Source organism: Kocuria sp. PD6, from assembly GCF_031844145.1.
Lineage (GTDB): Bacteria > Actinomycetota > Actinomycetes > Actinomycetales > Micrococcaceae > Kocuria > Kocuria marina.
This window is the reverse complement of the sequence record NZ_JAUZUS010000015.1, coordinates 1-43,116: the sequence shown is the minus strand read 5'-3', so window position 1 is coordinate 43,116 and position 43,116 is coordinate 1. Positions and strand designations below refer to the sequence as shown.

Sequence of the window (43,116 nt, the reverse complement as noted above, 5' to 3'; positions counted from 1 at the left end):
TTTCCTCGGCTGCGCCGAGTCTGTCGTGCCGTTCTACGCCTCATCTGGCTGGCAGCGCATCAGAGCGCCAGAACGGTGGATCAGCCGAGAGGGGCGCGCGATCGCCTCGCCAGCAGGACACCCCCTCTTCATCCTGCCGGTGCATGGCAATGCTGCTGAGTGGCCGACCGGCGAGGTGGACTTGAAGGGGCGATCGTGGTGACCGTGTGGACGCTACGCATGTAGCTCAAACGGTCGTTTGAGCCACCTATCTGCGGCCATGTCCGTCCTCACGTTTAGCGTTGGGGGCATGAGTTGGGAACCAGTCCTCGAAGCAGTCGGTCAAGCGGTTAACGGTAAGAGCGAAGCCGCTAAGGCGGCTCTTGAAAAGTGCTGGGATGAGACGGTCGAAGAAGACCATGCCCAACGGTGCGTGTTGGCGCACTACCTGGCCGACCAGCAGGAGAATCTTCAGAGCGAGACTCGCTGGGACGAGCAATCCCTTACAGAGTTCACATACCTCCAAGATGGTGACCTCGCAGCCATCGGAGTTCCCTCGACAGCGGGGTTCGCTCCGAGCTTGCACCTCAACCTCGGTGATGATTACCTGCGCGCTGGGCGCGTCCAAGACGCCGAAGATCAGGTTGTACGGGCGCAGCAATCTGTCGCACGACTGCCCGAGCAGGGGTATGGCGCGATGATTCGAGACGGCGTTCGTCGCCTCCAAGGACGTGTCGAGGCGGCGAACGCGGCGCTGTAGCTCAACCGGTCGATTCTGCTACGTGAGCAGCACGGCCGCGGATTGGTCTGTGACTCGCCGCGATAAGCGTCCGGTTCTTCTCGTCTGTCGCTGCCCGGCTAGCTCGACTTCCCCGTCATCATGACCCCGCCTCCACTCAGGGAGGTCTTTGCGTCTCGCCTTTTGAGGGATCGACTCTTCCCGCTATCAACGAATCTGCTTTGCTTCGGCACTCCACCCACTCAAAATGAGGCCATGGACATCCTCATTCTCGGCGGCACCGGGTTCTTGGGCCGGGGCCTCGCCCTCGCCGCACTTAACGCCGACCACACCGTCACGTGCCTGGCCCGTGGCTCGGCTCCGGCGCCCGCAGGAGTGGAGTTCATCCAAGCTGACCGCGACCACCCGAAAGCCCTGGCGTCCGTCACCGGCAGGGCGTGGGACGCCGTCGTCGATCTGACCAGCCATCCCCGGCACGCCCGGGATGCCACGAGCCGCCTCACCGCCTCGCACCACATCTTCGTCTCAACGACCAGCGTCTACGTTTCGTTTGAGGTACCCGACCAGAACGAGGACGCAGCCGTGGCGGCTCCGCTGGAAGCTGACCTCATGACAGCGATGGACCAGTACCCGGCGGCCAAACGCCGGTGTGAGCTCACCTACCTGGACGTCCCGGATCCCGTGACGGTTATTAGGCCGGGGCTGATCGGCGGTGCCGGCGACGAGTCTGGCCGCTCCGGCTACTACCCGTGGCGCTTCGCCCATCCGACGGGTCCCGACGTGATCGTCCCCGACGACTCTTTCCCTGTGGCCCTGATCGACGTGGAGGATCTCGCCGCCTGGATCCTGCGGTGCGCCGAGCAACGGATTACCGGGGTTTTCAACGCGGCCGGCACCCCGCACGTCCTTCGGGACGTCGTCGACGCCAGTATCGACATCACCAGGTCGACCGCCCGGCCGCGTGTGGTCGACGACGCGACGCTCGACGAGTGCGGTATCAGCCCGTGGGCCGGCCCTGCGTCGCTGCCGCTGTGGGTGCCATGGGAGGGCTGGCGATACGTGAACATTGTCGACTCCTCCCGGGCTCTCGCCCAGGGCCTGAACCGCCGCCCGCTGCGCGACACGCTCATCGCAGCTTTGCGGACGGAGGAGTCCAGGAGGACCCCCCGCCCGGCGGGGCTCAGCGACGGAGAGGAGATCTGCCTGCGGGCGGCTCTCCACTGAGACGGTAAAAAGACCCACGCCTTGGCTCGTTGGGGGTTAAATCGGTCGTTTTTGCTGCCCCCTCTCCGAGTAGTCGGGGTTGACGTGTGAAGTGCGCCGATAAATTTCCAGTATCTCGCGTGGGCAAATGCCCATCCTAGGTCCGGCCGCTAGACCGCCGCACGGTGTTCTAGGTGTACTGACCGGGGACGTTAGTCGACGCTTGCGGCGCTGGTAGAACTCGCGTCAGGGTCGCGGCATCGCCGGTGACATCCACGCCATGCGCGATAGCGGCGGGCAGAGGCATTGCGCCTTGCAGGAGGGCAACCAGTACCGGCCCGGGGCCTGCAACACGCGCCAGGGGGCTGACATCGCGCTGGCAAGGGTTCACCGTGATGGTCCCGGCGGCGGCGGTGAGGTCGAAGCCGTCGTCGAAGGTGCCGAACCGGATCACGATCGGTGGCTCGTCCGGTCTGTGATCCGCGAGGAGGAAGCGTGCCGGTTGGCTGAGCCAGTGCATCTGGAAGATCGCATCACTCGGCGCCTCTGGAACCGTCGGTGCACCCCACTTCAGAAGCTCGCGCAGCACTCCGTCCAGGGCCCGGCCACGCTCGGTAAGTCGATACGTTGGCGTGCCCGGGATTCCTGGGGCGGGCTCGCGGGCGACGACACCGTTGGTCTCGAGGTCCCGCAGACGCTGGGTGAGCAGGTTCGTCGCGATGCCAGGCAGGCCGCGCTGGACTTCGCCAAAGCGCAATGCTCCCCCGATCAGCAGCTCACGCACGATCAGGAGAGTCCACCGGTCACCGACGACATCTAAGGCGCGAGCGATCGAACAAAGCTGTCCGTAGGACTTCACCTGAACCCCCTTGACTTTATCAAGTGCCTGCTTGAAAGTATCAAGCACCATTCTCACACCAAGGAGAGCCATGCCCGCCACCCTGTCTTCTGCCGCACCTCAGACACTCAAGGACTACTACCGGATCCTCGAGTCCGGCATCGACAGTTACCAGGACGGGGCTGACCTACGGCCTCTGCTGGATGACCACCTCGACTTCACGGGCTCCCTCGCTGGACACCTCCCCGACGCCACCGATGGCTTCCTGGGCGGGGTTGCCAGGTTCATCGCGACGGTCAAGCAGATCGAGATCATCCACGACGTGCACGGCACTAACAGCTCCGCCGTGCTCTACACGGCGACCATGCCCGGCGGTCCCATGACCTTCGCGGAGTTCTTCACCTTCGACGGCGGACGCATCGCGTCCTTGAACCTTCACTACAGCGGCCCCGAGTACATCGAGAAGGGTGGACGATGACAGCACAGAAGGACCTGGTCGAGCGAGTTCGTGACGCGCTAAGAGCTCGCAACCCTCGTGAGGTGTCGATGTTCGGGGGAGTGTCGTTCATGGTCGAGGACCGGATGGTCGTCGCCGCTCGTCGGGAAGGGACGCTCCTGCTACGCATCGACCCCACTGACGCGGAAGACCTGCTCACCCGCCCTGGTGCTCACCCTGCGCTCATGGGCGCAGACCGCCCCATGGGTGACGGCTGGATCAGCGTCGAGCAGGCCGCACTCCAGGGACCTGGGCTCGAGTCCTGGCTCGAGCCAGCACTCACCTTCCATGCAGCGCAAGGCGCCGAGTAGAGACCTCTACTCCAACTCCATCATCCGGTGGCCGGTCGCAAACGCGGCCGGCCACCGATCTATCTCAGGAGGCACTTTGAGTCATCGCAATGCCGCGCTAACCCCACGTCATCGTCTACGAGTCGTACGCCTCGTCATCGAGGAAGGATGGCCGATCAGCGAAGTCGCTGCCCGCTTCCAGGTGTCGTGGCCAACCGTGAAGCGGTGGGTCGACCGCTACCTTGCTGGCGAGCCGATGCAGGACCGGTCGTCACGGCCGAAGTCTTCGCCGAACAAGACGAGCAAGAAGACGACAAAACGGTGCGTGAGCCTACGAATGCGCCTGAGGGAAGGGCCTATTCAACTCGCAGCCCGACTCGGCATCGCCCCGGCCACGGTCCACCGCATCCTCACGACCGCGCGCATGAATCGACTTTCCTACGTCGACCGTGCTACCGGCGAGCCGATCCGCCGATACGAACACGACCACCCTGGCTCGTTCGTGCACGTGGACGTCAAGAAGCTCGGGAACATCCCCGACGATGGGGGCTGGCGATACGTCGGGCGACGTCAAGGATCGAGGAATCGTGCCGTCACTCCCGGCAAGCCGAAGAACAAGTGGCGCAACCCCAAGCTCGGGTATGCGTTCGTGCACACCATCATCGATGACCACTCGCGCGTCGCCTACACCGAGGTTCACAACGACGAATCCGCTGTCACCGCCGTCGGAGTCCTGCATCGAGCGGTCGAGTGGTTCGCCGACCGAGGGGTCGCAATTGAGCGCATCTTGTCCGATAACGGTGGTGCGTACCGTTCTCATCTGTGGCGAGACGCGTGCGAGGCCCTATCGATCACTCCGAAGCGAACGCGGCCATACCGCCCACAGACCAACGGCAAGGTCGAGCGATTCCACCGCACCATGGCCGACGGTTGGGCGTATGCGCGCTGCTACACGAGCGAGAACGAACGCCGCGATGCCCTCCCCGACTGGCTCCACGAGTACAACCAGCACCGACCACACACCGCCTGCGGAGGCCAGCCGCCCTTCTCACGATTGATCAACGTCCCCGGTCAGTACAACTAGAAATTCGGGTGGTAGCCATGAGCGGGACCGTGCACCAAAAACCGGCTCCGGCCAAGCATTTCTGCCTGGCCGGAGCCGGTTCACTCGGTCGGGATGACAGGATTTGAACCTGCGACCCCTTGACCCCCAGACGTCCAGACTGTTCCGGCCAGACCGGATTCTGCGTGATTCCGGGCGTCAGATCATGCAGAACACGTCACGAGATGCACGGAGTGCATGATTCTGGTCCCCCTCGTGGGCAAGCTCAGTTCGCGGTCAGAGCCGTGAGAGGCGCTACGACGGCGTGGAACCTGTTGCCCACGAGCAGCACGACGATCTTGTGGCTGGCGCTGCCTTGCTGCGGTTCTCCGGGTGGTGATGTCGGGGGCGGACGGGCCAGCTCAGGCCGGTTGCGGGATGGCGGCGATGTTCGCGAAGACCGCGACGATCGCGGCTGCCCAGGGCCACGTCTCCGGGATCTTAAGGCGAGTTGATATGTCCGAGACGCTATAGGGCAGGAGAGTCGCCATTCTCGCCGCCGACGGGGTCGAGCGAGTCGAGCTCGAACAGCCCCGCGAGGCACTGGAGCGGGCTGGCGCACAGACCGAGGTGCTGTCGATCCATGACGGTGAGATTCGGGCGCGTGAGAACGATCTGGATGCAGCAGGCACGTTCACCGTTGACGGGTTGGTCGCGGACGCCTCTGTCACCCACTATGACGCCCTGCTTCTCCCGGGCGGCACGGTGAATCCCGACCAATTCCGGGTTGACCCCGACGCGGTCTCCTTCGTCCGCGAGTTCGTCGAAAGCGGCAAGCCCGTTGCGGCAATCTGTCACGGGCCGTGGACGCTGATCGAGGCCGGTGTGGTCGAAGGCCGCACCTTGACGTCCTTCCCGAGCATCCGCACGGTCCTGCGCAACGCCGGTGCTGACGTCGTCGACCAGGACGTCGTGGTGGACGGGAACCTGATCACCAGCCGCTCGCCCGATGACATGCCTGCGTTCTGCGATACGATGGGGGCGAAATTTGCGAGCAATTCGACCCAGGAAAAGGTGATGTCATGAGCGTGACTAAGGGATTGCTTGTCAGGCTGGAGGCCCTGCCCGGCAAAGAAGACGAGGTCCAGGAATTCCTCGGCATCGGGCGAGGGCTCGTCGAGGAGGAACCGGCCACCGTCGCGTGGTTCGCGATCCGTCTCGGCCCGTCCTCCTTCGGGATCTTCGACGTGTTCCCCGATGACGCCGGCTGCGACGCGCACCTGTCCGGCGCAGTTGCCACCGCTCTCGGCGAGCAGACCGGCAAACTGTTCAGCGAGCCCACGATCGAGAAGTTGGACGTCCTGGGCTCCAAACTCCCCGCCTGACACCACAGACCGGCAGTACTGGCCCAGAGAGGAGGGGTCGTTGCGCGCGGTGACTTCGGGCTTACACAGCCCGCTGACGTCGTGGCAGCGGCCCCTTCTCTTGTGGCCTATCGCTAATCACCAACAGATCGAGGAACCGCGATGACAGGAACTGACCACGGCGTTACCACGACGCGTTCACCCGAGGTAGCAGTGATCGGGGGCGGGATCGTCGGTCTGTCGACGGCGTACGCGCTGCAGGAGCAGGGCGTGCCGGTGCGCTTGTACGAGGCTGGTCTGCCCGGGACGGGTCAGTCCGCAGGCGAGTCGCGGATCTTCCGGCATGCCCACGACGACCCGCGACTCGTCGCTTTCGCGCGCGAAAGCCGCGGCGTATGGGATGAGTGGGCCGAACACTTCGACGTCGAGCTGGTCTCATCAGACGGTGTCCTGGCGATCGGAGACAGCGCCCTGGCGCGGCTGCGGGTGCTCGACCAGGTCGGCGGCGTGGAAGCGCACGAGATCGACGCGGCCGAGGTCGCCCAGCGGATGCCGCTGCTCGCTGGGTACTCGGGGCCAGCGGTGCTCGACGAGTCGGGCGGCGCGATCCGCACCCGCGCCGCGATCACGGCACTCACGGGTGCCCTTGCAGATGCGATCACCACCGGCGAGGTCATCTCCATCGATCCCCGCGCCGACGGCACGGTCGAGGTGCGCAGCGTCACCGACCGGGCTGTCTACTCCAAGGTGGTCGTGTGCGCCGGCCGCGAAACCGCCCGCCTGGCACGAAGCGTGGGCCTGTCGCTGCCGGTTCGTCTCGCCGCACACGTACGGCTGACCTTCGACGTGAAAGCCGCCGCCCCGACACGAGTCGCGTGCCTGCAGGACAGCAGCGGCGTCTTCGGCGAAGTCGGCGTCTACGCGACGCCGCTACCGGGCAACAGCAGCTATTCGGTCGGACTCAGCGACACCGTCGGCGTCCGCGACGACGGAACTTTCATCGACCCGGCGGCGATTCGATCGCTGGACGAACGCGCACGCGAATACGTGACACGGGCGCTGCCCGGTCTCCACCCAGAGCCGCGCGACTTCCTCCACTGCTGGGTGACCGACCTCCCGTGGAGTGAGGACGGCGTGGCCGTGTGGGAGGCAGGCCCTGTCTTCTTCGTGGCCGGTCACAATTTGTTCAAGCAGGCACCTGCGCTGGGTCGCGCTCTTGCGCGGGCTGCGACCGGCGGCGGTCTCCGCGCCGAGCTCACGCCCGAAGCGCGCCTCGGCGAGGCCCAGGGCTAGCCCCGGTCTTTCATGACGGCGGTCGGGATCGTGTCGGAGCCGTGTGATCGAGTGCGCCCGTGTGCGGAGTGACTGCGGGTACGACGACGTGTCGGCTGGCGCTGCCTTGCTGCGGTTCTCCGGGTGGTGATGTCGGGGGCGGACGGGCTAACTCAGGCCGGTTGCGGGATGGCGGCGATGTTCGCGAAGACCGCGACGATCGCGGCTGCCCAGGGCCACGACTCCGGGATCTTGAGGCGACGTCGGCGTGCGCTGTGAGCGAGTCGGGTGGGCACGTGGAGGAATCGGTAGCGCAGCGCCTTCGGCTCGCAGGTTGCCAACGTGGCGGCGGAGCCGATGCAGCCGAGCAGGCGGGTCCACGCGGTTAGGTCGGCCGCGATCTGGGTGATCATCAGCCAGGTCCGGTTGATGTTGAACTCCCGCGACGGAAACCGTCCCAGGCCGCTGTCCTTGGCGTGGCGGATGCGGTCCTCGACCCGTGCATGGGCCCGATGCCGGGCCTCGAGAAAGGCGAGCTGGCCGGCCGTGGTGTTGGTGACGAAGGCTTCGTAGCGCCAGCCGTCGCGTTCCTCGAACAGAGACAGTTGCGCGCCGGGGTGGGGGCGTTCGCGGCGCACGATGACCCGCATCCCGGCTGGCCACTTGGCGAGAACCTTCGGGTCGATGAGGCCGGTCAGCTCGGCGACGTCGCCGCCCTCACGAACGCCGCCGTCGGCATCGAGTGCTGGGGTCCAGACCTTCTTCGGGACCAGATCGATGGCATCGCGGAGCTTCCCGGTGATCGTGAATCCCACGCTGTACTCGACGCTGCGGCCGCGGACCGTGCCCTGTTCGGTGCAGGAAGGGGGTTCAAGGCGCTCCGTTCGGCCACAGGTGACCGCCGGCGAGAGCGCCGGGGGGACCAGAAGGGGACCACGAAAAACGACCGCCGAACACGATGAAGCCCAGGTGAGAAACCTGCTCTCACCTGGGCTTTTCTGTCGGGATGACAGGATTTGAACCTGCGACCCCTTGACCCCCAGTCAAGTGCGCTACCAAGCTGCGCCACATCCCGCGACCGTGTTCGACACCGTTTCCGGCCCCGAACACCCGAGTTACATTACCCCAACCCTGCCCGAATTTCACATCGGCGCGAGCGACTCGCGAGCCGCCCGCGCCGAATGGAAACCGAGCCAGTAGGGGCAACCACTCAGCGCTTGCGCTGGCGCTTCTCCCGCACGCGCATGGTGACCTCCAGCGGGGTGCCCTCGAAACCGAAGGTCTCACGGATCCGACGCTGGATGAACCGGCGGTAACCGGGGTCCAGGAACCCGGTGGTGAACAGCACGAACTTGGGCGGCCGGGAGGCCACCTGCGTCCCGAAGAGGATCCGGGGCTGCTTGCCGCCGCGCACGGGGTGCGGGTGGGCCGCCACGATCTCGCCCAGGAACGCATTGAGCCGCCCGGTGGGGATACGGCGGTCCCAGGAGTCCAGGGATGTGTGCAGCGCCGGGACCAGCTTGTCCTTGTGCCACCCGGTCTTGGCCGAGAGGTTCACCCGGGGAGCCCAGGACACGTGGGCCAGATCCCGTTCGATCTCGCGTTCCAGGTAGAACCGGCGCTCGTCGTCCAGGGTGTCCCACTTGTTGAACGCGAGCACCAGCGCGCGGCCCGAGTCCACGGCCATTTGCAGGATGCGCACGTCCTGTTCGGAGAGCACCTCGTCCACGGCGAGCAGCACCACGGCCACCTCGGCGCGTTCTAGAGCGGTCTGGGTGCGCAGCGACGCGTAGAAGTCCGCCCCCTGCTGCAGGTGCACGCGGCGGCGGATGCCGGCGGTGTCGATGAAACGCCACGGTTCCCCGCCGAGCATCACGATCTCGTCCACGGGGTCACGCGTGGTGCCGGCGGTCTCGTCCACGACCACGCGCTCGGAACCGGCGAGCTTGTTCAGCAGGGAGGACTTGCCCACGTTGGGCCGCCCGATCAGGGCCACGCGGCGCGGTCCACCCTCGAGCTCGGCCTCGGCCACCTCCGAGTACTCGGGCAGCGCCGCCACGAGGGCATCCAGCGCGTCGCCAGAGCCCTTGCCATGCAGCGCGGAGACCGGGAACGGCTCCCCCATGCCCAGGGACCACAGCGCGGTGGCCTCGATCTCGAGCTGCGGGGAATCCGCCTTGTTGGCCACCACGATGATCGGCTTGGTCACGCGCCGCAGCATGGACACCACGGCCTCGTCGGTCGCGGTGACCCCCACGGTCACGTCCAGCACGAGCAGCACGGCGTCCGCGTTCTCCACGGCCAGCTCCGCCTGATCGGCCACGCGCTTGTGGATGCCCTTGGCGTCCTGCTCCCACCCGCCGGTGTCCACCAGGGTGAAGTTCTTCCCGTTCCACTCCGCCTTGTAGGACACGCGGTCGCGCGTGACGCCCGGGGTGTCCTCGACCACGGCCTCGCGGCGCCCGATCACGCGGTTGACCAGTGTGGACTTGCCCACGTTGGGCCGGCCGACCACGGCCACCACGGGGTCGGGGCGGCGGGCGTCCCGCTCGTCGTCTCCGTCGACCCAGTCCGCGAGCAGCGCGGCGTCCTCGTCGTCCAGCTCGTAGTCGGCCAGCCCTTCGCGCAGTGCCTGCGCACGGGCCTCGGCCTCGGCGTCGTCGATCGCGGCCAGGCGCTGGGAGATGTCCTCGTTGCCCCCGCCCAGGACGGACTGTTCGTAGGAGTCCACCGTGGGCTCGTCCGATGCGCTCATGGTTACCTCGCTTCCTCGGGGGCGTTGGCGCCCGTGTCGTGAGGCGCGGCGAGCGCCCCGTCGTGTGTGGTGGTGCGGATGATCAGGTCGATCACGCCTTGCACCGTTTGTTCCATGGTCAGTTCGGAGGAGTCGAGCAGGTGCACACCGTCCTGCGCCGTAGTGAAGTTCACCACGGTGGAGTCCTTGGCGTCCCTGCCCACCACACGGGCCTCCAGGTCCGACGACGCCGCTGCGCCTACCTGTTTGCCCCGCCGCGCCATCCGCGCGGCCTCCGAGGCGGTCAGCAGGATCCGCACCTGGGCGTCCGGGGCCACGACCGTGGTGATGTCCCGGCCCTCGGCCACAATCCGGTACCCGCTGTCCCGGATGATGTCCTGCTGCATGCGCACCAGGACCTCGCGGGCGGGGATGGTCGTGGAGACCGCAGAGACGTGGTCCGTGACCCGGTTACCGCGGATCGCCGTGCGCACGTTCTGCCCGGCCACCGTGATCCGCTCCTCGTGGGGATCGGTGCCCATCTCCAGGGGGACGGTCTCGGTTGCGGCCGTGACGGCCTGCGGATCGGTGAGATCCACCCCGGATTCGAGGCACCACCAGGTCACCGCGCGGTACATGGCTCCCGTGTCCAGGTAGGCCAGGTCGAAGCGGCGGGCCACCTCCTTGGACACCGAGGACTTCCCGGAGCCCGAGGGCCCGTCGATCGCGACCACGAGTCGCGCGTTCGTGTCCCATGCGTTCATCACTGCACCACCTTCCAGCCGCGTTCCTGCAGCTCGTCCACGAGGCCTTCCCGGCGGTTGGGATCCACCGAGGCCACGACCAGGCCCACCGGTTGCCCGGGTGAGTGTTCCAGGCGCAGGTCCTCCAGATTGACCCCGATCTCCCCGATCTCCGTGAGCAACTTGGCAATGGTCCCAGGGGTGTCGTCCACGGCCACGGTGAAGGTCGCGAAGGCCCGCGGTGCCCCGCCGTGCTTGCCGGGGATCCGCGCCTGGCCCGCATTACCCTCGGCCATGAGTTGGGCAATGTCCAATCGCGCGCCGTCCGCCGCCGGGTCCTCCAGCGTGGCGATGAGCCGTTCGATGTCCTCGCGCACCTCGTACAGCGAGCGCACCACGGGCCGGGCGTTCGCGGAGAGGATCTGCACCCACAGACCGGGATCCGAGCCCGCGATCCGGGTGGTGTCCCGCAACCCCTGCCCCGCGAGGGACAGGTGGTGCAGCGGGGTGTCCTGCAACCGGGAGGCCAGCAGGGAGGACATCACCTGCGGCACGTGGGAGATCAGCGCGACGGTCTCGTCGTGTTCGGTGGGGTCCAACACCGTGATCGTGGCGCCGAGGTCCACCGCGAGGTTCTTCGCCGCCGTGATGGCGCCCGCACCGGTCTCAGGACCGGGGCAGATCACCCACGGCATGGATGTGAACAACTCCCCGCGCGCGGCCACGGGTCCGGATTTCTCCCGCCCGGTCATGGGGTGGGTCCCCACGTACCGGGTGAGGTCCGCACCGGACGCCGTGACGGCGGCCAGGATGGGGGCCTTGACGGAGGCGATGTCCAGCACCGTGGCACCCGGGTGATCGGTCAGTGCCTGCACCACGAGCTCGGCCACGACGTCCGGAGGGGCCGCGACCACCACGAGCACGGGCTCGGGCACGTCCCCGCCCGCGGCGCGCACGCTGCGCCCCGCGCCGATGTCCTGGGCCACGGCCTCCGTGGTGGGCGAGGAGTCCCGCAGGTACACGCTCACACCCAGGTGCCGCAGGCCCAGGCCGATGCTCGCCCCGAGCAGACCGGAACCGATGACCAGCACCGGTCCGGTCGTGGATGCTGTCACGGGAACCACGATCACATCCCCACGGACGCGAGGAGGTTGCCCACCTCGGTGTGCGAGAGCTTGCGCACGGTGCCCTGGCGCTGGTCCCCAATCGCAATGGGGCCCACGCGGGTGCGTGCGAGCTTCTCCACGGGGTGGTTCACGGCGTCGAACATGCGGCGCACGATCCGGTTGCGCCCGGAGTGCAGCACCACCTCGATGAGCACGTGCCCGGGGGTGGAGTCCACGAGGCGGAAGTCGTCCACCTTCGCATCGCCGTCCTCGAGCCGGATGCCCTGCTTCATCTGATTGCCCACGCCCTTCTCCACGGGCCCGTGCACCTGGACCAGGTACGTCTTGGGGACCTCGTAGGAGGGGTGGGTCAGGCGGTTGGTGAGCTCGCCGTCGTTGGTGAGCAGCAGCAGACCCTCGGTCTCCACGTCCAGGCGGCCCACGTGGAACACGCGTTCGTGCTTGCGCGGGTCCAGGAAGTCGCTCACGCAGCGCCGGCCGTCCGGGTCCTCCATGGTGGAGACCACACCGGCGGGCTTGTTGAACGCGTAGTAGACGAGCTTCTCGTCGGTCTGGATGCGCATCCCGTCCACGTGCACGGCCTGCAGCACAGGATCCACGCGCACGCCCAGCTCGGTGACGATCTCACCGTCCACGGACACGCGCCCGTCCTGGATCATCTCCTCGCACACGCGCCGGCTCGCCACGCCCGCCTGGGCCATGAGCTTCTGCAGCCGCACGCCGTTCTCGTCGTGCACCTCCAGCCGGTCCACGGGCGGGTTCTTGGGACGACGACGCCGGTGCGGGCCGTGCTCCTTGATCGCCGCCGCGCGGCGCTCGTACTTGTCCACGCCCGCGAACGCGCGGGGCTTCTGGGGTCCCTTGCGGGACGCCGCGGCCTTGGGCTTGCCCGCCGCCTTGCCGCGCCCGGCACCCGAGCCCTTGGAGTAGCCGCGCCCGGCTGCGTCGCCCGAGCGGGATCCGGAGGCCTTACCGGGACCCGAGCGGAAGCCGGCCTTGGGCCCGGATTTGGAGCCCTTGCCGCGACCCTGGGGGCCGCGGGCTCCCCCGCCGCGGGATGGGTTGTTGCGTGATTGTGCCATGCGTCGATCAGTCCTCTATGTCGTCAAGTTGGTCGGTTCCCGGCAGCAGGGGTGCGATGTCCGGGAGCTCGTCCAGCGAGCCGAGACCGAGTTTTTCCAGGAAGAGCGGGGTGGTGGAGTACAGGACGGAGCCCGTGGCCTCCTCGCGCTCGTGGGCCGTAAGCAGCCCGCGCTGCACCAGGGTGCGTACCACGCCGTCCACGTTCACGCCGCGGATCGCCGAGACGCGGGAACGGGAGACCGGTTGCAGGTAGGCCACCACGGCCAGGGTCTCCAGGGCGGCCTGCGACAACCGCGAGCTGCTGCCCTCCACCACGAAGTCCGTGACGAGCTGCGCATGCTTGCTGCGGGAGTAGATTCGCCACCCGCCGGCCACTTCGCGCAGTTCGAAACCACGCACGCGGGCGGCGGGCACGGCGTCGTCGCGGGAGGCCGACCGTCCATCATATCCGGCGGCGCCGTCCCGTGGTGAGTGCGCCGGGGTGTTTCCGATCACGCCGTCGTAGTCGGCCTTGAGGTGTTCCAAGGCGCTGCGTACCCGGTGCACGGGCTCGCCCGTGACGCGCGCGAACTCCTCGAGCTGCACGGGGGCCGCGGCCACCATGAGCACGGCCTCCAGGGCCGAATACAACTGCGCGTCGTCGAGCCCTGTGGGCTGTTCCGAGTCGTGGGTGTCGACGATGTCGACAATGGGGGGTCGTGCGGGGCTGGGTTCCGCCACGCGCTCATCATCTCCTTCGGTACGGTTCACACCGATCCTGTGCGGGAATCATTCTCCCAGGTTTTGCTCCCCGGCGCTCGCCGCCGGATCCGCCTCCGCGCCCGTGTACTCGCTGCTCAGGGACTCGGCGGTCCAGTCGTCGGAGCCGTCCCAGCGCACGAGCAGGGGTCCGAGCACCTCGTCCTGGCGCATGCGCACCACCCGGTCTCGGTACATCTCGAGCAGGGCCAGGAACCTCACGACGATCACGAGCGTGGACGTCGCGTCCGCGATCAGTGACCGGAACGTGTGTTCCTCGCCGTCCCGCAGCGCCTCGGCGATCGTCTCGGCCTCGTCCGCGACCCGTACCCGCGCGCCGTGGAGGTGAGCGACGTCGACCTCTTCCGGGACGTGCCGCTCCGAGTCCAGCGCCACGACGGCCAGGTGCGCGAGCTGATCGGGTGTGAGCGTCCACATGAGCGGCGGCAGGGCCGTGACGACCGCGGGGTCCAGGTCCACGTGGCGCGGGATCCGCACGGACTCCGCGGCGAAGCGCGCGTTGAGCTGCCCCGCAACCTCCTTGAACGCCTTGTACTGCAGCAGGCGTGCGAACAGCAGGTCACGCGCTTCGAGCAGTTCGACGTCATACTCGTCCTCGACCTCGCCGCGCGGCAACAAGCGCGCCGCCTTGAGATCCAACAGGGTGGCCGCGACCACGAGGAACTCGCTCGCCTCGTCGAGCGCCTTGGGCGAGGCGATCTCCTGCAACTCTCGCACGTACTGGATGAACTCGTCCGTGACCGCGGACAGGGACACCTGGGTGATGTCCATCTCGTGCTTGGCGATCAGGGACAACAGGACGTCGAACGGACCCTGGAAGTTCTCGAGCGCCACGGTGAAACCCGCGGCCGCCCCGGACGGCGCGTCCGACGGCTCGCCGGAGGACCCACCCGACGCCGCATTCGCCTTGAGCTCGACGGTGCTCACGAGTGCGTGGGGATCACGGCGCCCCGCCGCGCGAGATCAGCTCGCGCGCGAGCTGACGGTAGGACTCGGCACCGGGGTGGTTGCTCGCGAAGTTGAGGATCGGCTCCGCGGCGACGGTGGCGTCCGGGAACTTCACGGTGCGCTTGATGACGGTGTCGAAGACCTTGTCCCCGAACGCGTCCACGATGCGCGCGATGACCTCGCGCGAGTGCAGGGTGCGGGAGTCGAACATGGTGGCCAGCACGCCGTCGATCTGCAGCTTGGGGTTGATCCGCTCCTGGACCTTGGAGATCGAATCCACGAGCAGTGCGACCGCGCGCAGCGCGAAGAACTCGCAGATCAGCGGGATGATCACGCCGTGGGAGGCCGTGAGCGCGTTGACCGTGAGCAGCCCCAGGGACGGCTGGCAGTCGATCAGGATGACGTCGTAGTAGTCCTCGACCTTACGCAGCGCGGACGCGAGCACCTGCTCGCGGGCCACCTCGGTCACGAGCTGGACCTCCGCGGCGGAGAGGTCGATGTTGGCGGGCAACAGGTCCACGTTCTCCACATGGGTCTGCTGCACCACGTCCCACACGTCCACGGAACGGTCCATCATGACGTTGTAGATGGTCAGGTCCAGCTCGTGGGGGTTGGACCCGAAGCCCGCGGACAGCGCGCCCTGCGGGTCGAAGTCCACGAGCAGCACCTTGCGCCCCAGCTCGGCGAGCGCGGCCCCCAGGTTGATCGTGGACGTGGTCTTACCCACCCCGCCCTTCTGGTTGACCATCGCGATGATGCGGGCGGGGCCGTGTTCCGTGAGCTCGGGCGGGTCCGGGAAGGTCCGCACGGGGCGGCCGGTGGGGCCTACGGCGTCCGACGCCGGGTTCTGCTGGGGCGTCTCATCACTGGCGTTGCTCACGTGCGACAGCCTTCCTTCCTGGGCGTCCGTTCAAGTCTCAACGCCCTACCCTACCGCCCGGGGGTGCACCCGGCCGGTACCAGCTGCGCTCCCCCGCACGAACGTGGACATGCACCGGGCCCCACCGCGGTGACGGCGGGGCCCGGTGCGGGGGCTCGGCGGCGTGACCTGGGGAGTCAGTGCTCCCTCGGGGTCACGGGCCGGGATTCCGGATGTCCCTCCAGGGCCTGCTCCGGGGCGGTCGGGGAGCCGTGCGGGTCCACCGTGAGGGATTCCTCGTCGAAGGGCTCGGCACCCGAGAGCACCCGGCGCACCCGGTCCTTGTCCACCTGCTTGACCCACGTGCCCAGCACCAGGGTGGCCACCGCGTTACCGGAGAAGTTGGTCAGGGCGCGGGCCTCGGACATGAAGCGGTCGATCCCCACGATCAACCCCACGCCGTCCACGAGGTCCGGGCGGTGGGACTGCAGGCCGGCGGCCAGTGTGGCGATGCCCGCGCCGGAGACACCGGCCGCACCCTTGGACGCGATGATCATGAACAGCAGCAGCGTGATCTGCTCCCCCAGCGCCAGCGGCTTGCCCATGGCGTCCGCGACGAACAGCGCGCCCATGGTCAGGTAGATCGCGGTGCCGTCCAGGTTGAACGAGTAACCCGTGGGCACCACCACACCCACGACCGGCTTGGACACACCCAGGTGCTCCATCTTGGCGATCAACCGCGGCAGGGCCGCCTCGGAGGAGGACGTGGAGAAGATCAGCAGGTACTCGCGGGCCAGGTACCTCATGAGCGAGAAGATGTTGACCCCGGAGACGAGCTTGAGGATCAACCCCAGGACCACCACGATGAACAAGATGCACGTGACGTAGAACGCGAGCATGAGCCCAATCATGGACACGATGGCTTTCATGCCGGTGGCACCGACCACCGCGGCGATCGCCCCGAGCGCACCGATGGGTGCGAGCCACATGACCATCATGAGCAGCCGGAACACGACCGCCTGGATGTAGGTCACGGCCTTGAGCACGGGCTTGCCGGACTCCCCCATGGCCTGCAGTGCGAAGCCCACGAGCAGCGCGACCAGCAGGGTCTGCAGGATGTTCCCGGAGGTCAGGGCGGAGAACAGCGTGGTGGGGACGATGCCCAGCACGAAGCCCACGGCACCGCCCTCGGCCGAGTGGTCTCCCCCGGAGGCCAGCCCCGAGGAGTCGTAGTGCGCGTTGGCCAGGTCCAGTCCGGATCCGGGCTGGACGATGTTGCCGACCACCAGACCGATCGCGAGCGCGAACGTGGACATCACGATGAAGTAGGTCAGGGCGAGCCCACCCACCTTGCCCACCGTGGCGGCGTGGGCGATGGACCCCACCCCGAGCACGATCGTGCAGAAGATCACTGGCGCGATCATCATCTTAATCAGGGCGATGAACCCCGTGCCGAGCGGCTTCAGCGCCACACCGACGTCCGGGAACAACAACCCGATCAGCGCGCCGAGCACCACGCCGGCGATCACGAAGATGTAGAGGTAGTGGGTGCGGTCCTTCTTCCCTGGACCGGCGCCCGCGGCGCGGGCTCCCCCGGGGGCGCTGCCCCGGACGCGCGTGTCTGACATGGTGTCTCCTGACGGATCGGAGGTGGTTCGGTGGTGGAATGGTGATCAGCCTCACGCACCATCCGCGTCCGCGTCGCGTTGTGGTCATATCGTTCATGACCGGGATCACAGTGCCCGCCGCGGACCTCCCGCTGCCCGCCTGTACGACCCGCACCATTCGCTCGGAGCCGCCATGTCCCTCGCCCGCCGTTTCCTCGCCCTGCAGTTGGGGCTCGTGGTGGTCATCTCGCTCGTGGTGGCCGGTGTGATGGTGTGGCAGACCCACACCCGGGTCACGGAGCAGGCCCAGGCGGTCACGCGGGTGGCCACGGGAACACTCGTGGACGATCCGTTCGTGCGCGACGTACTGCTCTCCTCCGACCCCCACCCGAGGCTGCAGGAGTTGACGAGCACCCTCGAACGGGATACCGCGGTGGACTTCATCACGATCATGACCCCGGACGGCACCCGGATCACCCACCACGACGAGGGCCTCGTGGGTCAGCAGTACCTGGGCGACCGTTCGCAGGCGCTACGCGGCGAGGTGCACACCGCGACCGAGGTGGGTCGGCTGGGTCCCTCCGTGCGCACGATCGCGCCCGTGCGGGACCGGGACGGGACCATCATCGGACTCGTGTCCTCGGGGGTGCTCGTGAACCGGATCGCCGCGGAGAGCCGCCACGAGCTGCCAGGACTCGCCCTGATCGTGGGTGCGCTGCTCGCGGCGGCCTCGGTGGTCTGCGTTCTGGTGGCGCGCTACCTCAACCGCGTCACGGACGGGCGCTCCCCCGAATCCCTCGTGCGCGGTCTCGCGCTCAACCGCGCGGTGCTGTCCCGCGCACGGGAGGGGCTCGTGCTGCTGGACCCCGCCGACCGCCCGGTGCTGAGCAACACGCGCGCCGGTGAGCTGCTCGGCGTCACCCCCGGCGAGCAGCGCGGCTCCTCGCCGGAGGACGCCCGCTTCGAGCCGTACGACAACGCCCGCTCCGGCCCCGGGAGCCCACGACGCGGTCGCGGTCTCTCGGGTTCACGCGGGATCGCCCGACGACGACGCCGCCCCGCCGCCGAGCCCGTGCCCCCGGCCGTGGCCGAGCTGCTCGCCCGGGCGGACACGTTCACGGACGAACGCTGCACCGTGGCAGGACGCACCCTGGTGGCCTCGTGCACCCGGGTCTCGGAGGACTCCGGGCTGCGTGTGCTGATGGTCCAGGACCAGACGGAGCTGAGCAGGATGTCCGGCGAGCTGGACACCGTGCGCACGATGGCCGCCGGGCTGCGCGCCCAGACCCACGAGCACGCCAACCGGATGCACACCGTGGTCTCGCTGCTCGAACTCGAGCGCTACCCGCAGGCCCGAGACTTCGCGGCCTCGACCCTCGAGGGGTCAGTGCGATTAGGTGTGACCGCCCGGGAGATTGAGGACCCGTATGTCGCGGCGTTGCTCGCGGGTAAGACCGCCACGGCCCACGAACGCGGCGTGGAACTCGTGGTCGTGACCCACGAGCGGGTGCCACCGCTCGCCGTGGACCCCTCCGAGCTCGTGAGCGTCCTCGGCAACCTCGTCGACAATGCCGTGGATGCGGTCAGCGATGTCGAACGGGACGAACGTCCGGACGACGAACCGCCCACCGTGGAGGTGGAACTCGTCCCGTCCCGAGACGGGCGGTTCGTGCACCTCACGGTCGCCGACAACGGGCCCGGCATCCGACCGGACGTGCGGGCGCGGCTCTTCGACCCCGGGGTCACCACCAAGCCCGCCACGGACGCGCCCCGCGGGGTGGGCCTGGACGTCGTGCGCCGGGTGGTGGAGGGCTGGGGTACCGAACTCACGGTGTCCCACGAGGCGGGCGCCGTGTTCTCGGTGGACATCCCCGCGCAGCACCCCGCCCTCGATCGGAAGGAGAACCGATGATCCGCGTGCTCGTGGTGGACGACGAAGCCCTGACGGCGTCCGCGCACGCCGAGTACGTGGCCCGCTGCGCGGGATTCGAGGTGGCAGGGGTCGCGCGCAACGGCACGGCGGCCGTGCGCGCGGTGCGGGAGCGGGCGGCGTCGTCGGCCCCGGTGGACCTCGTCCTGCTGGACCTCACGCTCCCGGACATCTCCGGGCTCGAGGTGGCCCGGGCCCTGCGAGCACAGCGCGCGGCCGTGGACCTGCTGATCGTCACCGCACACCGGGACGTGGCCACGGTGCGGGACGCCACCGCGGTGGGGGTGGTGGGCTACCTCGTGAAACCGTTCACCTTCGACGAGCTGCGGCGCAAGCTCGAGGCCTACGCCGCCTACCACCGGGTGCTCGCGGCGGCCACGCCGGACGACGCCGCGATCGAGCAAGCGGAGCTCGACCGGATCTTCGCCGCCCTGGTTGCTCGCCCCGCTCCCGCGCCGCCCAAGGGTCTCGCTCCCGACACCCTCGAAGCGGTCGCGGGATTCCTGCGGGAGGCCTCCGACTACCACTCCGCGGGTGAGCTCGCCCGTGAACTGGGGTTGTCCCGTGTCACGGCACGGCGCTACCTCGAGCACCTGTGCGCGGCGGGGTCCGTGGAGCGGCGGGCGCGACACGGCACCCCCGGGCGCCCCGAACTGGAATACGGGTGGCGCCGCTGAACCCAGCGGCGCCACCCGTCACGTGGTCGATCGGTCGTGGGGGGACTACTCGGAGGTCACGGCGCTGCTTTCCGCGCGGGCACGACGGCGCTCCCGGCGCCGTCGTGCGAGCGGGACGTGGACCCTGGCCACGAGCCCGCGGTGCGCGCGGTGCCTCAGCATCTTCAGGGGCCCCGGTGCGGGTACGGCGCGCGTAGAACGCGGCCACCAACCCGAGCACGCCGAAGGCCCCCATGGACGAGGTCCCGTAACGGGACAGGGAGCTCGTGGTTTCCGCCCACAGGGTGCGGCACGCGATGTCCAGGGGCAGGCCCACCAGGAACCCCAAGGCGCCCACGAGGAACAGGCCCAGACCCATCGTGAACATGATGGGGATCTCGAAGCGCACGGCCACGAAGGTCTCCAGGCCTTCCGCGACCATCCCCCGTACGACTCGGTGTTGCGCAGCCCACCGCCGCCGTTGCCGACGGCGCCCAGGAACTGCTGGACCTCCTCCGGGGAGAGCCCGTGCTGAATGGCGAGCGCCTGCACCTGCTCGGGAGAGGCAGCGGAGGGTAAGCGTTCGAGGTCCGCGAAGAACTGCTGGGAGATCTCCTGGGACCCGGAGGCTCCGTCCGCGGGAGCGCCCTCCATCAGGGCGCCCTTCATGGGCACGCCGCTCAGGGGCGCGGTGGCCCCGTTGACCGGGGCGGGTGCGTTGCCTTTCGCGGCGGCGTCGCTGGCGCCAATGGACGAACGGCTCGAGGACTGGCCGGGCAGCAGGGTGAGCACCGTGATCAGCACGGCGTGCAGCGCCAGGCCGATCCAGAGCCAGATCTTCTGGGCCTGGGGACTCGTGGCCAGCACCGCCGCGACCACCAGGGCCGCGAGACTGCTTACGGACGAGCTCGAGAAGAGTCAGATGTTGGTCAACAGGGTGCCCAGGATCGCCAGGCCGCGCAGGACGTCCAGGGCCACGAGCCGTCTGCTCATACTCAGGGCGAGGGCCTGGATCCCCGTCCACCGCACCTGCCGAGTCACCGGACGGCGGGTGGCAACACCCCGCGAGCGGTCCCTGACCGCGCGGGCGGGGAGTGTTTGTGCGGAGTCAGAGTGTCTACGCGACTGCCGAGTGCCCGCGCGGATCCTGTCGGCCCGCGCGAGCCGCTACCCCTGCTCGCGCGGTGCCAGCACGGCGTGCAGCGCCTCAAGTACGGAATCGTCCTCGATGGTCGAGGGCACCGTGTACTTCTCCCCGTCCGCCATCTGACGCATGGTCTTGCGCAGGATCTTCCCCGAGCGGGTCTTGGGCAGGGCGTCCACCACGGCCACGTCCTTGAAGTCCGCCACGGGCCCTATCTGCGAACGCACCATGCCCACGAGGTCCTCGCGCAACTTCTGGGGTTCGATGTCCGATCCGGTCTTGAGCACCACATACCCGCTGGGGCGCTGACCCTTGAGGGGATCGTTCACACCGATCACCGCGCACTCGGCCACGTCCGGGTGGGTCGCCACGACCTGCTCCATGTGCCCCGTGGACAACCGGTGCCCGGAGACGTTGATGACGTCGTCGGTGCGGCCCATCACGAACACGTACCCGTTCTCATCGATGTAGCCCGAGTCCCCCGTGGCGTAGTATCCCGGGAACGCCGAGAGGTAGGAGGACACGAACCGCTCGTCGTTGCGCCACAGGGTCACCAGAGTGCCCGGCGGCAGGGGCAGCCGCACCGCGATGTTGCCCTCTTCCCCCGGACCCAGCGGCTCACCCACGGGGTCGAGGATCTCCACGTTGAACCCGGGCACGGGGACCGTGGGCGAGCCCGACACTATTGGCAGCTTCTCGATCCCGAAGGGGTTGGCGCAGATGGCCCACCCGGTCTCGGTCTGCCACCAGTGGTCCACCACGGGCACCCCGAGCACGTCCGAGGACCAGCGGTGGGTCTCCGGGTCCAGTCGCTCACCGGCCACGAACAGCGCCTGCAGCGAGGAGATGTCGTATTCGCGCACGAGGTCCCCCTGCGGATCGGCCTTGCGGATCGCGCGCAGCGCCGTGGGGGCGGTGAACAGCACCTTGACCCCATGCTCGGCCACGCGCTTCCAGAAGGCCCCGGCGTCCGGGGTGCCCACGGGCTTGCCCTCGTAGACCACGGTGGTCGCGCCGGCCAATAGGGGCCCGTAGACGATGTAGGAGTGGCCCACGACCCATCCCACGTCCGAGGCGGTCCACATCACGTCCCCGGCGCCGATGTCGTAGATGTTGCGCATGGACCAGCTCAGGGCCACCGCATGCCCGCCGTTGTCCCGCACCACGCCCTTGGGGGTGCCCGTGGTGCCGGAGGTGTAGAGGATGTAGAGCGGGTCGGTGGCCTTGACCGTCACGGGCTCCGCTGGCGTCACGCCGTCCTGCGCCTCGGTCCACGACAGCCACGCGGGCCCGCCGTCGCCGGCCCGCTCGCGCGCCTGGGCCACGGTCGTGACGAAACCGTCCCGTTCGTGCACGAGCACCGCCGACGGCGCGTGGTCGCTCAACTGCAGGGCCTCCTCGATCGCGGGCAGGTACTCGATCCGGCGCTTGGGCTCCACGCCACCGGACGCGGTGACGACGACCACCGGGGCGGAGTCGTCCATCCGGCTCGCCAGTTCCTTGGGGGCGAAACCCCCGAACACGACGGAGTGCACCGCACCCAGTCGCGCGCACGCGAGCATCGCGATCAGGGACTCCGCGATCATGGGCATGTAGAGCAGTACCCGGTCCCCCTTGGCCACACCCTGGGCGGCGAGCGCACCGGCGAAGCGGGCCACGCGCTCCTGCAACTGCGCGTACGTGATGTGTTCCTGGGTGTCCAGCACGGCGGAGTCGTAGATCAATGCTGTGCGTTCCCCGTGCCCCGCGGCCACGTGACGGTCCACGGCGTTGACGCACGTGTTGAGCTCTCCGTCCGGGAACCACCGGTAGAGGGGTGCGTCGGAGTCGTCGAGTGCGCGGGTGGGTGGGCTCACCCAGTCCACGGCGTCGGCGGCGTCGAGCCAGAACCGCTCGGGGTCCTCCACGCTGGAACGGTAGACGGATGCGTACGTGGCCTCGGACATGGCTTCCTCCGCGGGTGGTCGTGGTGAGGATCGGTGCCACCAGGATAGTGTCCCTGATCACACAAAACAAGAGCTTTGTATACACACGACGCGTAACCTCCTATTAGTTCGGGAAAACTCTTGGATCATGACGGGCTCGTGTATACACTGAAGGAAATTTCGATCTTCAGGAGGAGCCATGCGAGCGGGTGAGCGTGCCTACCGCGAACTGCGCGCGGACATCGTGTCGTGGCGCCTGGTCCCCGGGCAGGTCCTGGGCGAAGTGGACCTCTCCGAACGGCTCGGCATCTCCCGCACCCCCGTGCGCGAAGCGCTGTCCCGGCTCACCGCGGACGGGCTCACCGAGCCGCACAACGGCCGCGGCGTCGTCGTCAGCGCCCTATCCGCGGACGACGTGCGCGCCCTCTACGAACTGCGCGACACGCTCGACTGCCGGGCCGCCGAACTCGCCGCCCAGCGCGGCGACCCCGAGACGTTCCGAGCGCTCGCGGACGAACTGTCCCACGCAGCGGAGCGGCTCTCGGACGACCCCGACCACCCTGCGTACTACGAGCTCGTGGACCGCATGGACGAACAGATCGACGCCGCCGCGGGCAACCCCTACCTGCAACAGGCTCTTGAGAACGTGCGTCTGCACCTCGCCCGCGTGCGCCGGCTCGCCACCTCCGATCCGCAGCGGCTGGCCGCCGCGGCCGCCGAACACGAGGCGATCGCCCGCGCGATCGCGCACGGGGACGCACCCCTGGCCGTCGCGACCACGCGCGTGCACCTGAAGAACGCCCTGAGCAAGGCCCTCGGCTCACCCGCGCTCGCCGTGGCCCGCCCGGAGGCCTCCTGACCGGGGCGTACGCCCCACGTACCATCCGCAAACCCGCGGAGACATCCCAGAGACACCCCGCAGCGAAAGGAACGCCCGTGACCGTCGAACACACCGTGCGCACGTACTCGTCCAAGGAGGAACTGCCCCGCGAGGAGCAGCTCGCCCACAAGCTCGCGAGCGTCGCGACCGACCCGGTGGCCGTGGAGCCCGAGGTCGTGGACATGGTCATCAACCGGATCATCGACAACGCGTCCGTGGCCGTGGCCTCCCTCAACCGCGGGCCCATCGTCTCCGCGCGCTCGCAGGCCCTGTGCCACCGGGTCGTCGATGGCGGTGGCTTCTCGGGCACCGGCGCGCTGCTCTACGGCGCCCCGGACGACGACGCCGCGGTCTCCCCCGAGTGGGCCGCGTGGGCCAACGGCGTGGCCGTGCGCGAGCTGGACTACCACGACACGTTCCTGGCCGCGGAGTACTCCCACCCCGGGGACAACATCCCGCCCATCCTGGCCGTCGCGCAGCACGTGGGCAGCACGGGCGAGGACCTCGTGCGCGCGATCGCCACCGGGTACGAGATCCAGGTGGACCTGGTCAAGGGCATGTGCCTGCACGAGCACAAGATCGACCACATTGCGCACATCGGTCCGTCCGCCGCCGCGGGCATCGGCACGCTGCTCGGCCTGAACACCGAGACCATCTTCCAGGCGATCGGTCAGGCACTGCACACGACCACCCAGACCCGGCAGTCCCGCAAGGGCGAGATCTCCACGTGGAAGGCCCACGCGCCCGCGTTCGCCGGGAAGATGGCGGTCGAGGCCGTGGACCGCGCAATGCGCGGGCAGACGTCCCCGACCCCCATCTACGAGGGCGAGGACGGCGTGATCGCGTGGCTGCTCTCGGGCCCGGAGGCCCGCTACACGGTGCCCCTGCCGGCCCCGGGTGAGCCCAAGCGCGCGATCCTGGACACGTACACCAAGGAGCACTCGGCGGAGTACCAGGCCCAGGCGTGGATCGACCTGGCGCGCAAGCTGCACCGCGAGCACCCGGAGGTCACCGACCCCGCCAACGTGGCCTCGGTGCTCATCAAGTCCTCGCACCACACCCACTACGTGATCGGTTCCGGGGCCAACGACCCCCAGAAGTACGATCCCACGGCGTCGCGTGAGACCCTTGACCACTCGATCCCGTACATCTTCACCGTGGCCCTGCAGGACGGCGCGTGGCACCACGTGGACTCCTACGCCCCCGAGCGTGCGGCCCGCCAGGACACCGTGGAGCTGTGGCACAAGGTCACCACGCAGGAGGACCCGGAGTGGACCCGCCGGTACCACTCCCTGGACATCTCCGAAAAGGCGTTCGGCGGTTCCGTGGAGATCACCCTCACGGACGGCACCGTGATCACGGACCAGATCGCCGTGGCGGACGCCCACCCGCTCGGTGCCCGCCCGTTCGCGCGGGAACAGTACATCACCAAGTTCCGCACCCTGGCCGAGGGCATCGTGGCCCCGGAGGAGATCGAGCGGTTCCTGGACGCGGTCCAGCGCATCCCCGAACTGGGTGCCGGGGAGCTCGGGCAGCTGAACATCACGGCCGCCGTGGAGCTGGAGACCTCAGCGAAGGGAATCTTCTGATCATGCTGTACACCACCGTGACCCCCGCCGAGAAGCGCGAACGGTTCCGCGAACTGCTCGCGGCCCCGGAGATCGCCCGTTTCCCCGGAGCGTTCACGCCCCTGTCCACCAAGCTCATCCAAGAGCAGGGCTTCGAGGGCGTCTACATCTCCGGCGGCGTGCTCGCCAACGAACTGGGCCTGCCGGACATCGGTCTCACGACCCTGACCGAGGTGGCCACGCGCGCCGGTCAGATCGCGCGCAGCACGGACCTGCCGTGCCTCGTGGACGCGGACACCGGATTCGGTGAGCCCATGAACGTTGCCCGCACCGTCCAGGAACTCGAGGACGCCGGCCTGGCCGGCTGCCACATCGAGGACCAGTTCAATCCCAAGCGCTGCGGCCACCTGGACGGGAAGAACGTGGTGGACACCGCCACGGCCACCAAGCGGATCAAGGCCGCCGTGGAAGCCCGCCGGGACCCGAACTTCGTGGTCATGGCCCGCACGGACCTGCGCGGTGTGGACGGACTGGATGCCGCGATCGACCGGGCCAAGGCCCTCGCCGACGCCGGCGCGGACGTGATCTTCCCCGAGGCCATGGCGGACCTCTCGGAGTTCGAGCGCATGGCTGAGGCCCTGGACGTGCCGATCTTGGCCAACATGACCGAATTCGGCAAGTCCCAGCTGTTCACCACGCAGCAACTGCACGGTGCAGAGGTGTCCATGATCATCTACCCCGTGTCCCTGCAGCGCCAGGCCCTCGGCGCCATGGAACGCCTGCTCACCACCATCCGGGAGGACGGCACCCAGCAGGCGCAGGTAGAGAACATGCTCACCCGTAAGCGGCTGTACGAACTCGTGGACTACAACGGGTACAACCAGTTCGATTCCGGGGTGTTCAATTTCGAGGTCCCCGAGACCCCGGACGCCTGAACCCCTCTGTTCCCACCACGCCAAGTGTGGTGTGGTGGGAACACTCAGTCCGTGCACGAGCCCGATCGTCGAAGGAGATCACCGTGGCCGATACCGAGATCCACAAAGGACTCGCCGGGGTGGTGGCTGACACCACCGCCGTGTCCAAGGTCAATGCAGAGACCAACTCGCTGCTCTACCGGGGCTACCCGGTGCAGGAACTCGCGCAGAACTGTTCCGCGGAACAGGTGGCGCTGCTTTTGTGGAACGGCGAGCTGCCGTCCGAGGACGAGCTCACCGCGTTCCAAAAGCTCGAGCGTTCCCACCGCGCGCTGACGCCCGAGCTCAAGCGCGTCATCGACGAGCTGCCCACCACGTGCCACCCCATGGACGTGTGCCGCACCGCCGCCTCGGTGATCGGCGCGCAGCACCCGCAGGCAGAGGACAACTCCCCCGAGGCGGAGCTGCGCAAGGCCCAGGAACTGTTCGCCGTCATGCCCGCCGTGGTGTGCTACGACCAGCGCCGCCGTCACGGCCAGGACCTCGTGGATCCCCGCGAGGACCTCGATTACTCCCAGAACTTCCTGTGGATGGCCTTCGGCGAGGAACCCGCCCCGGAGGTCGTGGACGCGTTCCGGGTGTCGATCATCCTGTACGCGGAACACTCGTTCAACGCTTCCACTTTCACGGCGCGCGTGATCACCTCCACGCTCGCGGACCTGCACTCGGCAGTGACCGGGGCCATCGGCGCCCTCAAGGGCCCCCTGCACGGCGGTGCCAACGAGGCCGTGATGCACACGTTCGAGGAGCTCGGGATCCGCAAGGACGAATCCGCCGAGGAAGCGGAGAAGCGCGCCAAGGAGTGGATGGACCAGGCGCTCGCGGAGAAGAAGAAGGTCATGGGCTTCGGCCACCGCGTGTACAAGCACGGTGACTCGCGCGTGCCCACCATGCAGGACGCCCTGTTCCGCATGCTCGAGCACTACGACCGGCCCGAGGTCCTTGGGCTCTACAACGGTCTGGCCAAGTCCATGGACGAGGCCAAATCCATCAAGCCCAACCTGGACTACCCCGCGGGCCCCACGTACTGGCTCATGGGGTTCGATATCCCCGCGTTCACGCCCATCTTCGTGGCCGCGCGGATCGTGGGCTGGACCGCGCACATCATGGAGCAGCGCGCAAACAACTCGCTGATCCGCCCGCTCTCGGACTACAGCGGTCCGGACGAGCGTCACCTGTCCTGAGTTTGGGACACCACGACGGCCCGCCGCCCCTTCACACGTGAGAGGTGGCGGGCCGTCGTCAGTACTTCGGGGCCCGCGGCAGACCCATGTAGGACTCCACCGTCGCGGACCCGCTGTTCTTCACACTCGTGGCCGTGGCGGTGCCCACGTAGCGCAGGTGCCACGGTTCGTAGGCGTACCCGGTGGTTGCGGTGTGCCCGTTGGGGTAGCGCACCACGAACCCGTAGGTGTGCCCGTTCGCGGCGATCCACTTCCCCTGTGGGGTATTGCCGAAGCACGGGAGCAGACCGCAGGTGGCCCCGGGGGCGCCCACGTCGATCGCGAGGCCGGTCTGATGTTCGGAGTGACCGGCCCGCGCGGAAATGGTGTCGGCGGTGGCCTGTCCGTACAGGGCCGTGTACTCGCGGTAGAGGCGCGCTTGGGTGCCGTAGTCGCGGTACCCGCTCACCGGGACCAGCGTGACCCCCTGTGCGGCCGCGGCACGGCTCATGCGCTGGTAGGCTGCTGCGGCGTCGTCCCGTAGCAGGACTCCCCCGCCCACCGAACGTAACGGAGCCGGGGCGTAGGTGCGCGGGGACAGCGGGCGTTTCTTGTTCACGACCACGGACACGCTGCGGGCATCGTCGATGTCCCGGTACACCCGCGCTCCTCCCTGGGCGGTCCAGGTGATGCGGCCGCGCTGGTAGCGGACCTCGCACGTGCCACCCGTGCAGATCTCACGCGTCACGGGGTACCCCAGGGCCCCGTGCTCGGAGCCCTCCGCGCGCCACTTCGCCAGGATCCCGCCGCGCTGGGCACGCGCACCGGTCGTGGACGTCCAGTGGATCGTGCCCTTCTGGTACTGCCGATAGCAGCCGCGGTCCCGCAGGCCACAGCGTTCGGCGGACGTGGGCTTGCCCAACCATGCGCCGGGATTCGGCAGGGCGCGGTACTCGTTGTCGATCCCCGCCCCGGCGTGGGCCGGTACCATGCCGCCCACGAGCAGCAGCGCGGCCAACAGGGCGGTGAGCAGGGCCGGACGACGCATGACGGTTCGCATGAGGCCACGATAGATGCTGCGCGTGACGCGCGGTCGGCCTATGGGCGAACAGCCGACGACGCCGCTCCCCGCCCTTCGCGGGCCCGGCGCCCACGCGCGGGAGGTCCCGGGCTCCGGGCGGTGCGGCGGGCGACGTCGCCGGCTCGGTGTGCGGGCGGAACGTCACCCACTCCGTGTGCTGCGGCTCCCGACGTGGTCGGCTCAGTGCGCGGCCCCGACGCTGCCGGCTCAGCGCGCTCGCGGGTGGGACGTCGCGTAGACCTCGCGCAGGGACTCCACGGACACGCGCGTGTAGATCTGGGTCGTGGCCAGGGAGGCGTGACCCAGCAGTTCCTGCACGACCCGCAGGTCCGCGCCGCCCTCGAGCAGGTGCGTGGCGAACGAGTGGCGCAGCGTGTGCGGCGTGATCCGCTCCTCCTGGTGGATCGTGCGCGCGGCGTCCTTGACCATGTTCCACGCCGTCTGCCGCGAGATCCGCGTGCCGCGAGCATTGAGGAACACCGCCGGGCTCCCCCGACCGTGCCGCGCCAACTCGGGGCGGGCCCGGACAAGGTAGCGGTCCAGGGCCGCCACGGCGAACGATCCCACGGGCACGAGCCGTTGCTTGGCACCCTTGCCCGTCACACGGATCAGGGCGAGGTCCTCGTCGTGCAGACCGGCGAGGTCGTCCACGTCCAGTGCGACGGCCTCGGAGATACGCGCACCCGTGGCGTACAGCAGTTCGAGGAACGCCCGGGCTCGCAGTCCCGCGGGTGTATCCGGGTCCGGGGCGGCCAGGAGGTTCTCGACCTCCGTGACGCCGATGGCCTTGGGCAGCCGCTGCGGCGGCATGGGCGGGCTCACGCGGGACGCGACGTCCGTGTCCACGCTCGACTCCGTGACCCAGAACGCGTGGGCCCCCCGCACCGCCGCGAGCACCCGCGCACTGCTGCGCGCGGACAGCGCCGGGTGGGCGGCGTCGCCCTCGCGGATGCTCCGCACGAACGCTCGCACGTGATCGGCCGTGATGTCCCTGGGCACACGCACGTGCGCGGCGGTCGCCGTGAGGTGCTGCAGGTAGCGCGCGAGGTCCCGGCGGTACGCACTCACGGTGTTCGCTGCGAGTCCGCGCTCGACCACGAGGTGGTCCAGGTAACGCGCCACGGCCCGCCGCAGTTCCGGTGCAGCCTCCGCCTCGGTCGTCGAGTCCGACGGCGCCGCACCCGCCCTCGGTCCCCCGTCCACGATCGGCAGCGGTTCGGTGATGGGACCGTGCGACTCGAGGGAGTCGTTCACCCCTCGTGCCGCGGCCGCGAGGTCCATTCGGCGTCCGGTGCGCGCAGCGTGGCCCAGTCCCGGGACCGCGCGATGTGCGTGGCGAGGATGCCGAGCGTGGCCGCAGGGGACGTGATCCGCCCGGCCATGACCGCGGCCACGGCGTCGTCGAGGTCCGCGAAACCAGCCACGATCTCCGCCTCCTCGCCCTCGCGTTCGAACCGCTCGGACTCGGGGACCTCGCTCAGGTCACGGGCCAAGAAGATCCGGTTGGCCTCCGCCGAGGAGCCTGGCGAGTTGTCGAAGTCCGCGAGCGTGTGCCAGGTCCGGGCCGTGAGATCCGCTTCCTCGCCCAGCTCGCGCTGGGCCGCCTGCAGCGCGGGTTCCCCGGACACATCGAGCAGCCCCGCCGGGATCTCCCACATCCGCTTGCGCACGGGGTGGCGGTACTGGTTGATGAGCAGGATCCGTTCCTTCTCGTCCAGCACGACCACGGACACCGCCCCCGGGTGCGTGATGAACTCCCGGGTCAGCGGTTCCTCCTGGCCCGCCATCCGGAAGGACTCACTGCACACGTCCCAGATGGCACCGTCGTAGACGGTCCGCGAATCCATGACGGTGTGCGGATCCGGGCGATCCGTCAGCTGCTCGGCGGTGATGCTCGTGTACTCCACGGCTCAGCCCTTGGCCTGGACGCCCCGGCGCTCGAGAGCGGCCTTGACGAGACCGTCGAACAGCGGATGCGGACGGGTCGGGCGAGAGGCCAGCTCGGGGTGTGCCTGCGTGGCCACGTAGTAGGGGTGCTCCTCACGGGGCAGCTCCACGAATTCCACGAGCGTGCCCTCCGGGGACGTGCCCGAGATCCGCAGCCCGGCCTCCGAGAGGGCGTCGCGGTACGCGTTGTTGACCTCGTAACGGTGGCGGTGACGCTCGGAGACCTCCGTGGCACCGTAGGCCTCGGCCACCACGGAACCCTCGGCCAGCGCGGCGGGGTACAGGCCCAGACGCATGGTGCCGCCCAGGTCACCGGCGCCCTCCACGAACTGCTTCTGCTCCTCCATGGTCGCGATCACGGGAGTGTCCGTGTCCGGGTCGAACTCGGTGGAGGAGGCGTTGGGCAGGCCCACGACGTCGCGCGCGTACTCGATGACCATGCACTGCAACCCGAGGCACAGCCCCAGGGTGGGCACCTTGTGCTCACGGGACCAGCGCAGGGCGCCGAGCTTGCCCTCGAGCCCACGGATGCCGAAGCCCCCGGGGATCAGGACGGCGTCCACGTCACCGAGTTCGCGCTGGGCGCCCTCTGGGGTGTCGCACAGGTCGGAGGCGACCCACTTGATGTGCACGCGGGCGTTGTTCGCGAATCCACCGGCCCGTAGCGCCTCGGACACGGACAGGTACGCGTCCGGGAGGTCGATGTACTTGCCCACGAGCGCGACCGTCACGTGGTGCTCGGGCTCGTGCACCGCGGTGAGCAGCCGGGACCACTGTCGTAGATCGGCGTCCTGGTAGTCCAGACCCAGGTAGTCCAGGATGTAGGTGTCCAGACCCTGGCTGTGCAGGGTGTTGGGAATGTCGTAGATGCTGGGGGCGTCCGCGCACGAGATCACGGCGTCCAGGTCCACGTCGCACGCGGCACCGATCTTGCGCAGCATCGCGTCCGGGACGTCCCGGTCGCAGCGCAGCACGAGGGCGTCGGGCTGGATGCCCAGACCGCGCAGCGAGGCCACGGAGTGCTGGGTGGGCTTGGTCTTGAGCTCACCGGACGGGCCGATGAACGGGATCAGGGACACGTGCAGGTAGAACACATTGCGCCGACCCACGTCCTGGCGCACCTGGCGCGCGGCCTCGATGAAGGGCTGGGACTCGATGTCACCGACCGTGCCGCCGATCTCGGTGATGATGATGTCCGGGGCGTTCTCGTCCTCGGCGCGGCGGCGCATCCGGCGCTTGAGCTCGTCCGTGATGTGCGGGATGACCTGCACGGTGTCACCCAGGTACTCGCCGCGGCGTTCCTTGGCGATCACCGTGGAGTACACCTGACCGGTGGTCACGTTCGCGGAGGCGTCCAGGTTCTCGTCCAGGAAGCGCTCGTAGTGACCGATGTCCAGGTCCGTCTCGGCGCCGTCGTCCGTGACGAAGACCTCACCGTGCTGGAAGGGGTTCATGGTTCCGGGATCCACGTTGAGGTACGGATCCAATTTCTGCATGGTCACGGACAGGCCGCGCGAACGCAGAAGCATCCCGAGTGAGGACGCGGTGAGCCCCTTGCCGAGGGACGAGGCCACACCTCCCGTGACGAAGATCTGCCGGGTCACCTTGCCGTCGTTCTTTTCTGTGCCTGCCTCGTGGGCGGCGTCCTGAGCATTCACCACGGGATTCGAGCCTACCATTCGTGTCTCGTCGGGGCGTTGGGGGTCGTCGGTCATGCGGTAGCGTCCCGCATGAGTTCTCGCGCGTGTTCGCGGGCCGCACTGGAGTCCTCGTGGCCCGCGAGCATGCGGGCCAGCTCCACCACGCGTTCCTCGTCCGTGAGCACTTTCACGTCCGAGACGCTCGAGTCCGAGGACTTGGTCACCAGGATGTGCTGATCCGCGAACGCAGCGACCTGGGGAAGGTGGGTCACCACGAGCACCTGCACGTTCTTGGCGAGCATCTTCAGCCGCCGGCCGATCTCTACGGCAGCCTTGCCGCCCACACCGGAATCGACTTCATCGAACACGAACGTAGGCACGGGGTCCACCTCGGAGAGCACCACCTCGAGCGCGAGCATGATGCGCGAGAGCTCACCACCGGAGGCACCCTTGCCGAGCGGGCGGGGTGTGGCCTGCGGGTGGGGCGCGAGCATGAACTCGATCGTGTCCCTGCCGTCGTCCGTGAAGCGCTCGGAGGGTTCCACCGCCACCACGAGGGACGCGTTGGGCATGGCCAGCGCGCTCAGTTCCTCGCTCACGGCGCCCGCGAGTTTCTTGGCGGCCACCCGTCGCAGCTCCAACAGCCTGGTCGCGTGCTTCACGAGGGCCGCATGCAGGCTCTCGCCCTCCGCGCGCAGTTGTTCCTCGCGTTGGGGGTCCACCACGAGCCCCTCGAGTCGGGTCCGGGCCTCGTCCGCCCAGGACAGCACTTCGTCGATGCTCGCACCGTACTTCTTGGTCAGCGCGCGCAGGGCACTGCGGCGGGCCTCGACCTCGGCGAGCCGCGCGGGGCCGTCCTCGTCCAGACCGCTCGCGTATCCCGAGAGGTCCGCGGCGACGTCGGCGGCGACCACGGTCAGCTCCCGCACCCGGGTGGCCAGGGCCACGAGTTCGGGGTCGGACTCCGCCACGAGGTCGATCGCCTGTTGCGCGTGGGACAGCAGGGCGACGGCGTTGAGGTCCGGTTCGTCGTCCGCGTCGGATCCGCTCAGGGCCCCGTGGGCGGACAATGCCGCACCCCGCAGGGCCTCGAGGTTAGTGAGCTTCTCGCTCTCCGCGTCCAACTGGGCGTCCTCGCCCGGAACGGGCTCCACGGCGTCGATCTCCTCGAGCGCGGTGGTCAACGCCTGGGCCTGCAGCGCTCGTTCGCGGGAGTTTTCCTTGGCCGCGCGCAACGTGGCCACGACCTCCCGGTAGCGCGCGAGTTTGCCGCGGTAGGTGGCGAGCTCCTCGGCAACGTCCGCGCCGGCGTAGTCGTCGAGCGCCGTTCGCTGGGCCGCCGGGGACTTCAGGCGTAGCTGGTCGGACTGCCCGTGGACGGCCACGAGGGTCTCACCGACGGCGCCGAGCGTGCCCACCGGTGCGGAACGGCCGCCCACATGGGCGCGACTGCGCCCCTCGGCCGAGACGGTGCGGGAGAGCAGGACCAGGGACTCCTCGGTGCCATTGACCGTCTCGCTGTCCACCGCACCACCGGATTCCTCCACGAGCGCCACAGCGGCGTGGTCCGACGGCACCCGCACGGTGGCTTCCGCTAGCGCCTTGGTGCTGCCCGAGCGCACGGACCCGGCGTCCGCGCGGTTGCCGAGCAGCATGCCGAGCGCGGTGACCACCATGGTCTTCCCCGCGCCGGTCTCACCCGAGAGGATCGACAACCCGGGGCCCAGGGGCAGGACGGCGTCCGTGATGACGCCGAGGTCGTGGATGTGGATCTCCTCGATCATGACCGGGAGGTCCCGTCCGGTCGGTCGCCGGTCCGCTCACCGGTCGAGGGGCCGCCATCGAGCCAGGGCGCGTCGTTGTGGTGCGGGATCTCCCGGCCCACGCTGAGCTTGAGTTGTTCCTCGTCCTGAGCGACCACCTTGGTGGTGGGCTGCACGACAGACAGGGCCGAGGTGAGGGCCTCGAGCTGTTCCTTGGGCATGGGGCCACGCCATCCGGCGATCGGCAGTTCGAACTTCTTGACGAGGCGTTCGGAGAACGGGGTCGCGTGCATGCGGGCCAGGTTCACGGACTTCTCGGACCGGCGCACCTCGATGCGCGATCCCGGGGGCAGGTCCACGGTTCGCCGTCCGTCGCACCACAGGACACCGCGGGCATCCGTGCGGGTGAGCACCTCCACGGCCATCATGGAGCGCGGGGAGATCACGAGGGGGCGGGAGAACAGGGCATGGGCGGACAGCGGGACCATGAGCAGGGCCTCGACCTCCGGCCAGACCACGGGACCACCCGCGGAGAACGCGTAGGCCGTGGAGCCGGTGGGGGTGGCCATGACCACGCCGTCGCACCCGAACGTGGACAGCGGCCTGCGGTCCACCTCCGTGACGACCTCGATCATCTTCTCCCGGTTGCCCTTCTCCACGGAGGCCTCGTTGAGCGCCCACGTGTGCAGGACTTTTCGGCGCTGCTCCCACACGGTGATGTCCAGGGCCATGCGCCGCTCCACCGTGTAGCGACCGTCGACGATGGCCTCCACGGTCTCGCTCAGCGCGGAACGCTCGGACTCGGCGAGGAAGCCCACGTGACCCAGATTGACGCCCAGCAGAGGGGTGTCCACTCCGCGCACCAGTTCCGCCGCGCGCAGGATGGAGCCGTCACCGCCGAGCACCATGACGATCTCGATCTCGCGCAGCGCCACGTCCTCCTCGAGGATCTCCACGGGTGCCATGTCCGACCCGTCCGCACGCAGGGCCTCGAGGTCCGGGCGGCAGAGGACAGGTACGAGCCCGGCGTCGTGCAGTTGTTCGCAGGACTGGCGGGCCGCTTCCTTGGCCTCGTGCCGCCCCGTGTGGGTCATCACCAAGATTTTCCGGCTCACGAGCTGAAGACCATCCTCCTGCGATCGACTCCCACGGTGGGCTGACTCAGCCAACACTACGCGAGCGCCCCGACGCGGTCAGTGCTTCGGGCTGCGGCACCACACGAAGAACTCCACATTGCCGTCCTGGCCCGGCAGCGGACTGGGCGCCGTGCCGAGCACCTCGAGCCCGACGTCGCGCGCGCACGCCCGTACGCGCTCCACCGCCGCTTCCCGCGCGGCGTCGGACGTCACGACGCCGGTGCGGGACAGCGCGTGCGCCCCCACCTCGAACTGGGGTTTGACCATGAGCAACAGGTCCCCTCCACGCTCCGTGGCCGCCGCGAGCGCAGGGACCACGAGGGTCAGGGAGATGAAGGAGAGGTCGCACACTGTCAGTTGGGCGGGGCCGCCGATCTCGGCGGAATCCAGGTAGCGCGCGTTGAGCCCCTCGTGGACCCGGACGCGGGGGTCCGCGCGCAGTTCGGGGACCAATTGGTCGTGCCCCACGTCCACCGCCACGACCTCGCGCGCACCACGGCGCAACAGGACGTCCGTGAACCCTCCGGTGGACGCCCCCGCATCCAGACAGCGCTTGCCCGCGGGGTACACGTCCGGGAACCGTTCGAGCGCGCCGGCCAGTTTGTGCCCGGCGCGGCTCACGTACTCCTCGCCCTCGGCTGCCGCGACCTCGAGCGTAGCCTCCGAGGTGACCACGGCGGAGGGTTTCGTGGCCGCGGACCCGTTCACACTCACGCGCCCGGCCTTGATCAGCGCGGCGGCCACGGTGCGGGACCGGGCGAGACCGCGCGCGGTCAGCGCCCGGTCGAGCCGATCGTTCACGGGTGCTCCCGCTCCCCCGCGGCGTCCGACCCAGGCTCCGTCACGGAGTCGATGAGCCCGGCGGGCAACGAACCCGGCGACGCGTTGAGGATCCGCTCCAGTTCTTCGTGCAGGACCTCGTACGCCGCGGCCTGTTCCGTGACGGGGAGCGCGGCGATGTTTGCTTCACGCGCGAGCACGCGGTCCACGGGGTCCAGGCCGGTGTGCGGGGGCTCGGGGTGTTCCTCGTTCACGCGGGGTCCTGCCACGTCAGCGACGGTTCGTGAGCGACGTCGACGTCGGGATGGGCGGCCCACCACGCGGCGCATGCAGCGCGCCAACCGTCCAGGCTGTCGCGAGGCGCGGTGACCGTCACGGCGGTGCTGTCGGTCTCCGCGACGGCCTCGCGGCACCGCGCGCGGAACCAGTCGCCGTCGTGCGTGACGTCCACCCGGGGATACGGTTCGAACAGCTCACGCAGGTTCCCCAGGAGGTAGGTGGGGCGCTGGGACGTGCACGCGGCGAGCACCGAACACGGCGAGTCCACCCCCGTGAACACCTCGATCCCGGGCATGCCCGCGTTGTTGGCCCCGAGGATGTCGGTGTCCAGCCGGTCCCCCACGACTGCGGGGTTGCGGGCGCCGACGCGCTCGGCCGCCTCGCGGAAGATGGGGGCCTCGGGTTTGCCCGCGACCACGGGTTCCCGGCCCGACGCCGCGGCAACAGCGGCCACGAGCGTCCCGTTGCCGGGGGCGATCCCCCGTTCCTTGGGGATGGTGCGGTCGGTGTTGGTCGCGCACCACAGCACGGCGTCGTCCGCGAGGGTGAAGGCGGCCTCGGCGAGGTGCTCCCATCCGATGTGCGGGTCGAAGCCCTGCACCACGACCTCCGGTTGCTCGTCCTGGGAGGTCACGGGGGTCAATCCCACGGCGCGGATCTCGTCCGCGAGCGCCTGCGCCCCCGTGATCAACACTTTCGCCGACCGCGGGAGCCGCTCCGCCAGCAAAGCCGCGGCCGCCTGGGCGGAACTCACCACGTCCTGCGTCCGAGCGGGAGCGCCGAGGGACGAGATGTGCTCGGCCACCGCTTCGGGGGATCGGGATGCGTTGTTGGTTACGTACATCACCGCGCGCCCCGAGTCCTTCACTCGCTTGAGGCTCTCCGGGGCGCCGTCGATCGCGTGCGGTCCCGCGTAGACCACACCGTCCAGATCACACAGCAAGGCGTCGAACCGTTCGATGAGCGTCGCGTCCTCGCTCCCCTCCTCGCGGGCGGGATCAGTTGCGGTCATGACCGGTGTCCGTCCCGTGCTCGCCGTCGGCGCTCTCGGCGGGTGCGTGGTTGTCGGCTGACGGTTCGTCGTGCCGTGCCGTGGACTCGTCCTCCTCGGGTGCATCCTCCCGGACCGACGCGTCCTGCGCCTTTGCGCCACCTTCAGCCAGCGCGTCCTCCTCAGAGGGCGCCTCGTCCCGGTCGGAATCCGCGCCCGCCGCGGGGGCGTCATCACTGGGGCGGTCCGCGCTGTGTCGCTTCTGGGCCTCACGGACGGTGCGCCGAGCGTCGTCCTCGTCCAGGTCGTCACCCAGGTCCACGATCTCGGGCTCGGAGAACTGGCCCATGCCCAGCGCCGCCTCCGCAACGATGGCCTGGCGATCCCACGACATGGCCTCGCTGTCGCGACCCACCGCGCGCAGGGCGTCCGCGTACGCGCGGAAGAGTTTGGGGCTGTAGGAGAACCCGCGGTTCTTGTCGAGCTGCGGGATCTCGAGCGCCGCGAGCGCGGCCTGTTCGTCACCGGCGTCGGCGTGGATCCCGGACACGACCATGGCGAGCTCGGCCTTGCCCTCGGCGTCCAGCGCATCGGCGGCATCCGAGATGGCCTCTTCCATGGCCTTGTCCACGCGGCCCAGGGCACGCTGGGCGTCCACCATGAGCGGCAGGTGTGCCTGCGAACCGGAGATCCGCCGGTGGGTGCGCAACTCCTTCAGGGCGAGCGCGTAGTCACCGGCCGCGTACGCCGCGATCCCGGCAACCTCGCGCACAGCGCCGATCCGCCCCGCCTTACGCACGGCGGCGTTGGCGTGTTCAAGGGCGAATTCGGGATCGTCGTCGAGATAGCGCGCCGCCATCACGAGGTGCTTGGACACCCGCTCGGCGTTGCTCGCCTCGAGGGCCTGCAGTTCCCGGCGCACGGTCCGGTCGATCTCCCGACCCGTGACGTCCGCGTCGATGTCCGGGGCCACGAACCGCGGCTGGGCATCTCGGCGGTCATTGCGCTCGGGGTCACGTGCGTCACCGCGCCGGTCGTCACGGTGGTCGCGGCGCTCGTCGCGCGCTCCGAAGCCGCGCCCGCCGCCCTGGCGAACCCGGTCACCGCCCCGGCGCGCGAAGCCCCCGTCCCGGCGATCCCGGTCCCCGCGATCATCACGTCGCCCAAAACCACCATCACGACGGTCGCCCCGACGCCCGTAGTTGCCCTCACGCCTGTCGTCCCGACGCCCGTAGCCGCCCCGTTCCTCACCACGAGCGCCGTCGCGCGGACCGCGTCGATCGTCGTCACGGCGGTAGCCGCCTCGCCGGTCATCATTCCTGCGCTCGTCACCGCGCCCGCCGTAACTCCCCGCCCGCTCGTCCCGGCCCCGGTAGCCGCTGCGAGCGTCGTCTCCGGATGAACGGCGTCCGCTGCCGCCTCGGCCGCCGAAATCGTCCCGATCTCCGGGACGGCCCCCCGAGCCCCCGCGGTACGAGGAGCGATCGGAGCCACGGCGATCCGTGCCCCGACGATCGTCGTCGCCCCGGGAGAACCGGCGGTCTCCCCCACCGCGGGATGAACCGCGCTCGTCACGGCCCCACCGGCCGCCGCGGTCACCCCCGCCGCGTCGACGATCGGAACGATCGTGGGAACCGTGCTGTTCAGATTCGCTCAAGGGGTGTCTCCTACTGCGGCCTGCGGCCATGGTGCGGGGGCGGGATCTGGCACCGCCGGATGTTCTCGAAGAGCATTCTACAAACGGTGCGCGGAGCACTCCCAACGCCATGGACGGGCTGGTCGCGGCACTCGAACGGGACGCGGGGAGATGATCCGCGCGGGGAGTGAACCGCAGGAGGGTGGGCGCCGTACATAATGAAGCATGCGTTTGAGATCCCTCTCCAAAAACCTGCTTCTGCGGGTCCTCGTGGCCATCGTCATGGGCGTCGTCTTCGGCCTCTTCTTCCCGGAATGGCTCGCACGGGTGTTCATAACCTTCAACGGCATCTTCAGCCAGTTCCTGGGGTTTCTGATCCCCCTGATCATCGTGGGCCTCGTGACACCGGCCATTGCGGATCTGGGACGGGGCGCGGGCAAGTGGTTGGCCGTGACGGCGGCCATCGCGTACGGGTCCACCATTTTCGCCGGTCTCCTGGCGTTCCTCGTGGCCAAGGCGAGCTACCCGTGGCTGCTGGGCGGTCACAGGTCCGTCAACGGGCTGGAGAACCCGGAGGACCACGCCCTGAGCGGGTTCTTCGACATCACCATGCCACCCGTGTTCGACGTGATGACAGCTCTCATCCTGGCCTTCTGCATCGGCGTGGGGATCACGTTCGTCAAGGGCAACTACCTGCACCACGGGTTCGGGGAGCTGCGCACGATCGTGATGCGGATCGTGGAGAAGATCATCATCCCGCTGTTGCCCGTCTACATCTTCGGCATGTTCCTGAGCCTCACCATGAACGGGCAGATCGTCCTGGTGATCTCCACCTTCCTGCGCGTGGTGATCCTGGCGTTCATCATGACCGTGGTGATCCTGATCATCCAGTACTGCGTGGCGGGCCTCGTGGCCAAGCGCAACCCGCTCGTGATGCTCAAGAACATGCTCCCGGCGTACGCCACGGCGCTGGGCACGTCATCGTCCGCGGCGACCATCCCCGTGACCTTGGAATGCACCAAGCGCAACGGCGTGGACGAGCGCGTCGCCGGGTTCACCATTCCCCTGTGCGCCACGATCCACCTCTCCGGGTCCACCATGAAGATCGTGCTGTTCTCCCTGGCGATCATGACCATTTCGGGGATGCCCATCAACACGTGGCAGTACATCGGGTTCATCCTGCTGCTGGGCGTGACCATGGTCGCCGCGCCCGGTGTCCCCGGCGGCGCGATCATGGCCGCGGTCGGCATCCTGCAGTCCACGCTGGGCTTCGACGAGACCGCCGTGGGGCTCATGATCGCCACCTACGTGGCCATCGACTCGTTCGGCACCGCATGTAACGTCACCGGCGACGGCGCCATCGCCGCCGTCATGGACCGCATGCTCAAGGACAAGAGCGGGCGCCTGCGTGACGCCCCCGCGGAGTCGACCGTCTGACCATCTCGTGCGGGCCTCGCAGCCCGCACCTGCGATCCATCACGACGGCGCGTCGCACTGTGCGACGCGCCGTCGTCATCTCGTGGCCGGGTGCCGGTACGGGTGGCCCGCTCAGGGAGCACCCGCTCAGGAGACCCCGGTGATCACGGAGAGTCCCGCCGAGGCGAGGCCGGCGAACAGGACACCCCACAGCACGATCGAGATGCACTGCCAGAAGATGATCTTCCCCTTGGCCACGCCAGCCCCGGCCATCATGGACGAGGTGATCTGACTGGGCAGCACGGCCTGACCCAGGATTGACACCCCGGCCACCCCGTACTTCTCGAACATCCTCACGAAACGCTGCTGACGTTTGCTCGGCTCCTTGCGCTCGTCCCGATTGCGCGTGAAGAACTTCCGGACCCGCTCCGCGAACAGGACCAACAGGGTCATGGAGACGATGTTGCCGATCACGGCGAAGAGCACCGCCATCACGGGATGGATCCCCGCGATGACCCCCACCGCCGAGGCCCCGTAGGACTCGATGAACGGGATCGCCCCGCCCAGCATCAGGAACAGGGCCTGAACGGTCTGCCCCGCGGCCTCCACATTCTCCTGCAACCACTGCATGGCGTTCTTCCTCTCCTCCGGCGGGTGCTTGAGCGCCGCGCTGTGGACGTGTGTTCGGGCTGTCGTGCCCTTCTGCCCACCACTCTTCCGCGCGGGGACCGTTCGCGGCAGTGAGCCCGCGTCATCACCTTGGCCACGGATGTCATCAGCCCACATGACACGTGTCATATCCGGATCACCCGGCCCCTAGGGTGGAGGCATGTCGGCGATCCCTACGTCCGCGCCGGTCCACGGCGCAGAACAGCACGAACTCGACCTCGCGCGGCAACGCCGGAACATGAGCCTGGTGTGGTGGAGCACCTACCTCACGCTGGTGGGCATCCTGCTCTACGTGTTCTTCCTGAACTTCGCGGCCATCGCGTTCAGGCCATCGGCGGCCGCGTACGTCACGACGGGGATCATCGGCGTGACGAGCCTGCTGTGCTGGGCCGCAGGGCTGTTGCGGATTCGTCGGGGTGTGAGTCGGGCGGCCGTGTTGACTCCTTTTATGGGTGTGGCTGCGATCCTGGGGATTGTGTGCGCCGTTCTCGCGGCGAGCGTCGGCCCCCGAGGGGTTTACGCCGCACTCCCCCTGGCCGTCGTGGTCATGACGGCCGGCCTGCAGCCCGAGCACCGCTGGCGCTGGTTGTTCCTCGTGGCCGCTGCGATCCCGCCCGTGTACCTCTTGGTCTGTTGGGCCATGGGGGTGATGAACCCGACCGCGATGGACGTCGCCATGACCATCCAGTACGCGGGGATCGTCCTGCTCGCCATCCCCTCCTCGTTGTGGGTCTGGGGCGTCATGCTACAGCTGGAGGCCGCTCAGCGCCGTGCCGCGGACCTGGCCATCGCGAACGAGCGGCTGCGCTTCGCGGCGGACCTGCACGACGTCCAGGGGCATCACCTTCAGGTCATCAGCCTCACCACGGATCTCGCGGCCCGCCTGCTCGGCAAACAGCAGTACGACGCCGCCCGCGAGCAGGTCCTCGCGGCTCACGCAGGCGCGCAGGAAGCCCTGCGTGACACACGCTCCCTGGTCCAGGGTTATCGCTCCACCACTCTCCTGGACGAGCTCGAGAACGCGTCCTCCGTTCTCGGCGCGGCCGGGATCCACACGGACGTGGACCTGCCCCCGATGCTGCGGACCTGGGCCGGTCGCTCACGACCCTTCCCCGACTCCACCGAGGACGGCCGCGGTGACACCGTCACGAGCAATGTGCTGGGCCTCGTTGTGCGGGAGGGCACAACCAATATCCTGCGGCACTCCCACGCCTCCTCCGCGCGGATCTCGCTGCGTTTGATCTCGTCCACGGGTCGTGACGACGACGCCGCACCCACCGGTCGTGCCGCACGGCGCCGACGCCTGCCGGGCGGGGGCGCTCATCTCGAACTCGTCATCCACAACGACGGCGCGTCCCCGTCCTCGGAATCCACGCCGGACGCCTCCACCGGGAACGGATTGGCGGGGCTGCGTGAACGACTGTCGGCGCTGGGAGGCACGCTCACGTACACCTTCGATCCCGCGCACGACGGTTTCACCCTGACCGCGCGCGTGCCTATGACACGAGACGACCATGAATGACGAGCGGATCACGATCCTTCTCGCGGACGACGAGCACCTGATCCGCGGGGCCCTTGCTGCCCTGCTGCGCCTCGAGGACGACTTCGACGTGGTGGCCGATGTCGCAGACGGGGCCGAGGCTCTACGGGCGGCTCAGCAGCACTCCCCCACCGTGTGCATCCTGGACCTGGAGATGCCGCCCACGGATGGCGTGGACACGGCGCAGCGCATCGTGAGCTCGGTGGACACCCGCATCCTCATGGTCACGCGCCACGCCCGTCCCGGAGTACTGCGCCGCACCCTGTCTGCGGGCGTGTCCGGGTTCCTCCCCAAGTCCACGCCCTCCGAGAAGCTGGCCCAGGTGGTGCGGGACATCGCGGCCGGCAAGCGGTACGTGGATCCAGAAATCGCCGCGAGTGCGCTATCGGGCTCCGCATGCCCTCTGAGTGACCGGGAACTGGACGTGCTGCGTGAATCCGCGCAGCAGCCCACTCTCGCGGACGCGGCTGCGGCCCTGCATCTCGCACCGGGGACCGTCCGGAACTACGTCTCCTCGGCCCTGGCCAAGTTGCACGTGTCCACCCGTCAAGAGGCCGTGCAGCGGGCATGGGACGAGGGATGGATCTGAGGGTGAGAGAGCGTGACGCTGTCGACTCGCATCGGGGTGCAGCAGAAGAACCCGATCGTGGTGGTGGCCCGAACGAACCCATCGCCGCTGGCGCCGTGGTGAAGCCCACCGTGGCGTTTACACTGCACGATCTCCTCGCCCAGCGGGACGTGCAGCGTACCCTCATCCACGGACACTGTCTCGACCTCGCGCACCCTGCCCTGTGGAAGCATCGCCTTGCTGAGCCGAACCTCGCCGCGATGTGGGAGAACTATCGTAATTGGAATACCGACGAGCGCACTCCATGAACAAAGCCCCCCGAGGAGTATTCCTCGGGGGGCTTGTGT

42 protein-coding genes, 1 tRNA gene and 1 pseudogene are annotated in these 43,116 nt (G+C 68.8%); 20 read left to right on the top strand and 24 right to left on the bottom strand.

The features are described 5' to 3' along the window. From Q9R22_RS12235 to Q9R22_RS12225, 3 genes and pseudogenes are all read left to right on the top strand, one after another. A pseudogene (locus Q9R22_RS12235) lies at positions 1–202 on the top strand (GNAT family N-acetyltransferase); the annotation flags it as partial. Positions 203–289: 87 nt separating this feature from the next. Further along, entirely contained in the window at positions 290–739 is a 450-nt protein-coding gene (locus Q9R22_RS12230) for a hypothetical protein (RefSeq protein WP_131333131.1), read from the top strand. A 234-nt stretch (positions 740–973) separates the two neighbouring features. After that, positions 974–1,942 carry an NAD-dependent epimerase/dehydratase family protein gene (locus Q9R22_RS12225; protein WP_131333132.1) on the top strand — a complete coding sequence of 323 codons (969 nt, stop codon included), beginning with the start codon at positions 974–976 and terminating at the stop codon, positions 1,940–1,942. Between the two features lie 169 nt (positions 1,943–2,111). Here Q9R22_RS12225 and Q9R22_RS12220 read toward each other — a convergent pair whose 3' ends face one another. Continuing rightward, positions 2,112–2,852, bottom strand: a complete 741-nt coding sequence (locus Q9R22_RS12220; protein ID WP_242670438.1) for a helix-turn-helix domain-containing protein — start codon at positions 2,850–2,852, stop codon at positions 2,112–2,114. On the opposite strand from Q9R22_RS12220, the gene Q9R22_RS12215 reads away from it, so the two are divergent. The 6 genes from Q9R22_RS12215 to Q9R22_RS12190 all read left to right on the top strand — a co-directional run bounded on the left by Q9R22_RS12215 (position 2,851) and on the right by Q9R22_RS12190 (position 7,244). Then, complete coding sequence (locus Q9R22_RS12215) at positions 2,851–3,237, top strand: hypothetical protein (protein WP_131333133.1); 387 nt, start codon at positions 2,851–2,853, stop codon at positions 3,235–3,237. The two genes, Q9R22_RS12220 and Q9R22_RS12215, sit on opposite strands and share 2 nt — an antisense overlap. Further along, a complete protein-coding gene (locus Q9R22_RS12210) occupies positions 3,234–3,566 on the top strand; it encodes a TfoX/Sxy family protein (protein WP_005177612.1) in 333 nt (110 codons plus the stop codon). The genes Q9R22_RS12215 and Q9R22_RS12210 overlap by 4 nt, the downstream gene beginning before the upstream one ends. Before the next feature lie 76 nt (positions 3,567–3,642). After that, complete coding sequence (locus Q9R22_RS12205; protein ID WP_131333134.1) at positions 3,643–4,629, top strand: IS481 family transposase; 987 nt, start codon at positions 3,643–3,645, stop codon at positions 4,627–4,629. Between the two features lie 507 nt (positions 4,630–5,136). Continuing rightward, positions 5,137–5,673 carry a type 1 glutamine amidotransferase domain-containing protein gene (locus Q9R22_RS12200; RefSeq protein ID WP_242670697.1) on the top strand — a complete coding sequence of 179 codons (537 nt, stop codon included), beginning with the start codon at positions 5,137–5,139 and terminating at the stop codon, positions 5,671–5,673. Beyond that, positions 5,670–5,972 (top strand): putative quinol monooxygenase, encoded by a 303-nt coding sequence (locus tag Q9R22_RS12195; RefSeq protein ID WP_131333135.1) that lies wholly within the window; start codon positions 5,670–5,672, stop codon positions 5,970–5,972. Before Q9R22_RS12200 ends, Q9R22_RS12195 begins: the two co-directional genes overlap by 4 nt. Before the next feature lie 141 nt (positions 5,973–6,113). Then, positions 6,114–7,244, top strand: a complete 1,131-nt coding sequence (locus Q9R22_RS12190; RefSeq protein ID WP_207387835.1) for an FAD-binding oxidoreductase — start codon at positions 6,114–6,116, stop codon at positions 7,242–7,244. 152 nt (positions 7,245–7,396) lie between these two features. Here the strand turns inward: Q9R22_RS12190 and Q9R22_RS12185 are convergent, their stop codons facing one another. The 10 genes from Q9R22_RS12185 to Q9R22_RS12140 form a co-directional block, all read right to left on the bottom strand. Then, positions 7,397–8,149, bottom strand: coding sequence for a transposase (locus Q9R22_RS12185; protein WP_276401463.1), 753 nt, complete (start codon positions 8,147–8,149; stop codon positions 7,397–7,399). Between the two features lie 75 nt (positions 8,150–8,224). Beyond that, positions 8,225–8,298 (bottom strand) — tRNA-Pro (locus tag Q9R22_RS12180). A 135-nt stretch (positions 8,299–8,433) separates the two neighbouring features. After that, positions 8,434–9,978, bottom strand: a complete 1,545-nt coding sequence (gene der / locus Q9R22_RS12175) for a ribosome biogenesis GTPase Der (protein WP_098055213.1) — start codon at positions 9,976–9,978, stop codon at positions 8,434–8,436. A gap of 2 nt (positions 9,979–9,980) precedes the next feature. After that, positions 9,981–10,721 carry a (d)CMP kinase gene (cmk, locus tag Q9R22_RS12170; RefSeq protein ID WP_131333136.1) on the bottom strand — a complete coding sequence of 247 codons (741 nt, stop codon included), beginning with the start codon at positions 10,719–10,721 and terminating at the stop codon, positions 9,981–9,983. Then, entirely contained in the window at positions 10,721–11,830 is a 1,110-nt protein-coding gene (locus tag Q9R22_RS12165; protein ID WP_098055211.1) for a prephenate dehydrogenase, read from the bottom strand. The genes cmk and Q9R22_RS12165 overlap by 1 nt, the downstream gene beginning before the upstream one ends. Next, complete coding sequence (locus Q9R22_RS12160; protein WP_131333137.1) at positions 11,827–12,909, bottom strand: pseudouridine synthase; 1,083 nt, start codon at positions 12,907–12,909, stop codon at positions 11,827–11,829. The genes Q9R22_RS12165 and Q9R22_RS12160 overlap by 4 nt, the downstream gene beginning before the upstream one ends. 7 nt (positions 12,910–12,916) lie before the next feature. Next, on the bottom strand, positions 12,917–13,591 hold the full coding sequence (locus Q9R22_RS12155; RefSeq protein WP_131333957.1) for an SMC-Scp complex subunit ScpB: 675 nt from the start codon (positions 13,589–13,591) through the stop codon (positions 12,917–12,919). A gap of 87 nt (positions 13,592–13,678) precedes the next feature. After that, positions 13,679–14,503 carry a segregation and condensation protein A gene (locus Q9R22_RS12150; RefSeq protein WP_396415675.1) on the bottom strand — a complete coding sequence of 275 codons (825 nt, stop codon included), beginning with the start codon at positions 14,501–14,503 and terminating at the stop codon, positions 13,679–13,681. Positions 14,504–14,609: 106 nt separating this feature from the next. Further along, on the bottom strand, positions 14,610–15,497 hold the full coding sequence (locus tag Q9R22_RS12145) for a ParA family protein (protein ID WP_064847382.1): 888 nt from the start codon (positions 15,495–15,497) through the stop codon (positions 14,610–14,612). A gap of 176 nt (positions 15,498–15,673) precedes the next feature. Then, on the bottom strand, positions 15,674–17,104 hold the full coding sequence (locus Q9R22_RS12140) for a cation:dicarboxylate symporter family transporter (protein WP_131333139.1): 1,431 nt from the start codon (positions 17,102–17,104) through the stop codon (positions 15,674–15,676). 172 nt (positions 17,105–17,276) lie between these two features. Between Q9R22_RS12140 and Q9R22_RS12135 the strand changes: the two genes are divergently transcribed. Both Q9R22_RS12135 and Q9R22_RS12130 read left to right on the top strand, forming a co-directional pair. Then, positions 17,277–18,995 carry an ATP-binding protein gene (locus Q9R22_RS12135; RefSeq protein WP_165489798.1) on the top strand — a complete coding sequence of 573 codons (1,719 nt, stop codon included), beginning with the start codon at positions 17,277–17,279 and terminating at the stop codon, positions 18,993–18,995. After that, complete coding sequence (locus Q9R22_RS12130; RefSeq protein WP_131333141.1) at positions 18,992–19,690, top strand: response regulator; 699 nt, start codon at positions 18,992–18,994, stop codon at positions 19,688–19,690. The genes Q9R22_RS12135 and Q9R22_RS12130 overlap by 4 nt, the downstream gene beginning before the upstream one ends. A gap of 897 nt (positions 19,691–20,587) precedes the next feature. Here the strand turns inward: Q9R22_RS12130 and Q9R22_RS12125 are convergent. Beyond that, positions 20,588–20,710 carry a hypothetical protein gene (locus Q9R22_RS12125; RefSeq protein WP_276401366.1) on the bottom strand — a complete coding sequence of 41 codons (123 nt, stop codon included), beginning with the start codon at positions 20,708–20,710 and terminating at the stop codon, positions 20,588–20,590. A 126-nt stretch (positions 20,711–20,836) separates the two neighbouring features. Beyond that, positions 20,837–22,759, bottom strand: coding sequence for a propionyl-CoA synthetase (locus Q9R22_RS12120; protein ID WP_131333143.1), 1,923 nt, complete (start codon positions 22,757–22,759; stop codon positions 20,837–20,839). Between the two features lie 178 nt (positions 22,760–22,937). On the opposite strand from Q9R22_RS12120, the gene Q9R22_RS12115 reads away from it, so the two are divergent. The 4 genes from Q9R22_RS12115 to Q9R22_RS12100 all read left to right on the top strand — a co-directional run bounded on the left by Q9R22_RS12115 (position 22,938) and on the right by Q9R22_RS12100 (position 27,344). Beyond that, a complete protein-coding gene (locus Q9R22_RS12115; protein ID WP_098055191.1) occupies positions 22,938–23,597 on the top strand; it encodes a GntR family transcriptional regulator in 660 nt (219 codons plus the stop codon). Positions 23,598–23,674: 77 nt separating this feature from the next. Next, on the top strand, positions 23,675–25,207 hold the full coding sequence (locus Q9R22_RS12110) for an MmgE/PrpD family protein (RefSeq protein ID WP_131333144.1): 1,533 nt from the start codon (positions 23,675–23,677) through the stop codon (positions 25,205–25,207). A 2-nt stretch (positions 25,208–25,209) separates the two neighbouring features. Next, on the top strand, positions 25,210–26,121 hold the full coding sequence (prpB, locus tag Q9R22_RS12105) for a methylisocitrate lyase (RefSeq protein WP_311254272.1): 912 nt from the start codon (positions 25,210–25,212) through the stop codon (positions 26,119–26,121). A gap of 83 nt (positions 26,122–26,204) precedes the next feature. Beyond that, entirely contained in the window at positions 26,205–27,344 is a 1,140-nt protein-coding gene (locus Q9R22_RS12100; RefSeq protein ID WP_064845377.1) for a bifunctional 2-methylcitrate synthase/citrate synthase, read from the top strand. A gap of 58 nt (positions 27,345–27,402) precedes the next feature. On the opposite strand, the gene Q9R22_RS12095 is transcribed toward Q9R22_RS12100, so the two are convergent. The 10 genes from Q9R22_RS12095 to Q9R22_RS12050 all read right to left on the bottom strand — a co-directional run bounded on the left by Q9R22_RS12095 (position 27,403) and on the right by Q9R22_RS12050 (position 37,913). Then, positions 27,403–28,383, bottom strand: a complete 981-nt coding sequence (locus tag Q9R22_RS12095; RefSeq protein ID WP_131333145.1) for a D-alanyl-D-alanine carboxypeptidase family protein — start codon at positions 28,381–28,383, stop codon at positions 27,403–27,405. Between the two features lie 228 nt (positions 28,384–28,611). Next, entirely contained in the window at positions 28,612–29,526 is a 915-nt protein-coding gene (locus Q9R22_RS12090; RefSeq protein WP_085106065.1) for a site-specific tyrosine recombinase XerD, read from the bottom strand. 128 nt (positions 29,527–29,654) lie between these two features. Next, positions 29,655–30,311: an NUDIX hydrolase gene (locus Q9R22_RS12085; protein ID WP_131333146.1), complete on the bottom strand. Its 657-nt coding sequence runs from the start codon at positions 30,309–30,311 to the stop codon at positions 29,655–29,657. 3 nt (positions 30,312–30,314) lie between these two features. Continuing rightward, complete coding sequence (locus Q9R22_RS12080; protein WP_064845380.1) at positions 30,315–32,030, bottom strand: CTP synthase; 1,716 nt, start codon at positions 32,028–32,030, stop codon at positions 30,315–30,317. 32 nt (positions 32,031–32,062) lie between these two features. Continuing rightward, positions 32,063–33,775 (bottom strand): DNA repair protein RecN, encoded by a 1,713-nt coding sequence (gene recN / locus Q9R22_RS12075; RefSeq protein ID WP_064845381.1) that lies wholly within the window; start codon positions 33,773–33,775, stop codon positions 32,063–32,065. Continuing rightward, a complete protein-coding gene (locus Q9R22_RS12070) occupies positions 33,772–34,869 on the bottom strand; it encodes an NAD kinase (protein ID WP_242670439.1) in 1,098 nt (365 codons plus the stop codon). The genes recN and Q9R22_RS12070 overlap by 4 nt, the downstream gene beginning before the upstream one ends. Positions 34,870–34,947: 78 nt before the next feature. Next, positions 34,948–35,691 carry a TlyA family RNA methyltransferase gene (locus Q9R22_RS12065; RefSeq protein WP_131333147.1) on the bottom strand — a complete coding sequence of 248 codons (744 nt, stop codon included), beginning with the start codon at positions 35,689–35,691 and terminating at the stop codon, positions 34,948–34,950. Further along, entirely contained in the window at positions 35,688–35,924 is a 237-nt protein-coding gene (locus tag Q9R22_RS12060; RefSeq protein ID WP_064845384.1) for a hypothetical protein, read from the bottom strand. Before Q9R22_RS12060 ends, Q9R22_RS12065 begins: the two co-directional genes overlap by 4 nt. Continuing rightward, on the bottom strand, positions 35,921–36,961 hold the full coding sequence (locus Q9R22_RS12055; protein WP_131333148.1) for an HAD-IIA family hydrolase: 1,041 nt from the start codon (positions 36,959–36,961) through the stop codon (positions 35,921–35,923). Before Q9R22_RS12055 ends, Q9R22_RS12060 begins: the two co-directional genes overlap by 4 nt. After that, positions 36,948–37,913, bottom strand: a complete 966-nt coding sequence (locus Q9R22_RS12050) for a hypothetical protein (RefSeq protein WP_131333149.1) — start codon at positions 37,911–37,913, stop codon at positions 36,948–36,950. The genes Q9R22_RS12055 and Q9R22_RS12050 overlap by 14 nt, the downstream gene beginning before the upstream one ends. A gap of 69 nt (positions 37,914–37,982) precedes the next feature. Between Q9R22_RS12050 and Q9R22_RS12045 the strand changes: the two genes are divergently transcribed. Together Q9R22_RS12045 and Q9R22_RS12040 are read left to right on the top strand one after the other, a co-directional pair. After that, positions 37,983–38,342 carry a hypothetical protein gene (locus Q9R22_RS12045; protein WP_165489799.1) on the top strand — a complete coding sequence of 120 codons (360 nt, stop codon included), beginning with the start codon at positions 37,983–37,985 and terminating at the stop codon, positions 38,340–38,342. A gap of 459 nt (positions 38,343–38,801) precedes the next feature. Continuing rightward, positions 38,802–40,013: a dicarboxylate/amino acid:cation symporter gene (locus tag Q9R22_RS12040; protein ID WP_131333151.1), complete on the top strand. Its 1,212-nt coding sequence runs from the start codon at positions 38,802–38,804 to the stop codon at positions 40,011–40,013. Positions 40,014–40,139: 126 nt separating this feature from the next. Here Q9R22_RS12040 and Q9R22_RS12035 read toward each other — a convergent pair whose 3' ends face one another. Beyond that, on the bottom strand, positions 40,140–40,622 hold the full coding sequence (locus Q9R22_RS12035) for a small multi-drug export protein (RefSeq protein ID WP_098055181.1): 483 nt from the start codon (positions 40,620–40,622) through the stop codon (positions 40,140–40,142). 199 nt (positions 40,623–40,821) lie between these two features. Here Q9R22_RS12035 and Q9R22_RS12030 point away from each other — a divergent pair, with 199 nt between their 5' ends. From Q9R22_RS12030 to Q9R22_RS12020, 3 genes are read left to right on the top strand one after another with little or no spacing between them, the layout of a single operon-like run. After that, positions 40,822–42,183: a sensor histidine kinase gene (locus tag Q9R22_RS12030; protein ID WP_131333152.1), complete on the top strand. Its 1,362-nt coding sequence runs from the start codon at positions 40,822–40,824 to the stop codon at positions 42,181–42,183. After that, positions 42,176–42,790 (top strand): response regulator transcription factor, encoded by a 615-nt coding sequence (locus Q9R22_RS12025; RefSeq protein ID WP_131333153.1) that lies wholly within the window; start codon positions 42,176–42,178, stop codon positions 42,788–42,790. Before Q9R22_RS12030 ends, Q9R22_RS12025 begins: the two co-directional genes overlap by 8 nt. A gap of 2 nt (positions 42,791–42,792) precedes the next feature. Then, positions 42,793–43,077 carry a hypothetical protein gene (locus tag Q9R22_RS12020; RefSeq protein WP_131333154.1) on the top strand — a complete coding sequence of 95 codons (285 nt, stop codon included), beginning with the start codon at positions 42,793–42,795 and terminating at the stop codon, positions 43,075–43,077. Positions 43,078–43,116: the final 39 nt, after the last annotated feature.

Excerpts from the sequence above, each read along its gene's own strand:
- Q9R22_RS12195 (WP_131333135.1), top strand. The coding sequence starts at position 5,670 with ATGAGCGTGACTAAGGGATTGCTTGTCAGGCTGGAGGCCCTGCCCGGC.
- Q9R22_RS12095 (WP_131333145.1), bottom strand. The coding sequence starts at position 28,383 with ATGCGAACCGTCATGCGTCGTCCGGCCCTGCTCACCGCCCTGTTGGCC.
- Q9R22_RS12040 (WP_131333151.1), top strand. The coding sequence starts at position 38,802 with ATGCGTTTGAGATCCCTCTCCAAAAACCTGCTTCTGCGGGTCCTCGTG.
- Q9R22_RS12215 (WP_131333133.1), top strand. The coding sequence starts at position 2,851 with ATGCCCGCCACCCTGTCTTCTGCCGCACCTCAGACACTCAAGGACTAC.
- Q9R22_RS12030 (WP_131333152.1), top strand. The coding sequence starts at position 40,822 with ATGTCGGCGATCCCTACGTCCGCGCCGGTCCACGGCGCAGAACAGCAC.
- recN (WP_064845381.1), bottom strand. The coding sequence starts at position 33,775 with ATGATCGAGGAGATCCACATCCACGACCTCGGCGTCATCACGGACGCC.
- Q9R22_RS12080 (WP_064845380.1), bottom strand. The coding sequence starts at position 32,030 with ATGGTAGGCTCGAATCCCGTGGTGAATGCTCAGGACGCCGCCCACGAG.
- Q9R22_RS12025 (WP_131333153.1), top strand. The coding sequence starts at position 42,176 with ATGAATGACGAGCGGATCACGATCCTTCTCGCGGACGACGAGCACCTG.
- Q9R22_RS12225 (WP_131333132.1), top strand. The coding sequence starts at position 974 with ATGGACATCCTCATTCTCGGCGGCACCGGGTTCTTGGGCCGGGGCCTC.
- Q9R22_RS12135 (WP_165489798.1), top strand. The coding sequence starts at position 17,277 with ATGTCCCTCGCCCGCCGTTTCCTCGCCCTGCAGTTGGGGCTCGTGGTG.
- Q9R22_RS12140 (WP_131333139.1), bottom strand. The coding sequence starts at position 17,104 with ATGTCAGACACGCGCGTCCGGGGCAGCGCCCCCGGGGGAGCCCGCGCC.
- der (WP_098055213.1), bottom strand. The coding sequence starts at position 9,978 with ATGAGCGCATCGGACGAGCCCACGGTGGACTCCTACGAACAGTCCGTC.
- Q9R22_RS12220 (WP_242670438.1), bottom strand. The coding sequence starts at position 2,852 with ATGGCTCTCCTTGGTGTGAGAATGGTGCTTGATACTTTCAAGCAGGCA.
- Q9R22_RS12230 (WP_131333131.1), top strand. The coding sequence starts at position 290 with ATGAGTTGGGAACCAGTCCTCGAAGCAGTCGGTCAAGCGGTTAACGGT.
- Q9R22_RS12120 (WP_131333143.1), bottom strand. The coding sequence starts at position 22,759 with ATGTCCGAGGCCACGTACGCATCCGTCTACCGTTCCAGCGTGGAGGAC.
- Q9R22_RS12055 (WP_131333148.1), bottom strand. The coding sequence starts at position 36,961 with ATGACCGCAACTGATCCCGCCCGCGAGGAGGGGAGCGAGGACGCGACG.
- Q9R22_RS12130 (WP_131333141.1), top strand. The coding sequence starts at position 18,992 with ATGATCCGCGTGCTCGTGGTGGACGACGAAGCCCTGACGGCGTCCGCG.
- Q9R22_RS12190 (WP_207387835.1), top strand. The coding sequence starts at position 6,114 with ATGACAGGAACTGACCACGGCGTTACCACGACGCGTTCACCCGAGGTA.
- Q9R22_RS12035 (WP_098055181.1), bottom strand. The coding sequence starts at position 40,622 with ATGCAGTGGTTGCAGGAGAATGTGGAGGCCGCGGGGCAGACCGTTCAG.
- Q9R22_RS12160 (WP_131333137.1), bottom strand. The coding sequence starts at position 12,909 with ATGGCACAATCACGCAACAACCCATCCCGCGGCGGGGGAGCCCGCGGC.
- Q9R22_RS12115 (WP_098055191.1), top strand. The coding sequence starts at position 22,938 with ATGCGAGCGGGTGAGCGTGCCTACCGCGAACTGCGCGCGGACATCGTG.
- prpB (WP_311254272.1), top strand. The coding sequence starts at position 25,210 with ATGCTGTACACCACCGTGACCCCCGCCGAGAAGCGCGAACGGTTCCGC.
- Q9R22_RS12210 (WP_005177612.1), top strand. The coding sequence starts at position 3,234 with ATGACAGCACAGAAGGACCTGGTCGAGCGAGTTCGTGACGCGCTAAGA.
- cmk (WP_131333136.1), bottom strand. The coding sequence starts at position 10,721 with ATGAACGCATGGGACACGAACGCGCGACTCGTGGTCGCGATCGACGGG.